The 56,235-nt window shown below is 59.0% G+C and carries 56 protein-coding genes and 2 pseudogenes (1 of these 58 only partly in view); 42 read left to right on the forward strand and 16 right to left on the reverse strand.

The features are described from left to right. The first annotated feature begins 104 nt into the window (after window positions 1-104). The 4 genes from AAC076_RS12720 (at window position 105) to AAC076_RS12735 (ending at window position 3,851) form a co-directional block, all read left to right on the forward strand. Window positions 105-1,139, forward strand: coding sequence for an IS110 family transposase (locus AAC076_RS12720; protein ID WP_339846224.1), 1,035 nt, complete (start codon window positions 105-107; stop codon window positions 1,137-1,139). 360 nt (window positions 1,140-1,499) lie between these two features. Next, window positions 1,500-1,871, forward strand: a complete 372-nt coding sequence (locus AAC076_RS12725) for a transposase (RefSeq protein WP_339846225.1) — start codon at window positions 1,500-1,502, stop codon at window positions 1,869-1,871. A gap of 14 nt (window positions 1,872-1,885) precedes the next feature. Beyond that, window positions 1,886-2,230 carry an IS66 family insertion sequence element accessory protein TnpB gene (gene tnpB, locus AAC076_RS12730; RefSeq protein ID WP_339846348.1) on the forward strand — a complete coding sequence of 115 codons (345 nt, stop codon included), beginning with the start codon at window positions 1,886-1,888 and terminating at the stop codon, window positions 2,228-2,230. Between the two features lie 79 nt (window positions 2,231-2,309). Then, entirely contained in the window at window positions 2,310-3,851 is a 1,542-nt protein-coding gene (locus AAC076_RS12735) for an IS66 family transposase (RefSeq protein ID WP_339846226.1), read from the forward strand. Here the strand turns inward: AAC076_RS12735 and AAC076_RS12740 are convergent. Genes AAC076_RS12740 through AAC076_RS12750 form a run of 3 tightly spaced genes read right to left on the reverse strand, consistent with a single transcriptional unit; the run spans window position 3,841 to window position 8,148 of the window. Further along, entirely contained in the window at window positions 3,841-4,728 is an 888-nt protein-coding gene (locus AAC076_RS12740; protein WP_339846227.1) for a hypothetical protein, read from the reverse strand. The genes AAC076_RS12735 and AAC076_RS12740 overlap by 11 nt on opposite strands. A 1-nt stretch (window position 4,729) precedes the next feature. Continuing rightward, window positions 4,730-6,976, reverse strand: coding sequence for a ThiF family adenylyltransferase (locus tag AAC076_RS12745; RefSeq protein WP_339846228.1), 2,247 nt, complete (start codon window positions 6,974-6,976; stop codon window positions 4,730-4,732). Continuing rightward, complete coding sequence (locus AAC076_RS12750; RefSeq protein WP_339846230.1) at window positions 6,976-8,148, reverse strand: hypothetical protein; 1,173 nt, start codon at window positions 8,146-8,148, stop codon at window positions 6,976-6,978. Before AAC076_RS12750 ends, AAC076_RS12745 begins: the two co-directional genes overlap by 1 nt. Before the next feature lie 452 nt (window positions 8,149-8,600). Between AAC076_RS12750 and radC the strand changes: the two genes are divergently transcribed. The 3 genes from radC (at window position 8,601) to AAC076_RS12765 (ending at window position 11,143) form a co-directional block, all read left to right on the forward strand. Beyond that, the gene (gene radC, locus AAC076_RS12755) at window positions 8,601-9,107 is read left to right on the forward strand and encodes a DNA repair protein RadC (RefSeq protein ID WP_339846233.1); all 507 of its coding nucleotides are present in this window, start codon (window positions 8,601-8,603) and stop codon (window positions 9,105-9,107) included. 230 nt (window positions 9,108-9,337) lie between these two features. Continuing rightward, the gene (locus tag AAC076_RS12760; protein WP_339846235.1) at window positions 9,338-9,733 is read left to right on the forward strand and encodes an ATPase; all 396 of its coding nucleotides are present in this window, start codon (window positions 9,338-9,340) and stop codon (window positions 9,731-9,733) included. Between the two features lie 1,101 nt (window positions 9,734-10,834). Further along, on the forward strand, window positions 10,835-11,143 hold the full coding sequence (locus AAC076_RS12765) for a DUF736 domain-containing protein (RefSeq protein ID WP_339846236.1): 309 nt from the start codon (window positions 10,835-10,837) through the stop codon (window positions 11,141-11,143). A gap of 46 nt (window positions 11,144-11,189) precedes the next feature. Here the strand turns inward: AAC076_RS12765 and AAC076_RS12770 are convergent, their stop codons facing one another. After that, a complete protein-coding gene (locus AAC076_RS12770) occupies window positions 11,190-11,480 on the reverse strand; it encodes a helix-turn-helix transcriptional regulator (RefSeq protein WP_076517543.1) in 291 nt (96 codons plus the stop codon). Window positions 11,481-11,928: 448 nt separating this feature from the next. On the opposite strand from AAC076_RS12770, the gene AAC076_RS12775 reads away from it, so the two are divergent. The 28 genes and pseudogenes from AAC076_RS12775 to AAC076_RS12910 all read left to right on the forward strand — a co-directional run. Then, window positions 11,929-12,276 (forward strand): DUF2958 domain-containing protein, encoded by a 348-nt coding sequence (locus AAC076_RS12775; protein WP_339846237.1) that lies wholly within the window; start codon window positions 11,929-11,931, stop codon window positions 12,274-12,276. 370 nt (window positions 12,277-12,646) lie between these two features. Continuing rightward, entirely contained in the window at window positions 12,647-13,417 is a 771-nt protein-coding gene (locus AAC076_RS12780) for a DUF2285 domain-containing protein (RefSeq protein WP_339846239.1), read from the forward strand. 83 nt (window positions 13,418-13,500) lie between these two features. Continuing rightward, entirely contained in the window at window positions 13,501-13,791 is a 291-nt protein-coding gene (locus AAC076_RS12785) for a helix-turn-helix domain-containing protein (RefSeq protein ID WP_339846241.1), read from the forward strand. 14 nt (window positions 13,792-13,805) lie between these two features. Continuing rightward, entirely contained in the window at window positions 13,806-14,642 is an 837-nt protein-coding gene (locus AAC076_RS12790) for a replication initiator protein A (RefSeq protein WP_339846243.1), read from the forward strand. Between the two features lie 250 nt (window positions 14,643-14,892). Next, window positions 14,893-15,531: a ParA family partition ATPase gene (gene parA / locus AAC076_RS12795; RefSeq protein ID WP_339846246.1), complete on the forward strand. Its 639-nt coding sequence runs from the start codon at window positions 14,893-14,895 to the stop codon at window positions 15,529-15,531. Then, window positions 15,528-15,779: a chromosome partitioning protein ParB gene (locus tag AAC076_RS12800; protein WP_339846248.1), complete on the forward strand. Its 252-nt coding sequence runs from the start codon at window positions 15,528-15,530 to the stop codon at window positions 15,777-15,779. Before parA ends, AAC076_RS12800 begins: the two co-directional genes overlap by 4 nt. Before the next feature lie 17 nt (window positions 15,780-15,796). Further along, window positions 15,797-16,309 (forward strand): DUF2840 domain-containing protein, encoded by a 513-nt coding sequence (locus AAC076_RS12805; RefSeq protein ID WP_339846350.1) that lies wholly within the window; start codon window positions 15,797-15,799, stop codon window positions 16,307-16,309. Beyond that, window positions 16,306-16,860: a S26 family signal peptidase gene (locus AAC076_RS12810; RefSeq protein WP_339846251.1), complete on the forward strand. Its 555-nt coding sequence runs from the start codon at window positions 16,306-16,308 to the stop codon at window positions 16,858-16,860. The genes AAC076_RS12805 and AAC076_RS12810 overlap by 4 nt, the downstream gene beginning before the upstream one ends. A 406-nt stretch (window positions 16,861-17,266) precedes the next feature. After that, window positions 17,267-19,216: a relaxase/mobilization nuclease and DUF3363 domain-containing protein gene (locus tag AAC076_RS12815; RefSeq protein ID WP_339846254.1), complete on the forward strand. Its 1,950-nt coding sequence runs from the start codon at window positions 17,267-17,269 to the stop codon at window positions 19,214-19,216. A gap of 297 nt (window positions 19,217-19,513) precedes the next feature. Beyond that, on the forward strand, window positions 19,514-20,446 hold the full coding sequence (locus AAC076_RS12820) for a LysR family transcriptional regulator (RefSeq protein ID WP_339846256.1): 933 nt from the start codon (window positions 19,514-19,516) through the stop codon (window positions 20,444-20,446). A 2-nt stretch (window positions 20,447-20,448) separates the two neighbouring features. Continuing rightward, entirely contained in the window at window positions 20,449-20,730 is a 282-nt protein-coding gene (locus AAC076_RS12825) for an EexN family lipoprotein (RefSeq protein WP_339846258.1), read from the forward strand. Window positions 20,731-20,948: 218 nt separating this feature from the next. After that, window positions 20,949-22,943, forward strand: a complete 1,995-nt coding sequence (locus AAC076_RS12830; protein ID WP_339846260.1) for a conjugal transfer protein TraG — start codon at window positions 20,949-20,951, stop codon at window positions 22,941-22,943. Next, window positions 22,940-23,446, forward strand: coding sequence for a CopG family transcriptional regulator (locus AAC076_RS12835; RefSeq protein WP_339846262.1), 507 nt, complete (start codon window positions 22,940-22,942; stop codon window positions 23,444-23,446). The genes AAC076_RS12830 and AAC076_RS12835 overlap by 4 nt, the downstream gene beginning before the upstream one ends. Next, window positions 23,443-24,465: a P-type conjugative transfer ATPase TrbB gene (gene trbB, locus AAC076_RS12840; RefSeq protein ID WP_339846264.1), complete on the forward strand. Its 1,023-nt coding sequence runs from the start codon at window positions 23,443-23,445 to the stop codon at window positions 24,463-24,465. The genes AAC076_RS12835 and trbB overlap by 4 nt, the downstream gene beginning before the upstream one ends. Then, window positions 24,462-24,815 carry a TrbC/VirB2 family protein gene (locus AAC076_RS12845; protein WP_339846266.1) on the forward strand — a complete coding sequence of 118 codons (354 nt, stop codon included), beginning with the start codon at window positions 24,462-24,464 and terminating at the stop codon, window positions 24,813-24,815. Before trbB ends, AAC076_RS12845 begins: the two co-directional genes overlap by 4 nt. After that, on the forward strand, window positions 24,812-25,084 hold the full coding sequence (locus AAC076_RS12850) for a VirB3 family type IV secretion system protein (protein WP_339846268.1): 273 nt from the start codon (window positions 24,812-24,814) through the stop codon (window positions 25,082-25,084). The genes AAC076_RS12845 and AAC076_RS12850 overlap by 4 nt, the downstream gene beginning before the upstream one ends. Window positions 25,085-25,102: 18 nt before the next feature. After that, the gene (trbE, locus tag AAC076_RS12855; protein WP_339846271.1) at window positions 25,103-27,559 is read left to right on the forward strand and encodes a conjugal transfer protein TrbE; all 2,457 of its coding nucleotides are present in this window, start codon (window positions 25,103-25,105) and stop codon (window positions 27,557-27,559) included. After that, on the forward strand, window positions 27,549-28,313 hold the full coding sequence (gene trbJ / locus AAC076_RS12860) for a P-type conjugative transfer protein TrbJ (RefSeq protein ID WP_339846273.1): 765 nt from the start codon (window positions 27,549-27,551) through the stop codon (window positions 28,311-28,313). The genes trbE and trbJ overlap by 11 nt, the downstream gene beginning before the upstream one ends. Window positions 28,314-28,344: 31 nt before the next feature. Continuing rightward, window positions 28,345-29,523, forward strand: a complete 1,179-nt coding sequence (trbL, locus tag AAC076_RS12865) for a P-type conjugative transfer protein TrbL (RefSeq protein ID WP_339846275.1) — start codon at window positions 28,345-28,347, stop codon at window positions 29,521-29,523. 12 nt (window positions 29,524-29,535) lie between these two features. Beyond that, a complete protein-coding gene (trbF, locus tag AAC076_RS12870; protein ID WP_339846277.1) occupies window positions 29,536-30,240 on the forward strand; it encodes a conjugal transfer protein TrbF in 705 nt (234 codons plus the stop codon). Further along, entirely contained in the window at window positions 30,237-31,232 is a 996-nt protein-coding gene (gene trbG / locus AAC076_RS12875; RefSeq protein ID WP_045652787.1) for a P-type conjugative transfer protein TrbG, read from the forward strand. Before trbF ends, trbG begins: the two co-directional genes overlap by 4 nt. A gap of 2 nt (window positions 31,233-31,234) precedes the next feature. Further along, window positions 31,235-32,521 (forward strand): TrbI/VirB10 family protein, encoded by a 1,287-nt coding sequence (locus AAC076_RS12880; protein ID WP_045652788.1) that lies wholly within the window; start codon window positions 31,235-31,237, stop codon window positions 32,519-32,521. Then, window positions 32,518-32,784: a DUF2274 domain-containing protein gene (locus AAC076_RS12885; protein WP_045652789.1), complete on the forward strand. Its 267-nt coding sequence runs from the start codon at window positions 32,518-32,520 to the stop codon at window positions 32,782-32,784. Before AAC076_RS12880 ends, AAC076_RS12885 begins: the two co-directional genes overlap by 4 nt. A 178-nt stretch (window positions 32,785-32,962) precedes the next feature. After that, complete coding sequence (locus AAC076_RS12890) at window positions 32,963-33,700, forward strand: type IV toxin-antitoxin system AbiEi family antitoxin domain-containing protein (RefSeq protein WP_045652790.1); 738 nt, start codon at window positions 32,963-32,965, stop codon at window positions 33,698-33,700. Continuing rightward, window positions 33,697-34,617 (forward strand): nucleotidyl transferase AbiEii/AbiGii toxin family protein, encoded by a 921-nt coding sequence (locus AAC076_RS12895; RefSeq protein WP_045652791.1) that lies wholly within the window; start codon window positions 33,697-33,699, stop codon window positions 34,615-34,617. Before AAC076_RS12890 ends, AAC076_RS12895 begins: the two co-directional genes overlap by 4 nt. Before the next feature lie 736 nt (window positions 34,618-35,353). Next, the gene (locus AAC076_RS12900) at window positions 35,354-35,749 is read left to right on the forward strand and encodes a hypothetical protein (RefSeq protein ID WP_273034668.1); all 396 of its coding nucleotides are present in this window, start codon (window positions 35,354-35,356) and stop codon (window positions 35,747-35,749) included. A gap of 110 nt (window positions 35,750-35,859) precedes the next feature. Beyond that, window positions 35,860-37,038, forward strand: a complete 1,179-nt coding sequence (locus AAC076_RS12905; protein ID WP_339846352.1) for a TolC family protein — start codon at window positions 35,860-35,862, stop codon at window positions 37,036-37,038. Then, window positions 36,995-37,459: pseudogene (locus AAC076_RS12910) on the forward strand (cation transporter); the annotation flags it as partial. The gene AAC076_RS12905 and the pseudogene AAC076_RS12910, both read left to right, overlap by 44 nt. 106 nt (window positions 37,460-37,565) lie before the next feature. Here AAC076_RS12910 and AAC076_RS12915 read toward each other — a convergent pair. The 6 genes from AAC076_RS12915 to AAC076_RS12940 form a co-directional block, all read right to left on the reverse strand. Further along, window positions 37,566-38,474, reverse strand: a complete 909-nt coding sequence (locus AAC076_RS12915; RefSeq protein ID WP_042924023.1) for a cation diffusion facilitator family transporter — start codon at window positions 38,472-38,474, stop codon at window positions 37,566-37,568. Between the two features lie 108 nt (window positions 38,475-38,582). Further along, window positions 38,583-38,777, reverse strand: coding sequence for a DUF6316 family protein (locus AAC076_RS12920; RefSeq protein WP_062372392.1), 195 nt, complete (start codon window positions 38,775-38,777; stop codon window positions 38,583-38,585). An 80-nt stretch (window positions 38,778-38,857) separates the two neighbouring features. After that, on the reverse strand, window positions 38,858-42,004 hold the full coding sequence (locus tag AAC076_RS12925) for a CusA/CzcA family heavy metal efflux RND transporter (protein ID WP_339846290.1): 3,147 nt from the start codon (window positions 42,002-42,004) through the stop codon (window positions 38,858-38,860). Between the two features lie 13 nt (window positions 42,005-42,017). After that, the gene (locus AAC076_RS12930; RefSeq protein ID WP_009575228.1) at window positions 42,018-43,232 is read right to left on the reverse strand and encodes an efflux RND transporter periplasmic adaptor subunit; all 1,215 of its coding nucleotides are present in this window, start codon (window positions 43,230-43,232) and stop codon (window positions 42,018-42,020) included. A gap of 23 nt (window positions 43,233-43,255) precedes the next feature. After that, window positions 43,256-44,566, reverse strand: a complete 1,311-nt coding sequence (locus AAC076_RS12935) for a TolC family protein (RefSeq protein WP_339846293.1) — start codon at window positions 44,564-44,566, stop codon at window positions 43,256-43,258. Window positions 44,567-44,629: 63 nt separating this feature from the next. Further along, window positions 44,630-44,977 (reverse strand): hypothetical protein, encoded by a 348-nt coding sequence (locus tag AAC076_RS12940; RefSeq protein WP_339846296.1) that lies wholly within the window; start codon window positions 44,975-44,977, stop codon window positions 44,630-44,632. A 94-nt stretch (window positions 44,978-45,071) separates the two neighbouring features. Here AAC076_RS12940 and AAC076_RS12945 point away from each other — a divergent pair. After that, window positions 45,072-45,341 (forward strand): annotated as a pseudogene (locus AAC076_RS12945) (hypothetical protein); the annotation flags it as partial. Window positions 45,342-45,356: 15 nt separating this feature from the next. Here the strand turns inward: AAC076_RS12945 and AAC076_RS12950 are convergent. The 3 genes from AAC076_RS12950 to AAC076_RS12960 all read right to left on the reverse strand — a co-directional run bounded on the left by AAC076_RS12950 (window position 45,357) and on the right by AAC076_RS12960 (window position 48,525). Then, window positions 45,357-46,313 (reverse strand): arsenic resistance protein, encoded by a 957-nt coding sequence (locus AAC076_RS12950; RefSeq protein ID WP_022960223.1) that lies wholly within the window; start codon window positions 46,311-46,313, stop codon window positions 45,357-45,359. A 332-nt stretch (window positions 46,314-46,645) separates the two neighbouring features. Then, window positions 46,646-47,842: a site-specific integrase gene (locus tag AAC076_RS12955; protein ID WP_198568181.1), complete on the reverse strand. Its 1,197-nt coding sequence runs from the start codon at window positions 47,840-47,842 to the stop codon at window positions 46,646-46,648. Between the two features lie 380 nt (window positions 47,843-48,222). Beyond that, the gene (locus AAC076_RS12960) at window positions 48,223-48,525 is read right to left on the reverse strand and encodes a hypothetical protein (RefSeq protein WP_339846301.1); all 303 of its coding nucleotides are present in this window, start codon (window positions 48,523-48,525) and stop codon (window positions 48,223-48,225) included. Window positions 48,526-48,712: 187 nt separating this feature from the next. Here AAC076_RS12960 and umuD point away from each other — a divergent pair, with 187 nt between their 5' ends. The 5 genes from umuD (at window position 48,713) to AAC076_RS12985 (ending at window position 53,497) form a co-directional block, all read left to right on the forward strand. Further along, on the forward strand, window positions 48,713-49,150 hold the full coding sequence (gene umuD / locus AAC076_RS12965; protein WP_339846303.1) for a translesion error-prone DNA polymerase V autoproteolytic subunit: 438 nt from the start codon (window positions 48,713-48,715) through the stop codon (window positions 49,148-49,150). Continuing rightward, the gene (gene umuC / locus AAC076_RS12970) at window positions 49,143-50,414 is read left to right on the forward strand and encodes a translesion error-prone DNA polymerase V subunit UmuC (protein ID WP_339846306.1); all 1,272 of its coding nucleotides are present in this window, start codon (window positions 49,143-49,145) and stop codon (window positions 50,412-50,414) included. The genes umuD and umuC overlap by 8 nt, the downstream gene beginning before the upstream one ends. A gap of 80 nt (window positions 50,415-50,494) precedes the next feature. Further along, window positions 50,495-51,370 (forward strand): YihY/virulence factor BrkB family protein, encoded by an 876-nt coding sequence (locus AAC076_RS12975; protein ID WP_339846308.1) that lies wholly within the window; start codon window positions 50,495-50,497, stop codon window positions 51,368-51,370. Between the two features lie 101 nt (window positions 51,371-51,471). Further along, on the forward strand, window positions 51,472-52,842 hold the full coding sequence (gorA, locus tag AAC076_RS12980) for a glutathione-disulfide reductase (protein WP_339846311.1): 1,371 nt from the start codon (window positions 51,472-51,474) through the stop codon (window positions 52,840-52,842). A 19-nt stretch (window positions 52,843-52,861) separates the two neighbouring features. Continuing rightward, window positions 52,862-53,497: a trimeric intracellular cation channel family protein gene (locus AAC076_RS12985; protein WP_339846315.1), complete on the forward strand. Its 636-nt coding sequence runs from the start codon at window positions 52,862-52,864 to the stop codon at window positions 53,495-53,497. A gap of 1 nt (window position 53,498) precedes the next feature. Here AAC076_RS12985 and AAC076_RS12990 read toward each other — a convergent pair whose 3' ends face one another. Beyond that, on the reverse strand, window positions 53,499-54,005 hold the full coding sequence (locus tag AAC076_RS12990) for a copper chaperone PCu(A)C (RefSeq protein ID WP_339846317.1): 507 nt from the start codon (window positions 54,003-54,005) through the stop codon (window positions 53,499-53,501). A 261-nt stretch (window positions 54,006-54,266) separates the two neighbouring features. On the opposite strand from AAC076_RS12990, the gene AAC076_RS12995 reads away from it, so the two are divergent. Then, the gene (locus tag AAC076_RS12995; RefSeq protein WP_339846319.1) at window positions 54,267-54,599 is read left to right on the forward strand and encodes a PilZ domain-containing protein; all 333 of its coding nucleotides are present in this window, start codon (window positions 54,267-54,269) and stop codon (window positions 54,597-54,599) included. A 22-nt stretch (window positions 54,600-54,621) separates the two neighbouring features. Here AAC076_RS12995 and AAC076_RS13000 read toward each other — a convergent pair whose 3' ends face one another. Beyond that, complete coding sequence (locus AAC076_RS13000; protein ID WP_339846322.1) at window positions 54,622-55,740, reverse strand: DUF1513 domain-containing protein; 1,119 nt, start codon at window positions 55,738-55,740, stop codon at window positions 54,622-54,624. A 6-nt stretch (window positions 55,741-55,746) separates the two neighbouring features. Next, a protein-coding gene (locus tag AAC076_RS13005; RefSeq protein ID WP_339846325.1) for an imelysin family protein crosses the window boundary here: on the reverse strand, window positions 55,747-56,235 show its 3' portion. Its footprint extends 552 nt past the window's final position; the window shows 489 of its 1,041 coding nt (coding positions 553-1,041); its start codon lies beyond the right edge, outside the window; its stop codon occupies window positions 55,747-55,749.

Genomic DNA, 56,235 nt, shown 5'->3' on the forward strand with positions numbered 1-56,235 from the left:
CCTATTGTTCTGATTAGCGCTTTAGATGCTAGACGGTGCTGACCGGATGCTTACCCAGAATGGTAGGTGGGAACCAACCATTCAGAGGATGAGGAGAAGCCCGTATGAAGATTACAAGAGTCGGTGTGGATATCGCAAAGTCTGTTTTTCACGTGCATGGTGTGGATCGTCATGACCAACTGCATTGGCAGGCCAACCTAAAACGAGGCCGGTGGCTCGATGCGTTGAGCCAACAGGTGGCACCGGGGGCAGAGATTGGCATGGAAGCTTGTGCATCCTCACACCACTGGGCTCGTGAGTTACAGTGTCGGGGATGCACCGTCAAACTTATCGCTGCTCAGTTCGTCAAGCCGTACGTCAAGAGCAACAAGAATGACCGTGTCGATGCGGAAGCTATCTGCGAGGCTATGGGACGGCCTGGTATGCGGTTCGTTGCCGTCAAATCCGTTGGTCAACAGGACATTCAAGCTGCACACAGGATACGAGAAGGGCTCGTTGGACAGCGAACCGCCAAAGTGAACCAGATCCGCGGCCTGACTGGCGAATACGGTCTGGTTGCTCCAGTCGGTATTAACAAGCTCCGGCAAACATTGCCCCTGTGGCTCGAAGATGCAACGAATGGCCTGAGTGACGAGTTCCGCGGGTTACTTGCCGAGCTTGCACAAGATCTCCGCTACCTTGACGACCGGGTATCCAATCTTGATGAGCGGATAACCCGCATGGCGAAAACTGATCCTGTGGCGAAACGTTTGCTGGAACTCCGCGGAGTCGGTCCCTTGACCGCTAGTGCCCTTGCGGGCGCACTTGGAGATGGTAAGGGGTTTAGAAGAGGACGTGATTTTGCAGCCTCACTCGGCCTTACTCCACGCCAACATAGCACTGGTGGTAAAGACCGACTGCTGGGCATTAGCAAAAGAGGTGACAGCTACCTGAGAAAATTACTGGTCCACGGAGCTCGAGCTGTCATTCGGCATGCCAAGGATAGAGACGATGGGCTGAGCCAGTGGCTAAATGAGTTGAAGGTGCGTAAGCATGTAAACGTTGTCACTGTCGCCCTGGCGAACAAGACTGCGCGAATCGCCTGGGCCTTGGCACATAATGGCACCAGTTACGACCCAGTATTGGCCTCAGACGGGTGAGACAGCTAGCAGCAGTCCCTTTTTCAGGCTGAAAAGAAGGAGTTATACCTCAGCGATTGCAAAGCAAAATGTTTGATGGCGAACAGGTCAAACCGACGATGGGATACCCCTGCCGGACGGAGAGCATAAGAGCTCGTGTAAGCGTTTGGGAACCATCGTGCGAATAGCCCATCAGGGTCCGATGCCTAAGATGACGGCATCTGTGAAGAGACCGAATACACGTAGGCAATTGCACCCTATCGTGATCGAACAAAATGCTTGCAAACGAGGAGGAGTCCATACACGTCCGGTAAACCCATCTTGCCGTACGTAGGCGATCCGCTATTTTAGGTGCCCACCTATTCTTAGTGGGCACCTATTATGGATTACGACGCGCCGCTTAGCGATGTGACACCAACACCGAAGAAGCGGCGACGCCGCTATTCCGCAGCATTCAAGGCCCAGATCCTCGCTGAGTGCGATCACCCTGGTGCATCCGTGGCCGGTGTTGCCATTCGCCACAGCTTGAATCCCAACATGGTGCAGAAGTGGCGCCTCGTTCAGCGGCGCGATTCACAGGATGACTTCCTTCGTCTGCCAGCACCTTCGCCTCCTGCCTCGCAGGCAGGAACGCTCGATGATTCAGCGACGATACGCTTGGAAGTACCAACGTCCTCAGGCAGGCTGATCGTACACTGGCCGCTCAATGCTATCGAGCGGTCTGTCGACTGGCTGCGTGCTGTGACAAGGTGACGCTGCCCGTGAACATGGGCCAGGTCCTGCGCATCGACGAGATCTGGCTGGCCCGGGATCCGCTGGATATGCGCTGCGGCCCAGAGACAACACTGGCCCGAGTGATCAAGGCCTTCGGCGCAGCGAAGCCACACTGCGCCTACGTCTTCGCCAACAAGCGGGCGAATCGCATGAAGATCCTGTTGTGCGACGGCTTCGGTATCTGGCTGTTGGCGAGGCGGCTGCATCAGGGCCGCTTTGTCTGGAGCGCACTGCGCAGTGGAGATCCGGTGGCCCTTGATGACCTGCAGTTGCAAGCCCTGGCATCGGGGTTGCCGTGGCAATATGCCGGCGCGAACTTCGTCATAGACCGGCAGTAGATAACACCACGATCACCCGCTCGGGTCTACGGAAATAGTGCTTATGGCTATTTAGGTCCTCTGGTGGCACAGTGTCGTTATGCTTGCATCAGTCGACATTAACCAGCTCAGCGAGTCCCAGCTCCGCGAATTGGCGGCGCAGATGCAGGATGCGTTGGGCGAGCGTGACGAGACCATTCGCCAGTACCGCCTGCGCAATGAACACCTCACGCACGAGATCGCTATTCTCCGGCGACATCGCTTTGGCAAGCGCAGCGAATCCAAAAGCAGTAGCCCACAACAGAACCTACTGGACGATCTGGTTGATGAGGATATCGCGGCGATCGAAACGGAGCTTGAGAAGCTGGCCGAGCATGACTCGCCGAGAAAGGATCAGCCTCTAAAACCACGCCGCCAACCGCTACCACCGCAGTTACCCCGTTCGGAGATCCACCACGATCCCGAGTCGACGACCTGTAAGTGTGGTTGTGAGCTGACGCGCATCGGAGAAGACGTCAGCGAAAAGCTGGATTACGAGCCTGGCCAATTCAGTGTAGAGCGTCATATCCGCAGCAAGTGGGCCTGCAAGGCCTGTGAGACGGTCGTGCAGGCGCCGGTGGCGCCCCACGTCATCGACAAGGGTATTCCGACCACTAACCTGCTCGCGCAGGTGCTGATCAGCAAATATGCCGACCACCTGCCGCTGTATCGGCAGGAGCAGATCTATGCCCGGGCCGGTGTCGAGCTTCCAAGATCGACGCTGGCGGACTGGGTGGGCCGCTGCGGTGTGGAGCTGGCACCGCTCGTGGACCAACTGCGCGCCTGCTTGCTGGGCCATGCGGTTCTGCATGCGGACGAGACACCGGTACCGATGCTGTCGCCGGGCAAGAAAAAGACCCATCGCGCCTACATCTGGGCGTATGCCACAACCCGCTCGGCAGCGATCCGGGGTGTGGCCTACGACTTCCAGCCATCGCGATCAGGCAAGGCCGCTCGTGACTTCCTGACCGACTGGCAGGGCAAGCTGGTGTGCGACGATTACGGTGGTTACAAGGCCGGCTTCGCCACTGGCATGACTGAAGTCGGCTGCTGGGCGCACGCGAGGCGGAAGTTCTTTGAACTTGCCGAGCGCGGTGACAGTCCGATTGCCGCTCAGGCCCTGGAGATCATCGGCAATCTCTACGATATTGAGCGTGACATTGCGGAAGAGCCACCGGATGAACGACAACGAATCCGGGACAAACGATCTCGCCCGATTATGGAAAAGCTCCGGGAGTGGCTCATCCACCAGAGATCTGCTCTGACGGCAGGCACCCGAACCGCCGGGGCGATTGATTACAGCCTGAAACGTTGGGATGCGCTGACGCGCTATCTCGACGACGGCGAGGTGCCGATCGATAACAACTGGATCGAGAATCAGGTGCGCCCCTGGGCTCTTGGCCGGAAAAACTGGTTGTTTGCTGGATCGCAGCGTAGCGGGCAGCGGGCGGCGAACGTGATGAGCCTGATCCAGAGCGCGAAAATCAACGGTCTCGACCCGCAGGCTTACCTGCGCGATGTACTTGAGCGTCTACCCAGCACGAAGTACTCAGAGATCGACAGTCTCCTACCGCACAACTGGAGTCCGGCTATCAAGGTGTAATCGCCGGACGCTTACAGTGCTCCGTGTAAATTGTGAAATCACCACGGTCATTGACGTTGAATTGAATCCAGCCATCGCGACGGGTGGTCAAGACGCGTCGCTGCTTTTTGGTCGTAGAGACAAGAACACCGTTTGGCCAGTTGTCGCTGATACGCTGGCGGTATGTCTGCGTCATTCCTTGCGTGTTGTGTACGATGGCCTTATCGGACATGACAATCGCGCGGGGCTGACAAAACTCAAACACTTCTTCACAGTAGCCATTTTCTCGGCCATGGTGAGAAGCAACTAGAATATCCAAGCTGCCCAAATCATGACGAAAATCTTGTTTGGCCAATAATGCCAGCCAGCCTTCTCGTTCCAGGTCTCCCGGAAATAAAATCTTGAAACCACCAAAGTCAATGAATACGACGAGACTCAGGTCGTTCGTTGTATTGCATCCCGGATAGCTGTTGAAGTAAGTCTTTGCAGTTATCCCTCCCATGCCATCATTGAATGGCAGGCTAACCGGTTGATTGAAATTGCGATGAATTTCCAAATACCGTTGGATATCGCTGGTCAGGGGCCCGTTTACTTCTTTCATCGCCCGAAGTACTTCGGCGGGAGGATGGGGGTTGCGGGTGAATGTTTCAACTTGAACACCTTCCTCCCAAAGTCCGTTCAGATCACTCATGTGATCCTGATCGGCATTGGTGATAAAAAGATAATCGAGACGGTTTCGTTGCAGTTCGTGCCGGATATAGGTGCTGGGACGCCAATCTTGAGTGCAGCCGGAATCGATCATGGCGAGGCGGCCTGCTTGCCCATTGAGCAGGTGACGCAGCATCGCACAGGCTCCGTGCTCGACATCCCATATTCTCAAAATCATCTCACCCGGCATATTATCTCACCTCGCCCTGAAGAAGGTGTAAGTCCTGTTCTCCAACGATAAGTTGGATGGCAGGTAGGCCGTCTTCGGCCATGCCAAGAGTTAAATGAACCAGTTGTTCAATGTCGTCTCGACTTGGCGAGGCGGAATGGCCAGGGGGATGGCTGTGCCACTCACCGATGTACCCAACCATTCCGGCGGTACGTGTTGATGCTTGCTGTACTGCATCTGCCAGGCCGGCGATGCCACGCTCAAAAGATGCCGGGGAGGCCTTGCTGTCTGTTGGTGCCGGAAGGCACGCCACGACGGTGACTGCGTTGATATTGAAATCATAGTACCCAAGGAGCACGCCTCCCGTTTCATTGGGGAAGCCCTCCTGGCGCAGGCCCCTAAGCTCTTGCTCGACGCCGCTATCAATAAATAGATTGAGTTCGCCGAATGCCAGGCAGCGTTCAGGGGCTACCGGAACAACATAGACCTCGACGCTGCCTCGCTGCGGATCACGTTGCCAGATACGGATCAAAGCTTCGTCTTGGCTGGCCATTACCTGAATTTGTTCAGCCAGCGTGCTTGCATGCCCCATAATCCGCGAATAGGGCATTACCATTGAAATATCACGGCAGCTCGCTCCGCTCCAGAATGTGCTGGTGTGGCCACTGAGATGAAGCTCACCCCAGTCAGATTGAATCAGGGCTCGGTAGTATTGTGCTTCAAGTGTACGAAGACGTCGCTCGCGTGCTGAATCCTCGGCAAGCAAAACCGCCGCGTTGCCATTGGGTGTGATGAAAGCCGAGGCCTGCCGCGGCCATTGCTCAATCATGCTCGCTGCCCGTGGGTATTCAAGGGTTGTTGAAGCATCAATCACCAAATCGGCTGCCTGACAGGCATTTGTCACGCTGGTGTCGGAAAAGTCCGTGGCGTCAGCCACTATCGGAGTGATGGCAGACGCATCCGCCATAGCCGCCGCATGTAGTCCTGCCACCACAGTCGATTTCGTTTCACCGATGTGTTGTGTGTAGGCGATGTGTCGCGACAGGTTGTGAGGTTTGATGTGATCCTTGTCAATGACAGTCCACTGTCCCCAGCCGCTGCGTCCCCATAGACTAGCGAATAGGCTCCCAAGGGAACCTGCGCCGATCAGCACTCCCTTTGGTCCATCCGGGACAGTGCCGGATTGTCGTTGGGTCGCGGGGACATCATTTTGCTGTAACACCTCCATTGGAAGAATCAGGTGATCGCGCCATGCAGTTGAAGGCTCCTGATTCAACAGATCCTTGTAGTACCTTCCCTCGTGTGCCATCAAGGCACCGGTGGCAGCGCCGAGTTCAACGGTGCCGCTTTGCACCAGAAACGCGCGACGCGCGATGAGGCTCGGTTCCTCGTCGGTATTTCGGCGCATTGGGATATGCAAAAGGATCACTAATCCCTGATCGCTATCGGCGGCGGTGATACCCGCTTGACCCACTTCATCCTGCAGTGCCGTGCGTAGCGGGCCGATAAGGTCCACTTCTCGCTGTTCCAGTAAGTCGGCAAGTTGTCCGAGCGTCGCGGGGTCACGTTCGACAAACCCATGCAAGATAGGGGGTAACGTCAACTCGATATATTTTGTGGTTCTGCCTTGCCGGGTAGCCTCCGATTGGGGCTCCAGAAAACAGGTGAATCCCTCATCAGGTCGTTCTTGTCGAAGCGCAACCACAAAACGCAACCTTGGGTTTTGCTGTAGCTCGTCCAGATTCCAGGGGAGAACAAGCTCGTATTTGCTGGCAAAGAACAAGTGCTCTACCGGTTGGTCTGTTGGGTGCAGTTCGCCACGAGCACTCTTTTCCAGCCACCATTGAATACGGCGGAGAAATGATTGCGGTGTCCAGGTTCGCATGACAGACGCTGCCGACTCAAAGTAAAGACACAGGCTCGCAGGCGCGTTGTGTACACCCTGGTTCTGGTGCATCAAGATTGGAAAGTCCCGGCGCAGTGCCAGGACTTCAACCAGCTGTTTTGCGTCTTTTGGAATGAACAGCGCCAATCGTTCCCGGTATCGAATGCCAAATGGGTTTTTGGGAGGAACATCGTCGCACTCGACGTCCACCACCAGACATTCGAGCGCAGCTTTACCCTCGACGGGATGTCGAAGCATGCAGGTAAGTGAATAGTCGCGATGTCGCTGGACGGCGCCCAGCAGAGCATGGGTTCGCGGGAAGGTAAGATCTTTGCTGTCGTGGACGTCTACGACGTTTTCTAGTTCGTGATATTCATCCGCCATTACCCAGCTCGGTACCCCGCGCGTGGTGGGGTGGACGTTATGATGGCAGGTGCGCCGATGGCCGCCGACCGCTTCCAGGTGACGCCGCCGCTGCTGACCTCGAAGACGATGGGCTCGGGCTTGTTAGCGTTGGGTTCTTCCATCGTCACAAGGAATTTTCGTCCACCAACTTCGCTCAAATACTTTTCATAAGCGTTGCGGGTCTGGATGTGTGGTGGTTGTACCTGATCGTAGGACTCTTTGATATCCGGGATCGGCTTACTGGAACTGATGATGTAGGCATCCTGTTTTCCGGCAAGCAGTAGTTTCTTGACGAGTGGTTTGGGTTCCGTCTCCTTATCACCTTTCTGGCCGTCTTCATTTAATGCGAGGTAACTGCAATGGTGAGGAATGTTGTACAAATCCCAGGCGAGTCGATCTTCGTTCTTGTGATATTTGGTGATGTTGACGATGTCTTCAATGTCTTCCCAGGTGGCATCGCCGACTTCCAGGTAGTCGTAATGCTCGCCATTGGCACGGAAGCGCACATTGAAAACCAGGGACGCCCGGTTGCGGATAATATCCCCCTCATCACAGTGCTTGATGAAGGGCGAATGGCAAAAGAACTCAACATCGTCGTTTTCCAGAGAGAACCCTGGAACGATGGTGCCGGCGTCAATGAACAGGTGGTCGCGTGCGGAGGCTGATTCGCCTCGCTCCTTTAATCGGGGTTCCAGCCAATTGGCAAGTGCCTGTGGTTTTGAAAATACCAGGATGTCCTTGCCTTCCAGCAGACGATGTCTGGCCTCCTGGCGGAGGAGAATATATTCTTCCTGCTGATGGTCGTTGTCCGCTTCCTCCAGTAGCATCGCGGCGGGCACCCAAAGTTCATTGATCTTGACCCGGCCGTCCCCTTGGTATTTTTTCGCATGCTGCAGTTCAAAGAAGTCGGTACTGCCTTGGATATGGTCCCGGTCGGCATGGGTAAATGCCACGACGTCGAAGTAGTCACGCCCCGCATTGTCCAGCTCTTCCTTGAGGTGGGCTTCTAGGTCGATTTCAGGCTCGTCGGAATCTTCGGCTTTGCCTGTATGGCGGAAGTCGAAAAGAACACGGCGTCCCGCCGACAAGACGATTTGTGTCGTGTCCCCATTGCCCACTGGGTAAAATATGACTTTGTGTGTTTCTGCCACGCTGTTCTCCTGCTGTTTTGCAGTCGGGTGGCAGTCCACGCACTAGCACTCTGCCACTGAGCAGTCATATTACCATATATTGTGTTTATTAGTGTGTCAACTATCTATATATAGTTGCTAATGAAAGGCAGTCAATACGTCCCGGCGTACCGCCGTCGGGCTCGCGGGCTGCGCCCCGCGCTTCTTGTCGAATCGCGGCCATCCGGCTTTGATCCTTGACGCCTCCGGCCCGTGAGGGCCTGCGCGCTCCGCTTGCCAATCCCTGGTGTTGTGGCTGGTGGGGTGTGGCGGTCTTGCTGTTTCCCTCACCGTACCACGGCGTTCTCGCCGTCAAGGGCTGCGCGTGCTCCGCGCGCTTGCGTCCTGTGGCCGTTATTGACCCCTGACGGCTTGCGCTGCGCCGTGCTGGCGCCGGTTCCGGGCAATTCCGCCCGAGCAACCGGAGCACGATCATGACTCAATTCTCTCTCATTTCCGATTCCTCGCTGCTGGTTCGTGATGACCAGGGGCGCTACCTTCCGGCTACGGCCGACCAGATCCTGACGGCTGCCCGCCAGGTGATCGACCAGAAGATCCAGCGTGGCGCCTCGTTTACGTCACCGGCCATCGTCAAGGAGTTCCTGTGTGCCAAGCTGGCAGGCTTCGACCACGAAGTGTTTGCGTGTCTGTTCCTGGATTCGCAGCACCGCCTGATCGAGTATGCCGAGCTGTTTCGCGGCACCATCGACGGGGCGGCGGTCTACCCGCGGGAAGTCGTGAAGATGGCACTTCAGATCAACGCTGCGGCCGTGATCTTCTCGCATAACCATCCGAGCGGGAATCCCGAGCCGAGCCAGGCGGATCGGACGATTACCCAGCGGCTGAAAGAGGCGCTGGCACTGGTGGATGTACGCACCCTGGACCATATCGTCGTCGGCGGTGAACAGACATCGTCATTCGCCGAGCGAGGGCTGTTGTAGCACAGGGGCTTCGGCCCCTTTTTTGCTGCGTTCTCTGCTACTTGAGGGGCGGGTGAGGTGGGGCGGTCTTGCTGCTCCCTTACACCGTACCACGGCGTTCTCGCCGTCAAGGGCTTCGCGTGCTGCGCACGCTTGCGGGCGTAGCCGTCTGTGACCCTGTGACTGCTTGCGCTGCGCCGTGCTGACGCCGGTTCTGGGCAATTCCGCCCGAGCAACTGGAGATCGTCATCATGAACGACAAATCACATGTGTCGCTGGAACGTCACGTCTGCCTGGTCTGTGGCACCGCCTTCGATACCGGTAACATCCTGCTCGACAAGCGCTTGCGCGCGAGCCTGGAACGCCACACATCGACAGGCTGGGGCCTGTGCGACGAACATCGGCGGCTGTTCGATGAGGGCTTTGTCGCCCTGGTCGAATGCGATCCAGAGCGTAGCGGCAAGCCGACAGGCACCGATCGCTTGAAGCCGGAAGCGGCGTATCGCACGGGGCGTCTGGCCCACCTGAAACGCGACGTGTTCGCCGGCGTGTTCAACATACCGCTTGCCGCCGATCAGGCTTGCGTCTTTGTCGAACCCGGCATCATCGAGCAGCTTCAGGCGATGGTGGAACCGGCATCGGATTGATCGTTCGATCCATCCTCGAAAGCGTCGTTCCCGTTGACCGGGGCGGCGCTTTTTTTCTGCTGCGCCCGGTGTCGATGTCTTCGGCTTTGTGGGACTGCGCGTTGTGCTTGCACTCCAGGGGAACGGCGTGTCGCCGATCCCCGCCGCTCTCCGTTTGGCGCCCCTGAAAAGCCGCCGAACAGGTTGCACCTGATCGGCCTTCGCGCCTGTGGCGGTACGCGCTTCGCTTGCTGTGTGGTCGGCACATAGTGAAGGCCATAATCTGTCCAGCCATCCTCCCTCATTACATCACTTTGTCCGCGACTGTAGCCCACGCCCGCGTGCCGTCAAGGCGCGCCGGGCCGGGCCGTGCCCACCCAGCGCTTATCTCCTTGACCGCCCCCGGCCGTGCGCTCCCGACCGTCGCGGGCGATGAACTCGGGAAAGACGGTTGCAACAGGGCCGCCAGACATTTGAGCAGATATCTGGGTTGGTTTATGGGGTGACAAGGCAAGTGGGCTCCGAATCTGGGAATCCGGTCATATCAATTCGATTCAGTCTTGCGTGCCCACCCTGGCGAAAACGACATGCCGTGACCGCTCCACTTTGCCGTGACTGGTTGTGTATTGCCCGGTAGCCCTCAATGCTGGTGATGGGCATAAAGCGTGAACGGGTATGGCTCATCTATCCGGGGGAGGCTTGCCTGGCGTTACTGTCCGGTCCGAGCTGCAACATCTGCGAAAGATGGAGGACGTTCCTCGCATGTCCTGTCCTGGGCCATGGACTGACGTGAACGGGTGACAACGGATACCGGTATCGCTGTGCCGCGGAATACCGGGTAGGCCATTACCCCTTTTGGGTCAGGTCGGCCCAATACGTCCTTGGTTCGTTGTGAATCCTGGCGAAGGTGCGGCTGCGCCTCGGGCTCAATGGCCGCAACCCTTCGGCGCAAAGAATATTCCCCGGCGCTGGGCGCCTTCCTCGCGCAGCAAATTCTTTGCGCCTTCAGGTCCTCCACGCTGTTGCGGCCGCTGCGCGGTGCGGCCCGCCCGACCCACGCCGACCGGATCACAACAAGGACGCGATGGGCGCGACCTTGGCAACCCGAAAGGAGTACACATCATGGCCAACATCGGCACCTTCACCGCAGAGAAAAACGGCTTCACCGGCACCCTGCGCACCCTGGCGCTCAACGTCAAACTCAAGTTCGTCCCCAACGACAAGGGCAGCGAAAACGCTCCCGACTACCGCCTCCTGGCAGCCAACGGCCTGGAGATCGGCGCGGCCTGGCAGAAAGTCAGTCAGGCGGAGCGGCCCTACCTGTCGGTCACCCTCGATGATCCGTCGTTCCCCGCCACCGTCTACGCCCGCCTCATCGAGGGCGAGGACGGCAAGCACAACCTGCTGTGGTCCCGGAACAAGGGCGAGTGATCGTCACGGCTTGCGCCCCGCCCTTCGTGGCGGGGTTTTCCGTGTGTCAGGATTCGGGATTCGCCAAGCGTCGCTCGGTGTCCGCCATCAGTTCGGCGGAGCTGCATTCCAGTGCCCGTGCGATTTTGAGAATCAGGGCCAGCGTCGGCATGTGCTCGCCGCGTTCGACTTTCCCCAGGTGAGAGCGTTCCACGTCCGCCAGATGGGCGAGGGTTTCCTGAGCCACGCCCCGTTCCGTGCGCAGGGCACGCACGGCCTCGCCGAAAGCCCGTGCCGGCTCGGCTTCATAGGTGGTGGCGCCGGTTGGGCGGCCGCGTTGGATTGGACGCTTCTTCATACATGAGAGCGTCGTCTCGCGGCATAATAAAAACCACGTTAAAGATAACTCATTTGCTGTTTTCGACCTATGATGGAAGGGGTTTTGTGACAGGGCCTTTTTATATGCGTGGAGACGTAAATGCGGAAAACCGCTTTGGTGGGGACGCTAAATTACGATTTGCCGGATTCGTGGTTTTGCTGATTTCCGCAGATCCAGCTTTGTATCTTTGGGCAAAGTCCCAATCCCGTATTCGTGCCATGTGGTAAAGGCGCAAGTCCGGTTTCGTGCATTTCAGGATCGCCTTCTTGGTTCATTCCACAGCGAACAGTGCGCGAGTCTGGCGCTCGCCGCTTGCCGTCAACCCCGGCCCGCACCGGACCGTGTTGGGGTATGACGGCCGCGCGGCCAGTCCGCGCCTGGTGTCGCCTCGCTCCGCCGTGGAGCGAACCCATCAGAGGAAGCGACCATGAAAACACTCATCACCGAACATCAACGCACGCAATTGCTGGCCAACGGCCAGGCCCACGCCGAAGGCCGGGACATCGATCCGCCGCCGGTGGTCAAGCTGTTCACGCCGGATGCCCAGGCCACCTGGCTGCTGACGGAACTTGATCCCGAAGACGGGGATACCGCCTTCGGCCTTTGCGACCTGGGGCTGGGCATGCCGGAGCTGGGCAGTGTGCGTCTCTCCGAATTGTCCACAATCCGCGGGCCGCTGGGCCTGCCGGTGGAGCGCGACCTGCAGTTCATATCCAGGCGCACGCTCTCCGAGTACGCGGCACTGGCCCGCGACAACGGGTCGGTCCTGGATTGATCGGCCCTGCCAGCCCGCAATGGCGGGCTGGCAACAGCACTGCCTTGATGAGATTTTTGTGACTTTTTCGGTCTGACGCCAGACCTCAGGCGCAACACTTCATATTGTTGCTCCAGCAGAGTGCGGCCAAGACGAAAAGAGTCAGGATGTTTGTGGCGAGATAGGGCAGGGTATTCGGTGCTGCGGGGAAAAGGTTTCCACGCAGCCGTCGCATTCGGACGATCCGCACAATGCCCCGGAGCCAATCGGACTTGACGCGCGCCCATAACGAACCAGGCAAGATGATACGCCGATAACGCCGTAGCTCCCACCGACTGAACCGCCGACTTCGCGCGACGTATCCCGCTGAAAGACAGGGAGGAGCCGCGTCGTGGCCAAGTCCGGCGAGCACTGGCACCCCGGTGCCGCCTATCTCTACGTCCTGCATCTTGATGGGCCGGCACTCGCCTGGGAGTACCTGCGCCGTCACCCCGACTACCTGCGCGACTGGTCGGGCCGTCGTCGTCATGCCGATGCGGCGGCGCACTGGGGGCTGCGCCTGTTGGAAGATCCTGCCCTGGATGCGCGGGACGCGCAACCGGTGTGGTGTCCCGATCACGCCGGTATGATCCAACTCCATCCCGATCTTGATCCGCCACCCGGTGTCGAGGGCTTCGGCCTGTGGCAGCTTCCCGGGCGCAAGCGCCTGGTCCATGACGGGCGTCGGTTGTTGGTGGCCACACGCTGGGCCGGTAGTTGTCTGCGCCTGGCTATTGCACCCGGCCTGCGGGAGGGCATGGCCTACGTCTGCGCGGCGCGCGCCTCTGCATGCCGCAACCTGGCCAACGAAGCCGAAAAATTGGTGACCGGGGCGGTGACGAACGCGATGGCTTGTGCCCGTCCCTCGGCGACCGAACTGCTGGAGCTTCATACCCTGCAGGCCCTGGACGGTGTTCTGGCCGGCGCATCCCTGCGCGCCGTGGCCGCTGTTCTTTTCGGTACGACCACCGTTGCCCGTGAATGGCATGCTGACAGTGCCCTGCGTGCACGGGTGCGCCGCCTGGTGCGCCGCGGCCGTGGCCTGATGCGGGGCGGTTACCGCAAGCTGGTATCGCCTCCCCTTGAAGGGGGACGTTCCGGTTCACCCACAGATCGTCCCTGAGCAGGGAGTCCCGCTTTCCCCAGACTGTCTCCATCCGGCCACAACAACGTGGCCATTGACCAAGACCGATGGAGATGCCTGTCATGAGACCCACGCCACTGCGGCCTTCTGCCGCCCCCGCTGCCACGCAGCAAGCCGTTCCTCCTTCCCGCTATCTCACCAACGATGAGGCGGCGGACTATCTTCGCCTGTCACCACGGACGCTGGAAAAACAGCGCGTCATTGGCGGTGGCCCGCGCTTTCGCAAATTCGGCCGTCGGGTGATGTACGCGGTGAGTGACCTGGATGCCTGGGCCGATGCCCGCAGCTACGAGGCTACTTGCGACCCCGAGTATATCGAACGCCACGCCGGCGACAGCCGTCATGAACGCTGAACGTACGTCCGACCATGGTGCGCTCCGCAAGCACGGGCAGCGGGCGGGAACAGCTCGATTTGTTCCGCGCCCTGCCGGGAGAGATGGCGATCCGCGACGCCCAGGACCTGATGGCCTATCCGTTCTTTTCGCTGGCCAAGTCGCGGCGCACCGTGCCCATCGACTTCCACTCCGGGCCGGTCACAGTGCGGGTGGAGGGCACGGGAGCGCACGGTATCGCCACCATCTGGGATGCCGATATCCTGATCTGGGCGGCCAGCCAGATTGTCGAGGCCTGCGATGCCGGTATCCGGCCATCGCGACGAATGCGCGCCACACCCTACGAGATCTTGCGCTTTATCGGACGGGGTACATCGCGGCGCGACTACCAACGCCTCAGGGCCGCCCTGGATCGCCTGCAATCCACCACGGTGGCCACCTCCATCCGCGAGACCACCGGGCGGCGCCTGCATCGCTTCTCGTGGATCAACGAATGGAAGGAGTGCGCGGATGTCCAAGGGCGACCGCTTGGCATCGAACTGATCCTGGCGGACTGGTTCTTCGCCGGGGTGCTGGACGAGGCCCTGGTGCTCACTATCGACCCGGCGTATTTCCGGCTGACCGGCGGTATCGAGCGCTGGCTGTACCGCCTGGTGCGCAAGCACGGCGGCCGCCAGCCCGAGGGGTGGCGATTCGATTTCCCGTACCTCCACCGCAAGTCGGGCAGCCTGGCCCGACCCAGCGACTTCGCCTGCGACCTGCGCGCCCTGGTGGCCCGGCAGTCGCTGCCGGGGTACGTGCTGTCCATCGAACGCCGACCCGGTTCGCCGGAAATCCTGGTGTTTCGGCCCGTGCCGCGCATGACACGTTGATAACTGCGGGACAAGCTGTGAACGGGCTCGTGCTATCGGGCGTACGAGCCTTCGTGCTATCAGGCGCAAGCGACTCGTGCCATCAGGCGTATGCATTCTCTGCCAGCTCAATGATCACGGGGCGTGCGCTTCTTCCTAACGTATTACCTAACAATCAATATCTTTATTTAACATTTACTTACCCATTGGCGCAGTGGATAAGTCGGACGAGTTTCTCCAAACGGTGCGATGCATCGGGGAGGGTGCCGACATGATCATCGCCCTGCTCAACCAGAAGGGCGGGGTGGGCAAGACCACACTGGCAACCCATATCGCCGGGGAACTCGCACTGCGCGGTCAACAGGTCATCCTACTGGATGCCGACCCCCAGGGCTCGGCCCTGGACTGGACGCAGCGGCGCAGCCAGCAAGGGCTGCCCCGTTTATTCAGCGCGGTGGGGCTCGCTCGGGAAACCCTTCACCAGGAGGCGCCGGAGCTTGCCCGGCGTTGCGATCACATCGTCATCGATGGCCCGCCTCGCATTGCCGCCATTGCCCGTTCCGCGCTGATGGCTGCAGAGCAGGTGCTGATCCCCGTGCAACCCAGTCCCTACGATCTGTGGGCCAGTGGCGAGATGGTGGCACTGATCCGCGAGGCGCAGGTGTTCCGGCCACACTTGGCCGCGGCCTTTGTGATCAACCGGCGCGTGGTGCGCACGGTGATCGGCCGCGAAGCCCGTGGCACCTTGGATGAACAACCGTTCCCTGCATTGGCTTCCGAGGTTTGCCAGCGCATCGTCTTTGCCGACAGTGTGGCGGCAGGTCGCCTCGCCCGGGAGACCGCACCGGACAGTATGGCGGCACGCGAGATTGCCACCTTGGCCGATGAACTGCTGCGGAGGGTGCCATGAGTGGAAAAGGCGGCAAACGCGTCGCCATTGGCGCACGTCCGCCGGTCGATCCCAATGCCGAAGCCTGGATACGCCAGGGCGATGCCAACGCCGTGCAAAAGGGAGAGCTCTACACCGCCCGGCTGACACTGGATGTGACGCCGGCGATGCGCGCCCGTATCAAGGTATCGGCCTTCACCAGGAACACCACGGTGGCGGAATTGCTGCGCGCATTGCTGGAACGCGAGTTTCCGGAGGAGGGCGCATGATGCTGGACGAGTCACCCATGAACAACTTGCCGTTGATGCCGCCTCGGGCATTCACCGCGCCGAATGACGACGCACCCTTGACCCGCGTCTCGCTGCTCTACATCGAGCAACGCATCAACCTGTACCTGCGCTTCGGTTGCCCATTGCGTGTTCGCCAGATTGATCGCTGGCGACGCTGCGCGGTATTTCCCCCGGCGCAGTTGTTTTGTCGCATCCGTTGGGAGTCGAACGACTACGGCACCACACGCTGGCAACTGATGGTCCTGCAAAGCGGCCGACCTGAAGAGCGTATGCAACGGGTGCGCGGTGTGCGTCCCGGTGCACACATCCTGTTGAATGCCGAGGGCGAGCGAAATGTGCGCGCCGTCTTGTCACAGATCGATGCCATTGAGGCACAGAGCATTGAGCCTGCTGATGTCTCTCCGACATATTGGCGCTTGTTGAGTAATCGCCTCGCCGCACGAGAGCCGTTACCCAATTACGACGCCGACCGCCATGCAGCTTGGTTGGCGGGGAGGGCGCTGCAATGACACCGAAACCTGCTGTGAACTCCCGCTCACGTCGCTTGGCGTGTGTCACTGTTATTGTGCTAATGGCAGCCGGTTTGGCCGCACTGGTCTGGGCGGCATTCACGCCGTCAAGAGCGCGGGTGGTCTACAACGCCTCTGACAGTGTGCCGATCGGCTGGTATCGCATAACACCGCTTGATACGGACGCAAATGCGATACCGGTGGACAGTATTGTGTTGGTTGATTTGCCCGAACACATTGCAACGCTGGCGGACAAGCGCGGATACCTGCCGTTGGATGTGCCACTGCTGAAACGTGTCGGTGCGGTAGCACCACAGAATGTCTGCATTGAGGATGGCCGCGTGCGCATAGATGGCGTAACGGTGGCCCACGTGTTGCTCATTGATGCACAGGCACGTCCACTGCCTTCCTGGATGCAATGCCGTCAGCTTGTTGAGAGCGAACTGTTCCTGCTCAGCACCACCAATCCGGGTTCCTTCGACAGCCGCTATTTTGGTCCGATCGATAGGGCAAACGTGATTGGCGTGGCCCACCGACTCGACCTGGAGTGACCAGCGTGAAAGCGAAAGTTGGAACAATTGTCATGCTCTTTTCGTGTTACTGCCGCTGTTGCAAGGGTGCAGTCGCGCCAACCGAAATGCGGCAGTCCCCTGTGCAGATATCTTGCCCCGAGCTCCCTCCAGCATTGGTGGGGCCGACTCTCGCCGGAGACCGGATGTCACGTATTGCAGCGTCGCCGGGGCATCGTATCCCCGAGCTTATAGGGCGGGGAAAGATGCAGGGCAAGATAAAAGGTCGCGGCACTTCGGTGCGCGAAAATCCAGTCTGCACATGGGGTGGACGCGGCACGCGCCTGGGGCGTGTAGCGTGCCGTCAAAAGCGCCAATGCCGCGTCCGCACTGATATAGCCGCGTGTCACTTGCGCCCCCTATTGCTGGACTTTGCTGGAGGTTCCCCATGAGCCGACGCCGCAATGACGAGGGCGAGCAGTTCAAGGTCAGGCCCAACGCACCGAAAAATCGCGGTCAAACCTTTATCACCTCCGTCATCAGGCAAGCCAGCAAGGCGGGGTCCCGAGCCCGCAAGGGAGGTGGCCGTCCAGGGGCGCGACTGGGCCGTGGCCATGTTGCCGCCCGCTTTGCCGGGCAATCTCTGGCGCCCAATGCCCGGCGCGTTACCATCAAGACCCGGCTGGTGAATCTCTCCAAAGCGGGGAAACGTTCCACCATCACTCATCTGCGCTATATCGAGCGTGAAGGCGTAGGCCGTGACGGGCAACAGGGCAGGGCCTACAGTGCCCTGAATGACGATACCGACCTCGCCGACTTCGAGCAGCGCGGCAGCAAGGATCGCCACCAGTTCCGCTTTATTGTCTCACCCGAGGATGCGGCGGAGCTGGAGGATCTGCACCGTTATACCCGCGACCTGATGCAACGCATGGAACAGGACCTGGGCACGCAACTGGACTGGGTGGCGGTGGATCACTGGAATACCGACAACCCCCATACACATATCGTTTTAAGGGGGCGGGATGATCAGGGTAGGGATTTAATCATCTCCCGCGATTACATCGCCGATGGTATGCGGCGACGGGCTTGCGAACTGGCCACCGAATGGTTGGGGCCGCGCACGGAGCTGGAGATCCAGCAAAGTCTGCAACAGGAGGTCGAACAGGAACGCTGGACCGGTCTGGATCGCACCCTGAAGCGCGAGGCAGAGGACGGCCTGCTCGATATGCAAAAGCTTGCTGAGCCACACCTGAAACGTCAGCGCCTTTTATTGATAGGTCGGCTGCAGCGTTTGCAGCGCATGGGGCTAGCGAGCGAACGACAGCCCGGCGGCTGGATGATCCATCCGGAGGCCGAACGGACTTTACGATCCATGGGAGAGCGGGGCGACATTATCCGTACCATGCAGCGAGCCATGAGCGGAAGGCAATGTGAACTGGATGTGTTCGAACCGACTGAAGACGCCAGTCCTATCATCGGCCGTGTCGCGGCCAAGGGCCTCGCCGACGAATTGAATGACCGTGGCTATCTTGTGCTTGATGGCGTCGACGGCAAAGCGCATTACGTGGCGCTGCCTGCCAAGGTGGAACTGGGAGAGTTCCCCATGGGTGCCGTGGTTGAAGCAACAGGTGTCGGCAAAGCCCGCGCCGTGGATCGAGATATTGCCGCACTGACCGAGGAGGGTCTGTACCGTATGAACCCGCATCAGATTCAACGGACTTTAAATACTCCTGGACGTAATCCTGAAGACGTACTGACCTCCCATCGCCGCCGTCTGGAGGCCCTGCGCCGCGCTGGCATCGTGGAGCGCCTGGGCGACGACGTCTGGCGCGTACCAGCCGATCTGCCAGAGCAGGGTCGGCAATACGATCGACAGCGCAGTGGTGGGATTGCCGTGACCCTGAAATCCCACCTTTCCATCGAGCGCCAAGCCCGGGCGATAGGTGCCACCTGGTTGGACCAGCAACTGTTAGACGGGAGGAATGTCGGTGGCGGCCAGGGCTTCGGTAACGAGGTTGGCAAGGCCCTGCAACAGCGAGCTGATTTCCTGGTGGAAGAAGGCCTGGCGGAGAAACGAGGCAGGCGTGTCATCCTTGCCCCCAATCTGCTGGCCACACTGCGCAATAAGGAACTGACCAAAGCGGCGGAAGGCATCACTGCGGAAACCGGCTTGGAGTATCTGCAACCCTCCGATGGCAAACGAGTCAGCGGCATCTACCGCCGCAGCCTGATGCTCACCAGTGGCCGTTTTGCCATGCTGGACGATGGCATGGGATTCAGCCTGGTGCCCTGGAAACCGGTGATCGAACAGCGGCTGGGGCGGTCGCTGTCGGCTGTGGTGCGGGGAAATTTCGTCAGCTGGGAACTTGGACGGGGGCGCGGTCTTAGTCTTAGTTAATCAATGCCATGATACAGAGAGAGTTGCCTCTATTTAAATACTTTTAATATAATGAGAATCATTATCGTATGCGCTTTGTCGTATCTGTTCGCGGTAATTAAGTGAAGGACATGGAGTCGGTCTAGAAACTGGAAACACAGCCCCTGCCAATCTGTCGGAACCTTAAGTCTTCTCAACCAGGTACTTTGTGAAGGAGATACAGGCTCTAACAAATTTTCGGGTTGGCGCCGCCATGCCGGGCATCTTTTTGCAGGAATAGACTGACAAACGGAAAAGCTGAAAAATGGAATTATTCGCATGGAGCTACGTCATTTGCGCTGCTTTCTCGCTGTCGCTGAAGAATTGCATTTCGCTCGTGCGGCGGAACGCCTGCATATCGAGCAGTCGCCTTTGTCCCGGGCGATAAAGGAGCTTGAGGAAGAGCTCGGGGTTCGCCTGTTTAACCGAACCACCCGCAGTACGAGGTTGACGCGGGCCGGTCAACTGTTTTTGAAACATGTGCCGCGTGTCTTTACTGCACTGGATCAGGCGCGGGGCAGTGTGCAAGCTGCCGCCGCAGGCTTCCATGATCAACTGCGCTTGGCACTGTCCGACGGCATCACGCGTCCGCGTCTCACGGCGCTATTGGCCCAGTGTCGCGAGGAGGAGCCGCAAGTTGATATCCGCCTGTTCGAGGTGCCGTTAGGGCAACAGCTCAGGGGCCTGCACGAAGATCTTTATGATCTGGGCTTCGCCCAGTCCCCCGAGGTTGGGGATGGCATTGTGGCGATGCCGGCCTGGAGTGACCCCCTTGTCGTGGCGGTGCCGGCAAGGCACCCGCTGTTGGCCTACCAGCGCATTCCACTGGACGAGGTGCTGCGTCATCCGCTGGTCGCCTGCGACCCCCAGTCATGCGAAGGCCACTGCCATCAGATCCGTCGTATCCTGCGTGGCGCGGACCGAGAACCTTTGGTGGTAGAGCAGGTTTCCTCCCACGACCTGATGCTGACGCTGGTGGCGGCGGGTTATGCGCTGGCACTGGTGGGCGCTTCTCACTTGGCCGCGTCCCGTCGAGAGGAGGTGGTGGCTCGGCCCCTGGCGGGACGATCACAGGTGCTGACAACGTGGTTACTACGGCGCGATGCCGAGCCATCCGGAACCCTTCGAAGATTTATCGAGCGAGTCACTCCGATAAGCGATCCCTCGCACGAGGGGGACTCATTCACATCCGATACCTTGGGAGAAAATTGATCATGAAACGTTTAAGCCTATTGTTGATTGCCGTGTTGTTGAGTGCCTGCGGCGAGAAGCCCGCATCAACTGAAAAGCCCTCCGTTGAAGCTCCGCCCACCGATACCGTGGAATCGCTGCTGGCCAATCCCGAGCGACGCAAGGAGTTGCGTGAGCAGTGTAGGCTCAATCGTGCGGAGTTGGGTGACAAACTGTGCAACATAGTAGCCGAGGCTACCAACAAGGCGTTTCTCGGTGATGGCGAAGTGCCGTACACGCCGCCGAAGGAAAAACCGGCCTTCTGACGTAAGTTAACCGAAACAAATTTCGGCTCTTAACTCGCTTTGCCGAAATACGCTCTCATTCCCGGTGTTTTTATCTCGTTCGCCCTGCCTGGCAATCTTGCATTTTCCTTCTGGATTGTGTCGATAACAGTCTTTGACCGACACTGATCCAGCACCGAATCTGACACCTGTGGGCGCACATACGCGCGCGCGAAACCAGGGCAAATTTGGAGGCGGATATGCGGGCGACAGGGGTACTCTACGGTCAGGTGCTGACGGTGTTCGGCATCGTCATCGCTGGCGTGTGGGGTGCCACCCAGTGGGTGGCCAACGCCCTGGGCTACCAGTCTCGTTTGGGTGCCCCTTGGTTCGAACTGCTCGATAAACCGGTTTACCACCCATGGCGCTTGTTCGACTGGTGGTTCTTCTTCGACGCCTATGCGCCCGGCGTGTTTGTCACCGGCGGTGCCATCGCCGGGGCCAGTGGTCTGGTGGCGGTGGTGGTCGCCATCGGTATGTCGATCTGGCGTTCCCGGCAATCGCGACTGGTGACCACCTACGGCTCGGCGCGTTGGGCCGAACCTGCGGAAATCCACCGTGCCGGGCTGATCGGTGATGTCGGTGTTTTTCTTGGCCAGCACGACGATAAATACCTGCGCCACGAAGGGCCGGAACATGTATTGACCTTCGCACCGACCCGCTCGGGCAAGGGGGTGGGTCTCGTGGTGCCGACTCTGTTGTCCTGGCCCGCCTCGGCGGTGATCCACGACATCAAGGGCGAGAACTGGCAACTGACTGCTGGCTGGCGGGCACGCTTTTCCCATTGTTTGTTGTTCAACCCCACCGACGCCAATTCGGCGGCCTACAACCCTTTGTTGGAAGTGCGGCGCGGTGCCCATGAAGTGCGCGATGTGCAGAACATTGCCGACATCCTGGTAGACCCCGAAGGGGCACTGGAGCGTCGCAACCACTGGGAGAAGACCTCCCATGCCTTGCTGGTGGGCGCCATCCTGCATGTGCTTTACGCGGGAGAAGATAAATCCCTGCGTGGTGTCGCCAACTTCCTCTCCGATCCGGCCTGTCCCTTCGAGGTGACACTGCATCGAATGATGACCACCAGGCATTTGGATGACGGGCCACATCCGGTAGTGGCCTCGGCGGCACGGGAAGTGCTGAACAAGGCGGACAACGAGCGCTCCGGCGTGCTGTCCACCGCCATGAGTTTCCTGGGGCTATACCGTGATCCCACGGTGGCCGCCGTGACCTCCCGCTGCGACTGGCGCATTGCCGATTTGATCGCCGCCGAGCATCCGGTATCCCTGTACCTGGTGGTGCCGCCCTCGGACATCAACCGTACCAAACCGCTGATTCGCCTGCTCCTCAACCAGATCGGGCGACGGCTGACCGAATCATTGGACGGCAGTGACGGCATCGAGCGTCGGCACAAGCTGTTGCTGATGCTGGATGAGTTTCCCGCGCTGGGCCGGCTCGACTTTTTCGAGTCGGCACTCGCCTTTATGGCAGGCTACGGCATTCGCAGTTTCCTGATCGCCCAGAGCCTCAACCAGATCGACAAGGCCTACGGCGTCAACCACGCCATTCTCGACAACTGCCATGTACGGGTGACCTTCGCCACCAACGACGAGCGCACCGCCAAGCGGATTTCCGACACTTTGGGTACGGCTACCGAACTGCGCGCCCAGCGCAACTATGCCGGACACCGATTGGCGCCCTGGTTGGGCCATTTGATGGTCTCGCGCCAGGAGACGGCGCGGCCATTGTTGACGCCGGGGGAGGTGATGCAACTGCCGCCGGATGAAGCAGTGGTCATGGTTTCGGGTCAACCACCGATCAAGGCAAAGAAGCTGCGCTATTACCTTGATGCCAATTTTACCCGCCGGGTAGTGCCGCCGCCTGTTCTGGATGAAGGGCGTTATGTCGATGCGCCAGAGATTCGCCCCAATGACTGGAGCGAACTGGCAGTGCCTACGGTGCCAGCTGCGGCTTCCAACGCGGTTGATAGCGCCGGGGGAAGTGATGATGGCGGTCCGCGGCGGCAACCGGAACTCTCGGAGACTGTGAGCTGGGAGCCGGAAACCAAACCGCCCACCAATGATATGGCGATATTGGATGAGGAGGACGGCATCACGCCCTTGCCCTCGAAGTTTGACCCACGCCTGCAACGTTTGGCGCGGCAGGCCGCCCTCGACCCCGACGATGGAATTGCCCTATGAGCCGACTACATTCCCGCCACCGATTGAATTTGTTTATTGAGCGCGACCATGCCAGACGCCTGGACGAGTTGTCCGCCAAGAAGGGTGTGTCCAAGTCCTCCATTGTTGCAGCGGCATTGGCATCCTGGCTCTCGCCCGATGCCGCCGACAAGCGCGAAGCGGCCATGGCCAAACGGCTGGATCGCCTGTCCCGCCAGTTCGAGAAGTTGGAACGGGACCAGAACATCCTGATCGAGACGGTGGCGCTGTATGTGCGTTACTACCTGACTGTGAGCACGCCGCTGCCGGAGTCACATCAGGGGGCGGCCAGGGCCCAGGGCAGGGCGCGCTTCGAGCAGTTCATTGAGGAGTTGGGCCGCCACATCTTACGTGGACGCAGTTTGGTGCGGGAGGTTTATGAAGAATTGGAACCTGATACGCGGCGGCTGGATGAGATTGCCGCCCAAGTTGAGGCCCAAGAGCGCGAACGGCATCAACAGCCAGATGGGGAGGGCGAATCATGAACGCGGCTCATCCATCGTCATCCTCGGCACAATCACTCGACCGGCGCATCCGCATGCTGCACACCGCCATGGGGCCGTTGATCGCCGCCGCACTAGCGGACGCGGATGTGGTGGAGGTAATGCTCAACCCGGATGGCAGTTTGTGGGTGGATCGTCTGTCCACGGGGCGAGCGCCAACCGGTGAAACGCTGTCTGCCGCCGATGGCGAACGTATCATTCGCCTGGTGGCGGCTCACGTGGGTGTGGAAGTCCATCGTAGTCGGCCACTGCTAAGCGCCGAGCTGCCGGAAACCGGCGAGCGTTTCGAGGGTGTCCTGCCGCCTGCTTCACCGGCCCCGGCCTTTGCCCTGCGCAAGCGGGCGGTGGGGGTAATTCCGCTGGAAGACTATGTGCGCGATGGCGTGCTTGCTGAGGGTCAAGCGGCTTTCCTGCGCTCCGCAGTGCGCGAGCGACAGAACATCCTGGTGGCCGGCGGCACCAGTACCGGCAAGACGACGCTTGCCAATGCACTGCTGGCGGAGATCGCGGCCACCGATGACCGGGTGCTGGTATTGGAAGATACGGTTGAACTCCAGTGTGTAGCAAAAGACCACGTACCCCTTCGCACACGCCCCGGCGTGGTGTCCATGACCGAGCTGGTGCGGGCCACCATGCGCCTGCGCCCGGACCGGGTGGTGGTCGGTGAGGTGCGCGGCGGCGAGGCGCTGGATCTGGTCAAGGTCTGGGGCACAGGCCATCCCGGCGGCATCGCCACCGTACATGCCGGTTCCGCTCAGGGTGCACTGCTTCGTCTTGAGCAACTGATCCTGGAAGTCGCCATCACGCCACCGCGTGCGCTGATTGCCGAGGCGGTGAACGTGGTGGTGTTTATCGCGGGGCGCGGCCGTGCCCGCAAGGTGCGCACTGTGGCCCGGGTCACCGGTTTCGACAGCAATGGCTATCACCTCGACGAATCCCTGTCGTCGTCGCTTTCATTCTCAATCGTCTCATCCTCAACTTCATCTGGAGAACCCTCATGACCACTGTTCATCCAATGCGGATTTCTGTAAATCCGGTTTTACGCTCCGGCCTGAATACCCTGGTACTTGCTGCGTTATTGCTGTGCCTGGCGACAACGGCGCAAGCCGCGGGTTCCAGCATGCCCTGGGAAGGGCCGCTACAGTCCATCCTTGATTCCATCCAGGGACCGGTGGCCCGGATTGTGGCGGTCATCGCCATTATTGCCACCGGGCTGGCACTGGCCTTTGGTGATACCTCCGGCGGTTTTCGGCGGCTTGTGCAGATTGTGTTTGGCCTGTCCATCGCCTTTGCGGCCTCCTCGTTCTTCCTGTCCTTCTTCAGCTTCTCCGGCGGGGCGGTGGTGGCATGAACGGAGTGTCCGAATTCGCCTCCGGTTTCGAGGTGCCGCTACACCGGGCGCTGACCGAGCCGATTCTGCTGGGCGGGGCACCGCGTACCGTGGCCATTGCCAACGGCACGTTGGCGGCTGCGGTGGGATTGGGGCTGCAACTGTGGCTGCCCGGCCTGGTACTGTGGCTGCTGGGGCATTCGCTGGCGGTGTGGGGTGCGCAGGCCGACACGCAGTTCATGGCGGTGTTCCTGCGGCATCTCAAGCACAAAGTCCTGCTGGATGTGTAAGGGAGGGAAGGTGCGAGCATGTTGAACCTGACCGAATACCGCAAGCGTCCCGCCCACTTGGCCGATTGGTTGCCCTGGGCGGGCTTGGTGGCACCTGGGGTGGTGCTCAACAAGGATGGATCGTTCCAGCGCACGGCGCGCTTTCGCGGGCCGGATCTGGACAGTGCCACCCAAGGTGAACTGATCGCCACATCGGCGCGGCTCAATAACGCGCTGCGGCGCCTGGGATCGGGGTGGGCGCTGTTCGTGGAAGCCGAACGCTTGCCCGCGGCAGGCTATCCGCAGTCGGAGTTTCCCGAGCCTCTGTCCTGGCTGGTGGATGAGGAACGCCGGGCCGCTTTCGAGGAAGACCACAGCCACTTCGAAAGCGTCTATCACCTGACGCTGGTGTACCTGCCACCGGAAGAGTCCCGTGCCCGGGCGGCCAGCCTCTTGTACGAAAACACGTCTCGCCAGGGGGCGAACTGGCGTGAGCGATTGGACGCCTTTACGGCAGAGACGAACCGCGTGTTTGATCTGCTCGATGGCGTGATGCCTGAACTGGCCTGGCTGGATGACAGCGAGACGCTGACCTATTTGCACGGCACTGTTTCCACTCGCCGTCATCCAGTGGTGGTACCGGAGACACCGTTCCATCTGGATGCTTTGCTGGCCGACAGCCCATTGACCGGTGGCCTGGCGCCGATGCTGGGCGAGGCGCACTTGCGGGTTGCCTCGGTGCGGGGTTTTTCCACATCGACCTGGCCGGGCATTCTGGATGACTTGAACCGGTTGGGTTTTGGCTATCGCTGGAGTACGCGTTTTCTGTGCCTGGACAAGGCGGAAGCGGAACGGGAGCTGGGGCGGTTGCGCCGGCAGTGGTTTGCCAAGCGCAAGAACGTGGCGGCGCTATTACGGGAGACCCTGTTCCAGCAGGAAAGTCCGCTGGTGGATACCGATGCCTCGAACAAGGCGGGGGACGCCGACGCCGCCCTGCAGGAACTCGGCAGTGACCAGGTGGCCTTCGGTTATGTCACGGCCACCGTGACGGTGCTGGATATTGATTCCGCCATCGCCGATGAAAAACTGCGCCAAGTGGAGCGGGTCATTCAGGGCCGGGGTTTTGTCACCATCCCCGAGACAATCAATGCCGTGGAGGCATGGCTGTCCTCGATCCCGGGCAATGCCTACGCCAATGTGCGCCAGCCGATTGTCTCTACGCTAAACCTGGCACACCTGCTACCGGTGTCGGCGGTGTGGGCGGGGCCGACGAAGAATGTTCATCTGGACGGCCCGCCGTTGATTGTCACCCGCACCGATGGCGCCACGCCGTTCCGGCTGGTCACCCATATTGGTGATGTCGGTCATACCCTGGTGGTGGGGCCTACCGGCATGGGCAAGTCCGTATTGCTGGCCACCCTCGCGTTGCAGTTTCGTCGCTATCCGGGTTCACGGATTTTCGCTTTCGACATGGGGCGTTCGCTGCGCGCGACGATTCTGGGTCTTGGTGGCGAGCACTATGACCTGGGTGCGGAAGGCGAGATAGCCTTTCAGCCTCTGGCCAGTATCGACCGGGAGGAGCGCCGCACCTGGGCGGCGGAATGGCTGGAAGGGCGGATACGGCAGGAAGGGGCGACCCTTGGTCCCGATGAAAAAGCGGCGATCTGGTCGGCGCTGGAAAGCCTGGCAGGTGCGCCGGTGGAACAGCGCACCTTGACGGGGTTTTCCGTCCTGCTGCAGCACAACGCACTGCGTCAGGCGCTGGCCCCGTACCTGCTGGGTGGTGCCCACGGCAAGCTGCTGGACGCCGAGCATGACCGCCTGGGTATAGCTGATGTGCAGTGCTTCGAGATGGAGGAATTGATGGCCAGCCGCGCGGCGGTGCTGGCCGTACTGGGCGTGTTGTTCGCACGCCTCGATGAGCGTTTCGACGGGGCGCCGACGCTTCTGATATTGGATGAGGCCTGGCTATTCCTCGACGACCCGGTGTTCGCGGCGCGCATCCGCCAGTGGCTGAAGACCCTGCGCAAGAAGAACGTCAGCGTGATTTTTGCCACCCAGTCGCTGGCGGATATCCAGGATTCCAGTATTGCGCCGGCCATCGTCGAGAGCTGCGCGAGCCGCATTTTCCTGCCCAACCCCCAGGCCACCGAGCCACAGATTCGCTCCATCTATGAAGGCTTCGGGCTCAATGCACGTCAGATCGAGATTGTCGCCACTGCCGAGCCCAAGCGCGATTATTACTACCAGTCACGCCTAGGCAATCGTCTGTTCGACCTGGATCTGCGGCAGGTGGCGCTCGCCTTTGCCGGCGCCTCAACGCCCGAGGATCAGCGCGAGATGGATGCGCTGCTGGCCTCGATTCCGGTACCTGATTTTGCCGCCGCCTGGCTGTGCCATCGAGGCCTCGATTGGGCGGCGCAATTGCTTGATCAACACTCACCCGCAGGAACGTCTCTGGATGAACTTCCCAGGAGGAAACGTCATGAACCGTAAACGCCCGTTGGTATCCCGCTTTCGCGTGGTGGCGCTGGCCAGCGCCATTGCCTTTACCGTCGTCCAGCCCGCCCAGGCCCTGTTTGGTGTCGGCGATATTGTGCTCGATCCCTCGAATCTGGCGCAGAACATGCTGACCGCTGCCCGCACCCTGGAGCAGATCAACAACCAGGTACAGCAGCTGCAGAACGAGGCGAACATGCTGATCAACCAGGCGCGGAATCTGGAGCGGCTTGATTTCAATTCGGTGAATCGACTGCGCTCGGCACTGGCGGCCACCGGGCGCCTGATTGCCGAGGCCCAGGGCTTGGCCTATGAGGTAAACCGCATTGACCAGGAATTTGCCAGGCTCTACCCGAAGGAATACGCGGCTAGCGTAAGCGGTGACCGCATGGCGCAGGATGCCCGCGAGCGTTGGGCGCACACCCTTGATGGCCTGCACACGGCGATGCGTATGCAGGGGCAGGTATCCCAGAACCTGTCCACCGACGAGGGCGTGTTGACGGATCTGGTGAACCAGAGTCAGTCAGCCAACGGTGCCCTGCAGGCGATGCAGGCCACAAACCAACTGCTCGCGTTACAGGCCAAGCAGTCCATGCAGTCCCAGCAACTGCGGTTGACGCAGGATCGGGCCGCGTCCTTGGAGTTGGCTCGCCAGGCAGCAGCTACCGAACGCGGCCGGGAAGTGACCAGGCGCTTTCTGGGCGAGGGGACACCCTATACCCCGCACACCGTGTCGTTCTACGGCAACTGAGGTGCGGCCATGATGCGGTTGGGAGGTGGCCATGGATGATGTCGCGGTAATCGACCGTTTCCTCAATGTCTTCTCCACCTACATCGATTCGGGTTTCGGATTGCTGGGTGGTGAGGTGGCATTCCTGACCGCCACCCTGGTGGTGATCGACATGACCATCGCGGGGATTTTCTGGGCGCTGAGCCATGCCACCGGGCAGGCCGATGACGTGCTGGTTCGCCTGATTCGCAAAGTACTCTACGTGGGGGCTTTCGCCTACATCATCGGCAACTTCAATACGCTGGCGGGTATCGTGTTCCGCTCCTTCGCCGGGTTGGGGCTGATGGCGTCTGGTACTGGCATGACGGCTGCGGAATTCCTGCAACCGGGCCGACTGGCCAAGGTGGGCGTCGATGCCGGCGCGCCAATCCTGGAACAGATCAGCGAGATGAGTGGCTTCCCGGAAGTGTTCGTCAATATCACGCCCATCGTGGTGCTGTTCCTGGCCTGGCTGGTGGTGATCCTGACTTTCTTTGTGTTGGCGATCCAGCTCTTTATCACCTTGATCGAGTTCAAGCTGACCACCCTGGCCGGGTTTGTGTTGGTGCCCTTTGCGTTGTGGAACAAGACTGCCTTTCTCGCGGAAAAAGTCCTGGGCAACGTAGTGTCCTCGGGCATCAAGGTATTGGTGCTGGCGGTGATTGTTGGCATCGGCACGGGATTGTTTGCCGAATTCCAGGTGGCTCCCGCCGAACCCTCTGTGGATTTTGCACTGGTAATGATGCTGGCTTCCCTGGCGCTGTTGGCCTTGGGAATCTTTGGGCCGGGTATTGCCACTGGCTTGGTTTCCGGCTCACCACAACTGGGCGCCGGAGCGATGGCGGGCGCGACCCTCGGCGCGACCGGGACTGCCGTGGCTTTGGGTGCTGCTGCCACGGGAGTGGGTGGCGCTGTGGTCGCAGGTGCGCGAATGGCTCCCGGCGCCGTTCGAATGGCGGCAGGCGGTGCCAGCTCGATGAAGGCTGCGGCCAGTGGGGCGAGTTCGGCCATGGATTCAGCCGCTGCAAACACGAAGCATACGACAGCGTCGGGCGGACAACCGGCCTGGGCCAGGCAGTTGCAACGTCGCCAGCAACTTTCCCATACCGCCACGACCGTTGCCCACACCTTGCGCGGTGGTGACGGTGGTGGCGCGGGTTCAGGCCCCAGCCTGAACGACTCGGATTCATAAGGAGAACCTCTCATGCGATTCAAGCGACCCCATGCTCGCTATGCCGAATCCCCGGAACCGGCCACACCCTATCAGGCGGCTGCCCAGGCCTGGGATGAGCGCATCGGCTCGGCCCGGGTGCAGGCCCGGAACTGGCGGTTGATGGCCTTCGGCTGCCTGACGCTAGCCCTGCTGATGGCCGGAGGGCTGGTGTGGCGTTCGGCCCAGTCCATCGTCACGCCCTATGTGGTGGAGGTGGACACGGGCGGACAGGTGCGGGCCGTGGGGGAGGCCACAACGCCGTACCGGCCCAACGATGCGCAGACGGCTCATCATTTGGCCCGGTTTATCACCTTGGTGCGCTCGCTCTCCATCGATCCGGTAGTGGTGCGCCAGAACTGGCTGGACGCCTACAACTACACCACCGACCGCGGGGCGGCGGTGCTCAACGACTACGCCCGCAGCAATGATCCCTTTGCCCGTATCGGCCAGGAATCGGTGACGGTGCAGATCAACAGCGTGGTGCGCGCCAGCGACAGCTCCTTTCAGGTGCGCTGGAGCGAGCACCGGTTTGTGAACGGTGCGGCAGCTGGTATTGAGCGCTGGACGGCAGTGGTGTCTGTCGTGCTGCAAACCCCGCGCACCGAGCAGCGGCTACGCCGCAATCCATTGGGCATCTACGTCAATGGGCTGTCGTGGAGCCGGGAATTGGAGGCCACTGAAGGAGAGATGCCATGAGCAAGCCATTGAATAGGTGTACAGGAGTCCTGGTGCTGGCGGGGTCGTTTGCACTGGTCGGCTGCGCCACGCCGCAAAAACCACCCCGGATCACCCTGGACGAGCCGGTCGCGGCAACCCTGTTGCCGGAGGCAGAAAGACCAATAGAAGTGGTGGAAGTGCCAAAACCGCTGCCGTTGCCGGGGCAACTGATGCCCTTGCCTGTGGAAGCGGATGGTGCCGAGGAAGTCGAGCTTGCAGATCCGCAGACAGAGGTAGACCAGGCCACCGAGGAGGCGCGGGTGCCACCGACGCGGGAAGGCTATGTCAATGCCGTACAGGTCTGGCCCTTTGCTGACGGTGCGCTGTATCAGGTCTATGCCAGCCCCGAGCGGGTGACCGTCATTGCCCTGCAGCCCGGTGAGGAACTGGTGACGGTCGCCGCCGGCGATACCGTGCGCTGGATCGTGGGGGATACGTCCAGTGGTACCGGAGCCGAGCAGCGGGTCAATGTGTTGGTCAAACCCATCCGCGTGGACATCCGAACCAACCTGGTGATCACCACCAATCGCCGTACCTATCTGATGGAGCTGATCTCGACTGAGCGCACCTGGATGGCCTCGGTCTCCTGGGACTACCCGAGGGATCGCATGCTGGCCTTGCAACGTCGCTCGCAGGCGGCCGAGGTGGCCGCGCCGATTGACCGGGGCTTGTCCTTGGAAAGCTTGCGATTCCGCTATGCCCTGAGTGGCGACCAGCCGTCATGGCGACCGCTGAGAGCCTTCGACGATGGAGGAAAGGTTTATATCCAGTTTCCAACCGGGATCGCCCAGGGTGAGCTGCCGCCGCTGTTCGTGATCGGCCCGCAGGGTGGTGGCCAGTTGGTGAACTACCGCTTCCGCTCACCGTACTACATCGTGGATCGACTCTTCGGTGCTGCCGAGCTGCGTCTGGGTGGTGAGGAAGGCGAGGTGGTACGCATTGAGCGAACCGATGGGGTACGGAGGGAGTGAGCATGGACGACGACAATACCCCGGATCAGCCACAATCCAAACCTTCACCGAAGCTGGCACCGGAACAGGTGGCACTACGCGCCCAGCCGCGACCGGTAACGCGCCTAAACCGACGGATGCTGGCCGTGCTCGCCGGTGGTGTCGCTACCGCCATGCTGGGGGCGATGTTCTGGTCCTTACGGACACCCGAGCGGGGCGCCATGCACGGGGCGGATGAACTGTACAACGTTGATCGTATCGCCCGCTCGGAAGAGCTGACCCGCTTGCCGGCGGACTATTCGCAGCTGCCGCCTGAAGTGCCTCGCCTGGGTAAGCCGTTGCCGGGTGACCTGGGTGAGCCAATTCTGAAGGCGGAGCGGCAGGCCATGGGTTATCGGGACGGCCAGGACTCGGCGGAAGTCGACCGACTGGCACGCCTCAAGGACGCGGAAGAGGCGGCGGCCTCATCCGTATTCTTCGGGTCGATTCGCCCACGGTCTTCTACCATAGCTTCTGTTGCAGGTGGAGGAGAGGGGTTGCCGACAAATCAGGGCCTCGGCGCCCTCGATTCTTTGGCGATGCTGCAGAACACCTCTTCAGTAGAGACTGGCCCTATTGCTCTGCAGAATCGTCAGGAACAGAAGGAAGCGTTTCTCAGTAATGCCGGTTTTACGGAAACCCGTAATTCCGGGGATCTGCAAGCGCCTGTGTCCCCTTACCAGGTAATGGCCGGCACGGTGATTGCCGCCGCCCTGGTCACCGGTATCAACTCGGACCTGCCGGGCGATGTGATCGCCACAGTCACTGAGCCGGTCTATGACACCGCCACCGGCCGTCATGTGCTGATTCCCCAGGGTTCGCGAATCCTGGGGCGCTATAACAGCCAGGTGAGCTATGGGCAAACCCGTGTGCAGATGGTCTGGCACCGGGTGATCCTGCCGGACACCTCGTCCTTTCAACTCGATAACCTTGCCGGTACTGACCCGGCCGGTTACGCAGGCCTCGAAGACGGCGTCGATTGGCACTGGGATCGCCTCTTCGCTGGCGCCGCGCTGACCACACTGCTAGGAGTGGGCGCCGAATTGGCCGCGCCCGAGAACCGCCAGGACGGCGATCGCGTCATCATCGCCGGCCGGGACAGCGCGCAGGACAGCGTCAACCAGATCGGCCAGGAGGTGACCCGCCGCAACCTCAATATTCAGCCCACCCTGACCAGCCGGCCCGGGTTGCCAGTGCGCCTCATCGTCAATCGCGACCTGGTGTTGCGGCCATACCAACCACTGATCTACCAGCGGGGGACTACGCCATGACCACCAACAAACTGCGGCTGGGGCCATTGCCCAAGACCGAAACCGTCAAGCTTACTTTCACCTGTCCGGCATCCCTGAAGGAGGAACTGGAACGGTATGCCGAGTTACATGCTCAGACCTACGGCGAGCCAGTCGATGCGGTGACGCTGATCCCGCACATGCTGGAGGCGTTTATGGCAAGGGATCGGGGGTTTCGGAAGGGAACAAGAGGGCGCGCCAGTCCTTCTCAGGCCACTTCGTCCGTGCGACCGATAGACAGGTAATCGGATAATCATGTCTGAATATCCGCACATGGAGCGGATTTTGGATAATGATTTGCGATCAGTGGCTACCGCTATTACTCTTTATTGTTTAGAAAAATATAAAAAATCGTAGTATAGCTACGATTAAAATAGGTTTATTAAATTGACTTGTATTTGGGAAAGCTGTATAAATCGTAGCATGGCTACGAAAAAAACGAGCAAATTAAATATTCTCTATACCAGGCTGGAGCCAGGGGCGCCGCTGACGTCGGAAGATCTGGCGGCCCTGGATATCTCTGCCGACTTGGCCGTTCACTACGTGCGGGCCGGATGGTTGATGCGGTTGGCGAGAGGGGTTTACTGCCGGCCAAACGAAGAATTAAAGCTGCATCCCTGTCTCCTTCTGTTGCAGCGCAAACTTGCAGGACTCCACGTCGGCGGCAAGTCGGCGCTCGATTGGTATGGTGTGCGCCAGTACGTGTCGCAACAGTCGACGTTGCTTCTTTATGGTTGGGCTGATGGCCATTTGCCGGCCTGGTTTACCGACCATTTTCCGGCACAGTATCACCGCAAGCGCTTGTTCGACGAGCGCCCTGAGGACTTGCTGCATGCCATGCCCTTTGAGAGACGGGAGGGGGCGCCGCGGGTGTCGTCGCCGGAAAGAGCACTGCTGGAACTGCTCAGCGAAGTCGGCGTGCGCCAGCCTTTGCAGGAAGCCCGCGAACTTGTCGAAAGCACCTACAATTTGCGCGTCAACGTGCTGCGTGAACTGTTGCAGCAATGCACCAGTGTCAAGACAGTACGACTTTGCCTCCAACTGGGACGCGAGGGTGGATTGCCATGGGCCGAGAAACTTGATCCGGACACATTGCCAACCGGCAGTGACCGGCCCTGGGTATCCAAATCCAGCGACGGCCTATTGGTGCTCAAGCCATGAATCAAGCATATCTCGATACCGCACGCCTGCTGACACAGGTGGCGCCTCTGGTCTTTGTGGATGACACGTTTGCCTTGAAAGGTGGTACGGCCATCAACCTCTTTGTGCGCGACATGCCGCGACTGTCGGTGGATCTCGATCTGGTTTTCCCGGATCACACCCTGCCGCGTGAACAGGCACTGGCTCGGATTAACGACGCGATTCGGCAGGCGGCGGAGCGCTTGAACAAACATGGATTTCAGACACACATGCCGGCCGCTGAGGCGGGTGAGACCAAGCTGTTGGTGCGTCGTGGGGGAGCCGAAGTCAAAATCGAAGCCAATTTCGTGCTGCGTGGAACAGTGAAGCCGGTGCGTCGGGCGTCTATTACACCTGTCGCCAGCGATGTGCTGATGGCCGATTTGGAAATCCCTGTGGCATCATTGGAAGACCTTTATGGTGGCAAGCTGGTCGCCGCACTTGATCGTCAGCATCCCCGTGATCTGTTCGATGTAATGCAGCTGTTTGAGCATGAGGGCATCACGCCCGGCATTCGCCGGGCCTTTGTGGTGTACCTAGCCAGTCATAACCGTCCGGTACATGAAGTGCTGTTCCCGCAACTGAGGGATATTGGCCACGACTACAAGCATAACTTTGAAGGGATGACGGCCGACCTGGTGTCGCTCGAATCCTTACTGGCGACACGTGATCGAATGATTGATGAACTTCAGTCAGGGCTCGACGACAAGGAACGGCAATTTCTGCTGTCGCTGGTAACCGGTGATCCAGATTGGGCTTTGATGGCTATCGATCATCTTGAACATTTGCCCGGTATTCGTTGGAAGTTGCACAACCTGGCAAAATTGCGGAAAGCCAATGCAAAGAAATTTGCCGAACAGGCCGATATGTTGTCGACGCGGTTAGCCAGCGTGACCTGAATTGTACTTTCCGCCATAGGAAACTCTCAACTTTGATGGTGCTTTTGGTGATTGCGTCTCAGTCGTCATGGCCTGACGGCATGGCTGTCAGCGATGTTGCCCCCCACTTTAATTTCACACTACCTGCGAGGTGTTTCTAATACATTTTCAGAATATTTAATCTTCTCGTGACTGCAAGGCCTCCAGGATACGGCATTCGGCAATGTGACCACCTGAACAGCTTGCAGATATACGCCGAAGCTCCCCAGCCAGAGATTCAAGGTGCCTGATGCGGTTGTGAATACCGTGCAGATGCTTCTCGGTAATACTGTCCACCGCCTCACAGGTTTGTTTCGGACTGCTGATGAAGCATCGGGGTGAGGATGTGAACATGCGTTCTGTGTGGCTGTGTTCCCGCAACGATGTGATTGGTAATACCGGAGTAATTATATCGGGAGCTCTGGTTATTTGGCTCGATTCTTATTGGCCGGACTTAATAGTCGCCAGTCTTGTGGCAGTCGTTTTTCTGCACACCGCCTATGAAGTGCTTCGAGATGCGGGCCGGTCCTGGCGGAATGAACCACACACCCATGTCGGCAGATGCGGTGATTGACGGAAACAGTCGGTGCGTGTTGGGTGGCTCCCGATTGCAGTTGCTTGTCAATTGTTTCTAGACTCCCTAAACTACTCTAGCCTATTGATCTCAAATCCGACTTTCAAAATGCATCCGAGAAAACGCTGGCCACTGGTATTTTTGATGCTCCTCATGGTCTGGGGACAGTTTACCTATGCCTGCGAAACCATGGATATGCCACCCCAGTCGGTCTGCTGTTGTGAAGATGGCATGGAGGGCTGCGATACGGCAGTGCCTTCTCCCTTGGAGGAGGGTTGTGACCATGACGGCCCGGCCACGTCTTCAGCGTCTTGCTGTGCGGTGGACTACCAGTCGGCCGTTGAAGACGCTTCGACTTCATCGTGGAGTCCCGATCAATCGTTGACGTGGCTCTACAGTATTGCGCTTGTATTCTGGCCCTACCCGGACACGCTATCCACAACCTCCGCAATAACACACCCTCCCAACCCGGACTGGCTTCTCGCCCAGGCCGAAAGCGGTCGTACCGTCTATCTCTCCACCCTGCGTCTGCGTATCTGATTAATCCGCCCGATTTGTCGTGAGGCTACGGTTTTCCCTCATGGGAAGCCGAGGATTATTCATTATACCGACGGAGGAGATCCCCCGTGCACAATCCAATTGGCGGCCTAATGGCGCTGGTGGTGCTCATTGCACCATTGGTGGCTTTCGCGGTGCCGCCGCAACCGGAAAACAGTCAATCCCTGCAGGAGGTCGAGGCGCTAACCGCCGAGCAACTGGTGGACGCTGTGCTGACCCGCAATCCTGGTCTTAAGGGGCTGGCGGTGGCTGCCGAGGCAGTTAACTACCGCATCGCCCCTGCCGGCGCCCTGGACGATCCCATCCTGACCTATGCCGGAGCGCCGGAGACCGTCGGCGGCCCCCGGGGTTTCCAGGAGCGGGTGGAGCTGAGTCAGACGGTGCCCTGGCCGGGCAAACTCGGCCTGCGCGAGGACGTGGCCCGCGCCCGGGCCGAGGGTGAGGAGCAATCCCTGGCGGACCGCCGGCTGGCCCTGATGGCGGCCGCCAAGGGCCTGTTTGCCGAGTGGGCGTATATTCACCGCACCCTGCAAATCAAACATGCCCACCGGGATCTGCTGGTCGAGTTGCGACGCGTCGCCGAAACCCAGTACGCGGCAGGGCGGGCCCGCCAGCAGGATGTGTTGCAGGCGGAAGTCGAAGCAGCCCGTATCGACACCGATATCGTGACCCATCGGCGGCACCAGCGGGAAGTGCGGGCGATGATCAACGGCTTGTTGAACCGTCCTCCCCAAAGTCCGCTGCCGCCGCCGGCGGCACTGCCTGCACCGGTCGAACCACCATCGTTGCCGGCGTTGCAAGAGGTCGCTCTGGGGGAGCACCCGGAACTGCGCCGGATTCAGGCGCGCATCGCCGAGGCGAGCGCCCGGCATGGCCTGGCCGAGAAAGACTATTTTCCCGACTTCAAATTGTCCGCCGGGTACAACAGCCTGTGGATGGATACCGATCAGCGCTGGACAGTCGGTCTCACTGTCAACCTGCCGTTCGATTTCTCCGGCAAGCGCAGTGCCAGCCGGAATGCGGCCGAAGCCGATGTCATGCGCTACCAGTGGCAATTGACGGATCGCGAGGCGCAGTTACTCGCGCAACTGGAGCAGGGACGTGCGCAGGTGCAAGAGACCCGGGTCATCGTCGCCATCCACCGGCAGCGGCTGTTACCCCTCGCCGAGGAAAGCCTCAATGCCGCCGTCGCTGATTACCGGGCGGGGCAGAGTAGGCTGGCTGGGGCAATCCACTGGCTTGATCGCGGATTCTTTGGACATGTTTGCTGATGCCGCCGTCTACGGCGTGGCACTATATGCCGTTGGACACAGTGTGCGGATGAAGCTGCGCGCGGCGCATTTGTCAGGCTGGCTGCAGTTGATTCTGGCGCTGGGAGTCCTGGCTGAAGTCGGGCGGCGATTTGTTTTCGGCAGCGAACCCGTATCCGCGTTAATGATGGGTTTTGGTCTTGTGGCCCTGGCGGCCAACGTCTGGTGTCTGGTGCTTATCGCAAGAAACCGGCACGGCGGCGCACACATGAAAGCAAGTTGGATCTTTTCCGCTAACGATGTCATCGCCAATGTGGGCGTTATCGTCGCCGGTGTATTGGTCGCCTGGACGGGTTCCCGTTATCCCGACCTGGTTATTGGTCTGATCATCGGGCTGATTGTGCTGAATGGCGCCCGGCGAATTCTGCAACTGCGCTATTAGTCTCTGGTCCTTTCTCGCTGCTCGGATTCATGCCGGCAAAATTCCGCGCCTGGGCGGCCTATTAAAATAGTCGCCGCTCTCGCCGATGCTTATGGAGAATTTTCTGTCAACCGTGCCCATAGGTGTGGGCATCCTTGTGCATGTGGTCCGGGTGCTCGAATTCCAGTGTTGAATGACGTATGTTGAATTCCTGCGCCAGAGCCTGTTTTATCCTGTATTTGATATTCTCAAGCTGATCCCATGCACTTTCCTCGATAATCACATGGGCCTCCAGCGAGGCATCGTGTTCGCCCATCTGCCAAAAATGCACATGGTGAAGGTCGATAACGCCTTCGATGTTGGAGAGGGCAACAATGACGGCATCGGTATCGATGTCCACCGGGCTACCCAGCATGAGTGTTCTGATGGTGCCGCCGATTTCTGTCAGGCCCAGGTAGAGAATATAGCCCGCGATACCGATGGTGATGGCAGGATCAACCCAGCGCATGTCGTAGAGCAAAATAAGAGTCCCGCCAATGACCACGGCGACCGACGCGAGTGCATCCGACAGATTGTGAAGAAACAGTGCACGGATATTGACGCTGTCTTTCTGCATCGAATAGGTGAGCAACGCTGTCAAGGCGTCCACAGCCAGAGCGATACCACCAAGCCAGACGACCCACCAGCCCTTTACCTCTGGAGGATCGATTATCCGCATGCCACCTTCGTAAACCAGGTAGATCCCGATAATGATCAAGGTAGTGTAGTTGATGAGAGCTGCAACGATTTCAATGCGTCCGTAGCCAAAGGTCATCCTTGCGTCAGCCTGGCGGCGCGCAATTTTTTGCGCCGCGAACGCGATGACGAGTGAGGCCATGTCAGAGAAGTTATGCAAGGCGTCCGCGATAAGGGCGAGACTGCCGGCAAAGATACCTCCCCCAATCTGAGCCAGGGTCAGGATCCCGTTCGCCCAGATGGCGATGGCAACGCGTTTATCCTTGGTCTCGGGGGGTATATGCACATGGTCGTGACTCATTGGGTTAACCTAGTTGGTGGCTATTTATAAAGAGGCATCTGCTGTATTCAGCTTACTCTGTGCCTGGTCGCCTGTACCTTGGCGACTTTGTGGATTTTGGGCCATTGGCTACTCATCCTTTTTGACAGTTTTCAGGAGTTCCGCAAGGCTGTCTTCGGCCGCTTTTTTGTTCGGGAATGGCCCGATATTTTGACCTTCACGGGTTAAAAAATACCAGTCACTGTTGATGGCGTGGATGCGATGTGTTCGAAAGGGTGAGGCTTCTTTCAAGTCATCTATTCGTTGCTTGGGTGGATCGTTCATAGTCTTTCCAGGATATAAACCGCAATAAAAGAACATTGAAAAAATCATGGGGAGATTCCCCCCCCACGATGGAGTGTTGGTTAACTATCAGTGTCGTGATTAATGTCGCCTGTGGGCGTGGAGTTACTGGCACTTCTGCCATGCAACAGCGCATAGAGCACAGGGAGTACAAACAACGTCAACAGGGTGGACGAGATAATCCCGCCGATCACCACGGTCGCCAGAGGACGCTGTACTTCGGCACCGGTGCCGGTATTGAGTGCCATGGGTACAAAGCCGAGGCTTGCTACCAGGGCGGTCATCAATACCGGCCGTAAGCGGATCAGGGCGCCTTCGACAATGGCCTTCATCAGGTCACCCTGCTCGTGCCACAGATCGCGGATAAAGGCGATCATCACCAAGCCGTTTAACACCGCCACCCCGGAGAGGGCGATAAAGCCAACACCCGCCGAGATCGACAGGGGCATGTCTCGCAGCCACAGGGACAGAACCCCGCCGGTGAGGGCCAGTGGCACGCCGGTGAAGATGATCAAGGCATCTTTGAGGGAGCCGAAGGCCATCACCAAGAGTGCGAGGATGATGGCGAGGGTCACGGGCACCACGATGGCAAGCCGCTGACTGGCGGACTGCAGTTGCTCGAAGGTCCCGCCGTAATCCAGCCAGTATCCGGCGGGTAGGTCCACGTCGTCCGCAATGCGCGCCTGTGCTTCCTCGACAAATCCGCCCAGGTCGCGGTCCCGCACGTTGGCGGTGACCACCACCCGACGCTTGCCGTTTTCCCGGCTGATCTGGTTGGGCGCCGGAGCCAGCTCCAGCTCGGCCACTTCCGACAGGGGCACATAGCCACCGTCCGGCAGGGGGACAGGTAGGTCCGCGAGGCTGTCCACATCCCGGCGGATGTCTTCGGGAAGACGCACCACCAACTGGAAGCGGCGGTCGCCTTCGTAAATCAGGCCGGCGTTTTCGCCCCCGACACCGGCTGCCACCAGATCCTGGAGATCATCCACGGTCAGCCCGTAGCGGGATAGCGCCATGCGCTTGGGGTGTACCGACAGCATGGGCAGGCCGGTCACCTGTTCGACCCGGGCATCGGCGGCGCCCTCCATGGATTCCACAACCTCAAGGACGTCGTTGGCCGATGCCAGCAACTGATCCAGGTCATCGCCGAACACCTTGATGCCGATGTCGGCGCGCACGCCGGAGATCAGTTCGTTGAAGCGCATTTCTATGGGCTGGGTGAACTCATACTTGTTGCCGGGAAGCATTTCCACCGCTGCTGCCATTTCCGCCACCAGTTCATCCTTGGTTTTGTCTGGGTTCGGCCATTGGCTGCGGGGCTTCAAGATAACAAAGTTGTCCGCTACGCTGGGGGGCATGGGGTCGGTGGCCACTTCCGGCGTGCCGATCTTGGCGAACACCTTGTCCACCTCCCCAAAGGCCTTCAGCCGTTCTTCCAGCTGCGATTGCATCTCGATGGACTGCTCCAACCCGGTGCCCGGGATGCGCAGGGCATGGAGTGCAATATCCCCTTCATCCAGTTGTGGAATAAATTCCGACCCCAGGGTGGTCGCCAGCCAGAGACAGACCGCTACCAGCGTGGTCGCGCCGCCCAACACCAGCCAGCGGAACCTCATAGCCACCCGCAGCGCAGGCCTGTAGAGCGATTTAGCACCGCTGATTACCGGGCTTTCCTTTTCGCTGATCTTGCCCCCCATAAAGACCGCAACAGCGGCGGGCACCACGGTCAGTGACAGCACCATGGCCGCCAGCAGTGCCATTACGACAGTGGCCGCCATGGGGTGGAACATCTTGCCCTCGACCCCGGTGAGGGCAAAGATCGGCAGGTACACCACAGTAATGATGGCGACACCAAACAGGCTGGGACGAATCACTTCGTTGGTGGCCTCGAACACCAATTGCAGACGTTCCTTGAGGGCCAACTGACCCTGGTGCTGGGCCTGGGACAGGCGCCGGATACAGTTCTCGACGATGATGACCGCGCCGTCGACGATCAGGCCGAAATCCAGCGCCCCCAGACTCATCAAATTGGCGGATACGCCAGACCGCACCATACCGGTGATGGTGGCGAGCATCGAAAGCGGAATGACAGCTGCCGTGATCAAGGCGGCGCGCAGGTTGCCCAGCAACAGAAATAGCACCACGATCACCAGCAGTGCCCCTTCAAGCAGGTTCTTCTCCACCGTGGCAATCGCCTTGTCCACCAGGGCTGTGCGGTCGTATACCGCCTCCACCTTGACGCCGTCGGGCAGGGAGGGCTGAATGGCCTCCAGCTTTTCGGCCACCGCCTGTGCTACCGCCCGGGAATTTTCCCCCACCAGCATCATGGCGGTGCCCATCACCGTTTCCTTGCCGTCGCGGGTGGCGGCGCCGGTGCGCAGCTCCTTGCCAATGGCCACTTCAGCTACATCGGCTACCCGGACTGGCACACCATCCCGGTTGGCAATCACCACCTGTTCAATATCGCCAATGGTGGTCAGCTGCCCGGGCGAGCGCACCAACAGCTGTTGGCCGTTGCGTTCGATATAGCCGGCGCCGCGATTGGTGTTATTGGCCCGCAGGGTGCTGACCAGTTCATCCACCGTGATGCCGAACTCCAGCAACCGTTGGGGCGACGGCGTGACGTGGTACTGCTTGTCGTAGCCGCCAATGGTGTTGACCTCGATCACGCCGGGCACCTGGGCCAACTGGGGTTTGATGATCCAGTCCTGGATCTCACGCAGTGCCGTAGCGTCCAGCGGACTGCCATCCGCTTGAGTGGCACCGGGCAGGGCTTCTACGGTGTACATGAAGATCTCGCCAAGACCGGTGGCGATGGGACCCATCTCCGGCTCCAGCCCGGGTGGCAGCGCGCTCTTGATGGCGCCCAAGCGCTCATTGATCAGGTTGCGGGCGAAATAGATGTCCGTGCCTTCCTCGAACACCACCGTGACCTGGGACAGGCCGTAGCGGGACAGGGACCGGGTATAGGACAGGTTGGGCAGGCCGTACAAGGCCGTTTCCACCGGGAAGGTGATGCGTTGCTCTGCCTCCAGGGGCGAATAGCCCGGTGCCTCGGTGTTGATCTGTACCTGGACATTGGTGATATCCGGCACCGCGTCGATGGGCAGGCGCTGAAAACTCCACACGCCCACGCCGACCAGCACCAGAATAAGGGATAACATTAAAAACCGCCGCTCTATCGAGAGACGTAAGATGGCATTGATCATCATAGCCTCCTGGTTAGTGGTCGTGGGATGCGCCGGATTTTTCGATATCGGCCTTGATCAAATAACTGTTTTCCACCACATAGCGATCGCCTGCTTGCAGGCCGCCCAGCACCTCAGTCAGGTTGCCGTCGCTGCGGCCCAGCTCCAGTGGGCGGATCTCGTAGGTGTCATCCACCTGAATAAACACCACGGTCCAGTCCCGGAAGGATTGCAGGGCGCGGTTGTCAACCACCAAGGGGGCCTCCACCGTTTCCACCACGATATCCCCGGCCACCAGCAAACCGGGGGTCAGCAGTCCCTCGGCATTGTCGACTTCGACCCGGGCCAGGGTGTAGGGCGCGTTGCCGGGTGCCGGCAGCAGGTGGCGGATGGTGCCTTCCCGGTCAATGCCGTCAGCCTTCAGTCGGACTTTCTGGCCAATGGCAACCTCGGCCCGTTGGCCGGGGAAGACCTTGAATTCCGCCCACAGAGTGGTCAAATCGGCAATGGCGAATAGGGGTTGCTCCCCGGTCATTTCTCCGTTGCTGATCCGACGCTCAATGACGATCCCGTCGATGGGCGCTCGCAGTGCGTAGGTTTGCAGGCTTTCGTTGGACTCGACTTGAGCGAGCACGTCACCACGCTCGACCCGATCGCCCAGATTGACCTTCACCTGGCTGACCACGCCCGGGAAACGGGCGCGGATCCGGGCAATCTGCTGCGGTGCCGTGGTCAGGCTGCCGTAGGTGGTGAGGCTGCGCTCGATGGCACTCGGCCCGGCTGCGGCCGTTGTGATACCCGCTTTTCGGGCGATAGCCGGGGCGATCCGGGTGCGACCTTCGTGGGATTCCCAGTGCCAGCGGTAGTTCTTGCCGTCCATGGCGAGGCTCACTTCTACGTCGAAGGAGTGGGGTTCGGTCACCACGCCATCCCCCAGCCAGTAGTCCCCCTGGTAGGCGAAGTCGAAGGTGTCCACTTGCCCACCCAGGCGGGTGAGCTGGACATTGAGGTCAATATCATCAGTAACGGCGCGGCCATCCCTGGTGACCCAGGCCCGGTATTCCGGTGGGACCCCCTGCTCGAAGATCTGCAGTTCGACGGTGGCGTCGTTCTGTTGCAGCAGTATGCCGCCGTGAGGCCCCCTGGCCTCTGCCTGCGATTCGTCGTGTTGTTCCTCGGCAGCTTGTAAGGGGCTGATGGCAAGGCAGGTGGCCACCAGAATCAGACAGAGTTGTTTTATCAGTTGCATGGTGTGAATCCTGAATTTGTGGGTTAGCGCGTCGGGGCGCCCGGAACAGTCGCGAGTGGCTGCGCCGTAAGTTGTTCGATCAACGCCTGGTTGAGCAGCGCCGTGGTGGCGGCGTCGACCAGTGCCTCCCGTGCTGAGAGCAGCTCCCGCTGTGCGGCGGTCCACTCCACATAGCTGTAGCGGCCGTTTTCATAGGCTTCGCGGGTCTGAGTGAGTGCCTCGGTCAGGTCGGGAAGCATTTGGCTGCGAATCTGCTCAACAGTCTCGATGCTTTGTTGCCGCAAGTGGTAGGCGTCGAACAGGCGCGAATGGAGGCGCAGCAGGGTATCCTCCCGGCGGAATCGGACCTCATCCCGCGCCGCCAGGGCGGCCTGCACCTCGCCGCGATTGCGCCGCCCGGAAAAGAGCGGTACCGAGAGCCCAGCGGTCAAGGCCGTATCATCCGTCTCTTCGAAGCGCCGGATGCCGACCTGCCAACGGATGTCGCTCTCGGACTGGCTGCGCGCCAGCTGAATTTCCGCTTCGCGGATACGCTGTTCGCTGGCGTAGATTTGAATGGCCGGGCTGTCGCTGACCCGCTGGTACAGAGCAACGAAGTTGTCGGAGGAACCGAACTGGAACAGGTCGCCTTCCAGCATTTGAAAGTCCGGGCTGGTATCACCCCACAGGGAAGCCAGAGCCATTTTCCGGCTCTCGTAGGCGGCTCGCAGATGGGACTGCTCAATACGACTCTGGGTGAGCGCGGCCCTGGCGCGCAGGACTTCGGCCTGGGGCGCCGCGCCGCGGTCGGCGCGACGGGTGACGATCTCGTGGGTGGCCTCGGCCAGCGCCACGGCTTCAGCGGCGAGTTGGAGTTTTTCCTGCAGGGCCAGGGTGGCGACAAAGCGCTGGGTCACCTGTCCGAGCACATCCAGGGTCTCGGCCCGGCGCTCGGCCTCGACGCGCCCGTATCGTGAGTCAACCACGCTGACGCGGGCCTGACGCTTGCCGCCAAGTTCGAGAAGCGATGACAGGGATAGGGTGTACTCTGCCCCGTCAACTCCTCGCAGATTGTCGCTGCCGAGGAAGTTTTCCACTTCCAGGCCGGCCTCCAGGGCAGGATTTTGATCTGCCGTGATGCGTCGGCCATCAAGACCCTGAAGGCGAAAATCGAAGACCTGGAGGCCGGGGTTTTGTGCCATGGCCCGCGAGAGAGCTTTGGACAGAGTGAGCGGTTTCTCCCCGGCGAGTGCCAGGGTAGAACCAAATGCCAGCGTTAGAAGGCAAAAGGCATGGATAATAGAGTGGCACGGCATTGCGCGCCGCCCGTTTTTTACGGGCATTCTGAAAAGCATGGGACTGCTCCTACGAAAGTCTAAATGACAGTTGTTCCCCGGGTGGGGAAGGTATTCGCAGGGTCAGGAAATGGGAGGGCGGAAAAGGGAGGATTGAACCCCGGTGGTGAAGTTGGCTTGGTAGTCGGACTGTACTATTCCCGCAGCCAAGCCGGAAATGTCTGTGAGGGTTCCCAGCAACACCATGTGAAAGCAGCTGTGGCTGTGATGGCAATGGTCCGCTGAATGACTGGGGCTGTCGGGAGACGACTTGGTTGCCTGATTTTCGCTGGAAAAATCCGCTGATTCGTGTGAATGCTCATCATAATGTGGCATTGCGGGGTTGTGCGGTTGTGCTTCATAGGCAATAGACGCCACTGACTGCAAAGCAATCAACAGCGTCATTGCGACTATGAAACAGCGTTTAATCATGCAAGTGGTCCCGGAATTTGATCGTGAGCCTAGCAGAAAGGCAACCACATAGAAAGGACTGGACTCCCATGGCGTTACGTGTGTCCGTAGTGCGCTGCCCTGAGTGGCGGGCGATTGCACCGACCAACCGCAGTTCGTCTATGTGGCTGCCGCCGGGGGCAGCCGGGCCGGGATCAATATGGCCGGCGGCGACGCTATGCTCGATCTTCGCGCCATGCCGGCGGTCATGGCGATGCGGGCCAATATGACCGTGCAGGAATTGGCTGAAGAGCTGTTTCCCTACCTGACCATGGTGGAAGGGCTCAAGCTCTGCGCCCAGACTTTTACCAAGGACGTGACTCAATTGTCCTGTTGCGCCGGGTAAGGCTGCGTTCCCGGCTCAGTCGGCATTCCTGATCAGGCGCGGCAGCCAACGCAGATACGCCACCATGCCAAACAACTCGACCAGGGATTGGAAGACGATGACAACGATGGCGGCACGCCAGGGCTCCGGCAGTGACAGCGCCAGCGGCAGCATGACGAAGGAGTTGCGGGTACCAAAGCTGAAGGTGAGGGTGCGGCCGATAGTGGGCGTGAACCCGAATAGCTCACTGAGCCCCTTGCCGATGGTAGCGGCGGCAACCAGATAAAGTACAAAAACCACAAGCGCCGACCACAGCAGGGCGCCATTGTCGATCACCAGGCTGACCTGGGAGCCGGCAATTAGAAACACCACCAATGCCAGCAACGGCACGGGCAGCCACCCAAGCCAGTCCACCAGTGTTTGCGCGCGCGGGTGCTTTTCCGTCAACCGTTCGGTAATCCAGGCCAGGATCAGCGGGGTGACAATCAATCCGAAGAATGCCGGCAGCAAGTGGCTGCCAACCGCCAGTTCAATGGCGATATTGCCCATGAAGAGCCAGATATAAATGGGTAGCAAAATGAGCTGGACCAGCAGAAGGATCGGCGCGGCCGCTATGGCCCTGGCACCGTCCCCACCACCGAGATGGGTAAAACTGATAAACCAGTCCGTACAGGGCACCAGCAGTACCAGCAGTACGCCGAGACGAATAGCGGGATCATCCGGTAACAGCCACAACAGAAGACCAACGACCACCGGTATCAGGATAAAATTGCCCGTCAGCAAAGCGGCCAGAAAGCGGCGATCACGAAATGCCGACCTGAGATGTATCAGTGGTACCTGAGTGAAAGTAGTGTACAGGAGAACACCCAGGGCCGGCCAAAGCAGCGCTTCCCAATGACGAGTCTGCTCTGGTGACATCCAGCCGATGGCCATGCCGGCCAGGATGGCAACCAGATAAAACCAGACCTGATATTGTTCTAGGCTGTTACGCATTTGGCTTCTTCCACGATGATACCCGGACTCGGCACCTGTTTGTGTGGGCCGGATAGTACCATGGGAGTCCTGTGAGTCACGGTGTTGTCAGCCAACGTGTCTGTGGAAGTTCCTTCCAACCCCAGCAAAGTACTACTGCATACGCTGAGATATGCCCCAAGTTACCGGCCGATTTCTTAGGGAAAATCTGGGGCAATTTGATCGCCAAACTATGCCATTTCAGGCCATATTGCATAGTACGGTGTAGGCTTCCTACGATGGTGATAATAAAAGAAAATACGTATTTTTAGCCGTTTGGCGTTCAGTCTGTCCCCACTCTTGGAGAATGGTCATTAGGGTTCCGCCTTATTTGATTTCAGCCTGGTGATAATCTGGCGTCGATTTGCCACCAGTTCGGCTGCTTCCCGCACCGGATCGTCCTCGACATGAACGTATCGCATGAACATGGTCACGGTTTTGTGAGCGGTCAGTGCCATACCCACTTTGATCGGGATGCCGGAATTGGCGATGTCGGTGGCAGCGCGATGCCGGATGCCGTGTGTGCCAACAAGGGGGATGCCGGCCCTTTTCAGTATGCGGCGCCAGGCGCCATAGTAGGCGTTTTGGGTCAACGGCTTGTTGGGATCTTCCAGAGCAGGGCAGACGTACTCCGATTTGCTGTGGATTGCGGCATCAGAGAGCAGTTCGTAGGCTTCCGAGCTGATAGGTTTGGACATGTCACCGGTTTTGCTGTCGGGCCAGACTACTCGGCGACCGACCAGGTCTACCCACTCCCATCGCAGCGCCAGGATTTCGGACATTCTGGCGGCAAAGGCAAATTGGAGCCGAATGCCGAGAATCGGAGAAGGGTGTTCAAATTCCTCCTCTTCTGTTTTCTCCAGTTGCCTGAATAAGAGGATCATCTCCTTGTCGGTAAGTAGTCGAGTTTTGCCTTTCTCTGGGAACTTGGTCACGTGGCGGCAAGGATTGGTGCCATCCGGGCGGTACCCCCACAGTTCAGCCAGGTTGAACATTTTGCGAACACAAGCCAGTATCCGGTTAGCCTGGGTGGGTGTTTTTTCCAGGCGCTTCATGAGAGCCAGAATATCGGCTCGTTCTACCTCGTGGACTTTCAAGGTGCCCATAGAGGGGAGAAGATATTTATCGATATGGTACTGGTTTTTCTTTTGGGTAAGTGGTTTGTTGTGCGGTATACAGTGATCTTCCATAAAGCGTTTGCATAAATCTTTAACCGTCGGGGCTTGCCGATCCCTGGCTTTTTGGCCTGAAGGGTCATTGCCCCGGCGTACATCCGCCAGCAAATCCTGAGCGAGGGTGCGGGCCTGTTCGACAGTCAGCTCGCCAAACAGGCCAAGTGACGGCTTGCGTCGCTTGCCACTGTTTGTGCGATACTGGAGCATGAAAACCTTGCGTCCAGTTGGGGTGACTTTGCAGAAAAATCCGGGTACGAGGGTATCCCTCAATTCAATGTCGGTTTCTCCCGGTTGGGCACCGGCAACGATGGTTTTTGTGAGCTTTACTCGCGGCATTTCTGGACTCCTGAAACCTCCGGTTCCAGGTCTTATCCAAGGAGCAAATAGGAGCCTCGGGAGAGCGAACCAGAGCGATTAGCATCAAACTCCGGCATATGATCCCTTTTTTTAAGTCTTTGAAAAACCAGCTGAATCGCGCCGTATACAAGCAGGGAGTACCCCGGAGTGGAAGCCAGACTACCGCTTAAAATCCCTCGGAGGAAACTCCGTGCCGGTTCGATTCCGGCTCCGGCACCACTGATCAAGCGCTCTCAGCTATCTTCGGGAATACCTCAGTTTCGCCTCCACCGCAGAAAGCTAGCATCGGTCGCGACCTCCCTCCATTTTTTCGCAAACACGAAAAATCCGCCGAAGCGGGTATCGCAGGCCCAATGATTCTAATCGGGCTTTTGCGACTCGAGGCACTTTTCATAGGATGCATCGCCAAACTCGGATATTTTCCGCTGCCTCGCCTCAGCTGACAGAAGTACCTCCGACTCATAGGCAGCAACGATGAGCTCGATCATCACTTCTCGCTCTGGCGATTCCTGCTGATCGGCTATCCGCTTCATGGCAGTCCTGGATACCCCGCCCTGACGTGCTTCCATTACATTGATGGCGGCCTCGGATACCTGGTCGCACAGATCGTCAGCGCCCGCCGAAAGCGTAACCAGTCCAACAAGCGCAATAATTGATCGCATGGGCTCTCCTTTTCCATAAAGGGTTATCTTAACTGTAGTCAGTCGGCTTCTCCAAATCCGGGTAATCACCCGTAGAGCAAACACCTGCGCGTTCGCCCGCTGGTTACATTTTCCTTTTACACCTGAAAAGTGGATTTCGTGTACTGTATACATATACAGTCTTTAAATCTGATCAGGGTTATGTGAAATGAGCGCCGTCTTCATCATGGGTCCGGTGGGTTGCTCGGAGATTGAGCTCCCTTTCTTTTCCTGTCGCGTTCCCGCGGGCTTTCCCAGCCCAGCGCAGGATCATATGGAGCAAACCCTTTCGCTGGACGAGTTGCTGGATATCGATGCGCCGCATACCTATCTGGTGCGCGCCGACGGTGACAGCATGATCGGGGCGGGCATTCTGGACGGCGACGTAATGGTAGTCAGCCGAGCGCTGACCGGTCGGCACGGTGATGTTGTTATTGCCGCAATCAATGGTGAAACCTTTGTCAAACGCTTGTCGATTCGTGGTGAGGAGGTAGTGCTGCACTCGGAAAATCCCAAATACGCGCCCAGATATGTGCTCGAAGGGGATGATCTGGTTATCTGGGGTGTCGTTACCGACAGCATACGCAGGCACCGCAGCCATGGTTGACCCGGTTTTCGCGCTGATCGACTGCAACTCTTTCTATGCCTCCTGTGAGCGGGTATTCCGTCCGGATCTGCAACGCGTGCCCATTGTGGTGCTGAGTAACAATGATGGCTGCATTATCGCCCGGTCGGCAGACGCCAAGCCATTCGTGAAGATGGGCGAGCCTTTTCACAAGGTCCGCGAAACGCTCAAGCGTAACGGCGTGCTGGCCTTCAGCTCCAACTATGCACTCTATGGCGACATGAGTGAGCGGGTGATGACCACCATCGAGAGTCTGGTGCCAGCGCTGGAGGTGTATTCGATAGATGAAGCGTTCGCCGACATGACCGGCATATCCGATAGAGAGGCACTGGGGCGGCGGATTCGCGCGCAGGTCTTGCGCGTAACGGGTATCCCGACAGGCGTGGGTATAGCCACTACCAAGACCCTGGCAAAACTGGCCAATGCTGCAGCCAAGCGCTGGCAGAAGCAGACGGGCGGGGTGGTTGATATCTGTGATAACCAACGCAGGGACAAGCTGCTGAAGGTCATGCCCGTCGCTGAGGTATGGGGGGTCGGCCGGCGGATGAATGAGCATCTGACAACCATGGGCATCAAAACCGCCTGGGATCTGGCCCAGGCCGATGCCTGGACTCTGCGCAAGCAGTTTAGTGTGGTCATAGAGAAAACCGCACGCGAGCTACGCGGCACGTCCTGCCTGGCTCTGGAGGAAGCGGTCCCGGCCAAGCAGGAAATCTGCAGTAGCCGAGCATTTGGTCAGAGGCTGCATGAGCTGGAACCCATACAGGAAGCTGTGTCCACCTATGCAACTCGCGCCTGCGAGAAGCTGCGGCGCCAGGCCTCGCTTTGTAGGCGCGTGCGGGTATCGATTCGTACTGGGATGTTCAATCCCGACGAGGTAAAGTTCACCAAGGGTGTGGTCTGTGAATTACCTTACCCCTCCGATGACACGCGCCTGATCGTTCGTGCGGCCCAGCAGGGACTCCAGGCTATATATCGGCCGGGGCATGCTTACGCCAAGGCAGAAATCCTGTTACTGGATTTGTGCCAGAAGGGCCAGTTCACCGATGACCTGTTCGCTGAACTCCAACCACTTGCGGCAGAAAAAGTGATGGGTGTTCTAGACGAGATAAATAGCCGATGGGGCCGAGGTACGCTGCGTCCAGCTAGGGTGCCGATCACCCCGGGATGGGGCATGAAACAGGAACTGAAGAGTCCGAGCTATACCACCTGTTGGCATGGACTCTGGGGCGCCCGGTGTCGTTGAAGCAAAAGGATTGGATCCGACGAACTCTTGCGTGTCGTTATCGTCAGATATAGAGAGCAATCACGCATTGAGGGACGGCTATGGCATTTCTGGACTCGCACGGAGCAAGTATTTTTTCGGTTCTAAAGAAAACCTTCAAAAATTTTATCGACGATGACATGCCGACCTATGCTGCTGCGCTGTCATACAGGGCACTATTTTCGCTTTTCCCGTTTCTGCTTTTTCTGATCGCCATGTTGAGCTTTCTCAACCTGGGCAATTTTTTTACCTGGTTACGTGAGCAGGCTGCCTTGGTGCTTCCGTCTGTAGCAGTGGAAATGATTGATCCGGTCATCAGTAATTTGCAGGAAGGCAAGAACAGCATTTTTTCAGTGGCTATCGTGGTGGCTATCTGGGTGGCTTCGAACGGAATCCGTTCCTTGATGAATGCCATGAACAGGGCCTACAACGTGCGCGAATCCAGGCCAGCCTGGAAACTCTACTTGCTGTCGCTGCTTTACACCGTAGGTATTGCAGTGGTGCTCCTGGTTGTAGCCGCACTTATGGTAGTCGGGCCGCAATGGCTGGAGTGGCTGGCCAGTTGGGTCAACATGGGCGAACTTGCAGTGACACTCTGGGCTTTGCTGCGCTGGCCTGCGGCAATACTGCTGCTGATGCTCGTCGTAGCGGTTCTCTATTACCTTATGCCGGACGTGGAACAGAAGTTTCGTTTCATCACACCCGGGTCGGTGATAGCTGTCATTATCTGGATCGCGGCCTCATTGGGCTTTGGCTTCTATGTGAGCAATTTCGGTAATTACGACGCGATGTATGGCGGTATCGGGGCGATGATCGTGTTGCTGTTGTTTTTTTACATTTCTTCTGCCGTGCTACTCCTGGGCGCCGAGCTCAACGCTACAATCGAGCATGCCTCAACCGAAGGCAAGGATAGGGGCGAGAAACAGATCGAATCATGATACTGGTCTGACAGATCATCTGACCTGCTAATGCATGGGCAAAGCCATGGTTCGATGCGTTATGCTGTGCGCTCTTTTTAGCAGGCAGGCAGGCGGAGAACATGAGCGAGTTTGATTTTGACCTTTTCGTTATCGGGGCCGGGTCAGGCGGCGTGCGAGCCAGCCGTCTCGCGGCAAGTTACGGGGCGAAAGTCGGCGTTGCCGAAGACCTGTATCTGGGAGGCACCTGCGTCAACGTTGGCTGCGTCCCGAAAAAACTGTTCGCCTACGCTGCGCATTTTGCCGAAGACATGGAAGATGCCCGCGGCTATGGCTGGGATATCGGCGAGACAGGGTTCACCTGGAGCCGCCTGCTGGACAACAAGAATCGCGAGATCACACGGCTTAACGGGATATACCGCAATCTGCTCTCTAGCGCAGGAGTTACGCTTGTTGATGGGCGCGCACGGTTTATCGATTCCCACACTGTGGCAGTAGGCGACAGAACCTTTACAGCCGAGCGGATTCTGGTAGCAACCGGCGGCTGGCCTTACATTCCCGAATTCCCCGGGAGCGAGCATGTCATCAGCTCCAATGAAGCCTTTTATCTTGAGAGCCTGCCAAAAAGAGTGACTGTGGTGGGCGGCGGATACATTGCCATCGAGTTTGCCAGCATTTTTCAGGGTGTCGGCTGCGAGGTGACTCAGTTGTACCGCGGAGACCTGTTTTTGCGCGGGTTCGATCAAAGTATCCGGGAACACATGGCCACCACCATGAAGGCCAAGAAACTGGATCTGCGCTTCAACACTGACGTGCGCTCCGTTGAGCGCCGGAGCGACGGCGTGCTGGATTTGTCACTGTCCGACGGCTCCGCCCTGGAAACCGATCTGGTGCTCTACGCCACCGGTAGACGTCCGAATATTGCGGGCCTCGGTCTGGAAAACACCCAGGTGACCCTGGATGAGATGGGCTTCATCGATGTTGACCAGGATTATCAGACCAGCGACCCAGCCGTATACGCCATTGGTGATGTGACCCACACCACGCAGCTTACGCCGGTTGCACTGGCTGAGGGCATGGCACTCGCTCGTCGGCTGTTCAAGCCTGACGAGTACCGCCCCGTGGACTACAACGATATAGCGACGGCGGTATTCTGCATCCCCAACGTGGCAGTCCTGGGATTGACCGAAGACCAGGCGAGGGGACAGGGCCACTCACTTGCTATTTATGAGAGCCGATTCCGTCCGATGCGCAACACACTGGCTGGACGGGGTGAAGAAAGTCTGATGAAGATGGTCGTCGACAAGCAGACAGATCGGGTGTTGGGTGTACACATGGTCGGACCCGATGCGGGCGAGATCATTCAGGGCATGGCCGTTGCACTCAAGGCCGGAGCAACAAAAGCCATGTTCGATGCCACTCTGGGCATTCATCCCACAGCTGCTGAAGAGTTTGTGACGATGCGGGTTCCCACACGCGTGGATCCGGATTGAGCCAACAGGAGCTGCCGGCATGAGCTGGTTCTATGCGTTTGATCTGTTTGGTGTGGCGGTCTTCGCCATTTCCGGCGCACTGATGGCAGGGCGAAAATCCATGGACCTCTTTGGGGTCCTGGTGATTGCTCTCATCACGTCATTGGGAGGAGGGACCCTGAGAGACACCATTCTGGACCACCATCCGGTTGTCTGGATACGTGACGATCTCTACATTCTGGTCGCAGTTCTGGCGGCACTGGGCACGATTGTCTGGGTACGCCTGACTAGACCAATCCATGAGACTGGTTTGCTGGTGGCAGATGCATTCGGTTTGGCAATCTTTACGGTAATCGGGACCCAGGTCGCCTTAGCGCAATCTGTGCCAGTCAGCGCTGCGGTGATCATGGGTGTAATGACTGGCGTTGCAGGCGGTGTGATACGCGATATCATCTGCAATGAAATCCCGCTGATCTTCGACCGGGAGATCTACGCCACAGCCTCTATTGCAGGGACCCTGGTATATATCGGTCTATACCGCCTGGACACACCAGCAGATCTCGACGTGGCAATTGCGGTTGCCACCGTGCTGGTCATTCGCCTCGCAGCAATCCGCTGGCACCTGGGATTGCCGCGCTTTCACCTGCTCGATCGCAAGCCAGCTCAGAAAGACTGACTCAGTGATGTTGGTGCTTGCTCTGCTCAGGTTTGGCCGAGTGAGCACCGTGGTCGGTAGGGGCCGGTGCCTCTTTTTCGATCATCACATCCACCTCAATGGAACCTGCATTCTCGAAGACCAGCGTCAGTGGAAACCGGCCGCCATCCTCTAGCGGCTGCTTGAGACCGAACATCATGAAATGATAGCCACCCGGTTCGAAGACAACATCCGCACCCGGCTCAATGGATAACTGCTCCACCTCCTGCATTTTCATTAACCCATCCACATGCACATGCTCGTGCACCTCGACCTTGTCGGCAATTGGAGAGCTGGCGGCGACCAGCGTGTCTGCAGTGGTACCGCGGTTTTCAATGTGCAGATAGGCCGCACCGGAGGGGACAACCGGGGGCAGGGGACGGGCCCATGAATGGGCTATGTGCAGATCCGCTACCTGGTAATCATGGGCCAGAGCAGGGCCTGCCAGTAGCAGGGCGCAAAAAAAGCTGGAAAGGGTTCTTAGTAACATGCACTGTTTCCTTAGTGATTAAAGATATGAGAGTAACTTGGGTTGGAATCTCTAGCCACCGCAACATGGACATAGGTGCGAAAGTGCCGGCGTGTCATTGCGCTGCCACCAGAGAGTGTCAGAATTGTGGCGAAATATGTGGCGTAGTTAACGTTTATTCCCTGGCGCATGGCTGTTAGCCAGCATCACTTTCCCGCAGACTGTAAGACACTGCCAACCCAGACACACAAAGGGAATTTTATCTTGGCTACTGAATCAACTATGTATGAAAAACGAAGACTGGAACGCCAGACAGTGAGCACGAGCCTCGAGGTGTACGACCTGGACACCGGCAATCACCTGGGCAGGGTGGTAGACCTGCATGCCGAGGGGTTGATGCTACTCAGCGATCAACCCATCGACCTGTACAAGCACTATGCTCTGCAGGTGAGTTTGCCCATGACGCTCAACGGCGTGACCGAGTTCTTTCTTGATGCAGAAAGTCTCTGGAACCGCGAAAGTCTCGCAGGAGGACAGTACTGGACGGGCTTGCACTTTACCCAGTTACCGGAGGCGTCACGCACCTGCATTGAGAAGATGGTCGCCAGCCGCTAGTTCATTTCCTTACCTGTTGGTGTCAGACGCCTGTTGATGTCAGGTGATTGTCCCACCGCAACTCACTGCCCTCGATCCGCTTCACGCGGCTGGCACGATTACGATAGATCCCGCCCATGCCCGAGGTAAACAGAAACTCGCTTCGGCGGTCGGCGATAGCACCGGCAACGTCTCGGATTTCAACCGTCTCCAGGGGCGCACTGGTCATATAATCCAGCAGTAATGCACGGTTACCCCTAGGCGCAGTCAGTGCTGCAATATGGCTGGCAGGATCAATAACGACACTTGCCATGTAGTTGTGCAGCTCACGTTGCTGGTCTAGAGGCAAACTGATCTCGGAAAACACGCCCTGCGCGGTATCCAGCCGGCCAATCAGCGGTGGTGTCTCCCATACTGGACCTTCAAATTGATAGCCCGCGATCACAATGCCTTCCTTGCTCACGTCCAGATGGCGAAGGCTCAGCTGGTGGTGGGATGGCTCATGGCGCTGCACAATGTGACCGCTATCGCGATTGATCAACAGTAGCGCTGGCTGCATGTCAGCGAGATTGAGCTTGATACGATCATAGTCGGGGTGCGTCTTTATCCCGCCGAGGGCGACTATCAGAGTTTGACCATCCGGGTGAAGGCGAATCTCGTGGGGCCCTATGCCGTCCACATTCAGGTTGCCCAGAAACTGATACTCGTGTTGTGCGTCATACACCAGGATTTTTCCTGCACCGCTGGGGTAGTGATTGGTAGTGGCGTAGAGCAGGTTACCATCAGGACTGAAAACCCCATGGCCGTAGAAGTGATGATCCTTTTCGGTCTCGACCTGACGAACGATCTCACCTGCTTCGAAGTCGACCACCTGATAAAAATGACCAGGCCGACGACTGAACATCACTACCTCGTCGGCAAAGGGTCGTCTGCAGCCGCCGTGTCCGCGCTCCTGCACAGGCAGGCGAAAGATAATCGTGCCTTGCCGATCAATTCCGGCGATGAAGTGACCACCTTCTGCATCATCCATAGCGCTGAGATACAAGGGACCAGGGCGGTGAGGAGCGGCCTGGATATCAGACGTCGAAGCGCCAAAGGCTGAGAAAGCCGCCATGGCACCCGCGCTCGCCAGGCCCGCACGAATAAGCTCTCTACGATTCATCGAAGGTCAGTCTCCATCGCTTGAGTTAAAGCCCTTGATGATGCCCAGTTCGCTGGCAATGGTGCCATTGAGCAGCGTCGTCAATCGATCAATATCAATGTAGAGCAGCTGTAATTGACGGTAGCCGTCATCGTCTGCAAGTAGAGGCATCAGACCAGATGGCATGCTGTCGAGGCGCTGCAGTGCAGCATTCAGGTTTTCGGAAAACTGATCCCCGAGCGGAGAAAGTTGGCGTTCATCCAGTAAGCTGACCAGCCCTGGTAAAAAGTAGGCCTTCAAGCCGCCAAGCGTGGCCTCCATGGTCGCCAGGGATTCACCGCTTCGCCAGGCGTCGGCAATATAAGGGTTGCGGCGGGTCTTGCCACCCAGGCCCATGGGCGCAGCAAGCCGCTTGTTGCGCAAGATCTCCAGACTATGCATGGCAGCGGATACCGTAGTGTGTGCATACTCGGTTTGGCTCATGAAATGCGATTCAAAGCTGGTCCAATCCCTTTG

The sequence above is a fragment of the uncultured Halopseudomonas sp. genome (genome assembly GCF_963977355.1).
In the GTDB taxonomy this organism is placed as follows: domain Bacteria; phylum Pseudomonadota; class Gammaproteobacteria; order Pseudomonadales; family Pseudomonadaceae; genus Halopseudomonas.

Coding starts and splice junctions, on each gene's coding strand:
- AAC076_RS12720 (WP_339846224.1), top strand. CDS start 105: ATGAAGATTACAAGAGTCGGTGTGGATATCGCAAAGTCTGTTTTTCAC.
- AAC076_RS12725 (WP_339846225.1), top strand. CDS start 1,500: ATGGATTACGACGCGCCGCTTAGCGATGTGACACCAACACCGAAGAAG.
- tnpB (WP_339846348.1), top strand. CDS start 1,886: ATGGGCCAGGTCCTGCGCATCGACGAGATCTGGCTGGCCCGGGATCCG.
- AAC076_RS12735 (WP_339846226.1), top strand. CDS start 2,310: ATGCTTGCATCAGTCGACATTAACCAGCTCAGCGAGTCCCAGCTCCGC.
- AAC076_RS12740 (WP_339846227.1), bottom strand. CDS start 4,728: ATGCCGGGTGAGATGATTTTGAGAATATGGGATGTCGAGCACGGAGCC.
- AAC076_RS12745 (WP_339846228.1), bottom strand. CDS start 6,976: ATGGCGGATGAATATCACGAACTAGAAAACGTCGTAGACGTCCACGAC.
- radC (WP_339846233.1), top strand. CDS start 8,601: ATGACTCAATTCTCTCTCATTTCCGATTCCTCGCTGCTGGTTCGTGAT.
- AAC076_RS12760 (WP_339846235.1), top strand. CDS start 9,338: ATGAACGACAAATCACATGTGTCGCTGGAACGTCACGTCTGCCTGGTC.
- AAC076_RS12765 (WP_339846236.1), top strand. CDS start 10,835: ATGGCCAACATCGGCACCTTCACCGCAGAGAAAAACGGCTTCACCGGC.
- AAC076_RS12770 (WP_076517543.1), bottom strand. CDS start 11,480: ATGAAGAAGCGTCCAATCCAACGCGGCCGCCCAACCGGCGCCACCACC.
- AAC076_RS12775 (WP_339846237.1), top strand. CDS start 11,929: ATGAAAACACTCATCACCGAACATCAACGCACGCAATTGCTGGCCAAC.
- AAC076_RS12785 (WP_339846241.1), top strand. CDS start 13,501: ATGAGACCCACGCCACTGCGGCCTTCTGCCGCCCCCGCTGCCACGCAG.
- AAC076_RS12790 (WP_339846243.1), top strand. CDS start 13,806: ATGGTGCGCTCCGCAAGCACGGGCAGCGGGCGGGAACAGCTCGATTTG.
- parA (WP_339846246.1), top strand. CDS start 14,893: ATGATCATCGCCCTGCTCAACCAGAAGGGCGGGGTGGGCAAGACCACA.
- AAC076_RS12800 (WP_339846248.1), top strand. CDS start 15,528: ATGAGTGGAAAAGGCGGCAAACGCGTCGCCATTGGCGCACGTCCGCCG.
- AAC076_RS12805 (WP_339846350.1), top strand. CDS start 15,797: ATGAACAACTTGCCGTTGATGCCGCCTCGGGCATTCACCGCGCCGAAT.
- AAC076_RS12810 (WP_339846251.1), top strand. CDS start 16,306: ATGACACCGAAACCTGCTGTGAACTCCCGCTCACGTCGCTTGGCGTGT.
- AAC076_RS12815 (WP_339846254.1), top strand. CDS start 17,267: ATGAGCCGACGCCGCAATGACGAGGGCGAGCAGTTCAAGGTCAGGCCC.
- AAC076_RS12820 (WP_339846256.1), top strand. CDS start 19,514: ATGGAGCTACGTCATTTGCGCTGCTTTCTCGCTGTCGCTGAAGAATTG.
- AAC076_RS12825 (WP_339846258.1), top strand. CDS start 20,449: ATGAAACGTTTAAGCCTATTGTTGATTGCCGTGTTGTTGAGTGCCTGC.
- AAC076_RS12830 (WP_339846260.1), top strand. CDS start 20,949: ATGCGGGCGACAGGGGTACTCTACGGTCAGGTGCTGACGGTGTTCGGC.
- AAC076_RS12835 (WP_339846262.1), top strand. CDS start 22,940: ATGAGCCGACTACATTCCCGCCACCGATTGAATTTGTTTATTGAGCGC.
- trbB (WP_339846264.1), top strand. CDS start 23,443: ATGAACGCGGCTCATCCATCGTCATCCTCGGCACAATCACTCGACCGG.
- AAC076_RS12845 (WP_339846266.1), top strand. CDS start 24,462: ATGACCACTGTTCATCCAATGCGGATTTCTGTAAATCCGGTTTTACGC.
- AAC076_RS12850 (WP_339846268.1), top strand. CDS start 24,812: ATGAACGGAGTGTCCGAATTCGCCTCCGGTTTCGAGGTGCCGCTACAC.
- trbE (WP_339846271.1), top strand. CDS start 25,103: ATGTTGAACCTGACCGAATACCGCAAGCGTCCCGCCCACTTGGCCGAT.
- trbJ (WP_339846273.1), top strand. CDS start 27,549: ATGAACCGTAAACGCCCGTTGGTATCCCGCTTTCGCGTGGTGGCGCTG.
- trbL (WP_339846275.1), top strand. CDS start 28,345: ATGGATGATGTCGCGGTAATCGACCGTTTCCTCAATGTCTTCTCCACC.
- trbF (WP_339846277.1), top strand. CDS start 29,536: ATGCGATTCAAGCGACCCCATGCTCGCTATGCCGAATCCCCGGAACCG.
- trbG (WP_045652787.1), top strand. CDS start 30,237: ATGAGCAAGCCATTGAATAGGTGTACAGGAGTCCTGGTGCTGGCGGGG.
- AAC076_RS12880 (WP_045652788.1), top strand. CDS start 31,235: ATGGACGACGACAATACCCCGGATCAGCCACAATCCAAACCTTCACCG.
- AAC076_RS12885 (WP_045652789.1), top strand. CDS start 32,518: ATGACCACCAACAAACTGCGGCTGGGGCCATTGCCCAAGACCGAAACC.
- AAC076_RS12890 (WP_045652790.1), top strand. CDS start 32,963: ATGGCTACGAAAAAAACGAGCAAATTAAATATTCTCTATACCAGGCTG.
- AAC076_RS12895 (WP_045652791.1), top strand. CDS start 33,697: ATGAATCAAGCATATCTCGATACCGCACGCCTGCTGACACAGGTGGCG.
- AAC076_RS12900 (WP_273034668.1), top strand. CDS start 35,354: ATGCTCCTCATGGTCTGGGGACAGTTTACCTATGCCTGCGAAACCATG.
- AAC076_RS12905 (WP_339846352.1), top strand. CDS start 35,860: ATGGCGCTGGTGGTGCTCATTGCACCATTGGTGGCTTTCGCGGTGCCG.
- AAC076_RS12915 (WP_042924023.1), bottom strand. CDS start 38,474: ATGAGTCACGACCATGTGCATATACCCCCCGAGACCAAGGATAAACGC.
- AAC076_RS12920 (WP_062372392.1), bottom strand. CDS start 38,777: ATGAACGATCCACCCAAGCAACGAATAGATGACTTGAAAGAAGCCTCA.
- AAC076_RS12925 (WP_339846290.1), bottom strand. CDS start 42,004: ATGATCAATGCCATCTTACGTCTCTCGATAGAGCGGCGGTTTTTAATG.
- AAC076_RS12930 (WP_009575228.1), bottom strand. CDS start 43,232: ATGCAACTGATAAAACAACTCTGTCTGATTCTGGTGGCCACCTGCCTT.
- AAC076_RS12935 (WP_339846293.1), bottom strand. CDS start 44,566: ATGCTTTTCAGAATGCCCGTAAAAAACGGGCGGCGCGCAATGCCGTGC.
- AAC076_RS12940 (WP_339846296.1), bottom strand. CDS start 44,977: ATGATTAAACGCTGTTTCATAGTCGCAATGACGCTGTTGATTGCTTTG.
- AAC076_RS12950 (WP_022960223.1), bottom strand. CDS start 46,313: ATGCGTAACAGCCTAGAACAATATCAGGTCTGGTTTTATCTGGTTGCC.
- AAC076_RS12955 (WP_198568181.1), bottom strand. CDS start 47,842: ATGCCGCGAGTAAAGCTCACAAAAACCATCGTTGCCGGTGCCCAACCG.
- AAC076_RS12960 (WP_339846301.1), bottom strand. CDS start 48,525: ATGCGATCAATTATTGCGCTTGTTGGACTGGTTACGCTTTCGGCGGGC.
- umuD (WP_339846303.1), top strand. CDS start 48,713: ATGAGCGCCGTCTTCATCATGGGTCCGGTGGGTTGCTCGGAGATTGAG.
- umuC (WP_339846306.1), top strand. CDS start 49,143: ATGGTTGACCCGGTTTTCGCGCTGATCGACTGCAACTCTTTCTATGCC.
- AAC076_RS12975 (WP_339846308.1), top strand. CDS start 50,495: ATGGCATTTCTGGACTCGCACGGAGCAAGTATTTTTTCGGTTCTAAAG.
- gorA (WP_339846311.1), top strand. CDS start 51,472: ATGAGCGAGTTTGATTTTGACCTTTTCGTTATCGGGGCCGGGTCAGGC.
- AAC076_RS12985 (WP_339846315.1), top strand. CDS start 52,862: ATGAGCTGGTTCTATGCGTTTGATCTGTTTGGTGTGGCGGTCTTCGCC.
- AAC076_RS12990 (WP_339846317.1), bottom strand. CDS start 54,005: ATGTTACTAAGAACCCTTTCCAGCTTTTTTTGCGCCCTGCTACTGGCA.
- AAC076_RS12995 (WP_339846319.1), top strand. CDS start 54,267: ATGTATGAAAAACGAAGACTGGAACGCCAGACAGTGAGCACGAGCCTC.
- AAC076_RS13000 (WP_339846322.1), bottom strand. CDS start 55,740: ATGAATCGTAGAGAGCTTATTCGTGCGGGCCTGGCGAGCGCGGGTGCC.